Genomic DNA, 55523 nt, shown 5'->3' with positions numbered 1-55523 from the left:
CGTCTTCGCGTGCCAGTGCCGTATGCTTGTTCATGTGCGCAAACCCCGTTAATCCCCTGGAGGCCATGACGCTCCATACCCTAAACGCATGACCGGTCGCAAACGGTTAACGCCCGAAGAATCACGCAGTTCCGCATTGGAGGCAGCGCGGGCGCTGTTGATCGAGGCCGGGCCGCAGGCGGTGACGCTGAAAGCGGTCGCCGGGCGGATCGGGCGCACCCATGCCAACCTGCTGCACCATTTCGGCTCGGCCGCGGGGCTGCAGAAGGCATTGGCCGAACATCTCGCGCGCACGGTGTGCGAGACGATCATCGAGGCGGTCCGGGCAAGCCGGGCGGGCCTTGGCCATCCGCGCGAAGTCGTTGACCTCGCATTCGATGCCTTCGACCGCGAAGGGGCGGGCGCGCTGGCAAGCTGGATGCTGCTGACCGGCAATGAAGACGCTCTCGACCCGATCGTGAGCACGATCCACGAACTGGTCGACGAGATCGCACCGGATGCGCCCGCGCATGGCGGCGATCCGATGCAGGTCCATCGCGAGACGCTGAGCCTCGTCCTGTTGGCCATGGGCGATGCGTTGATCGGCGCGGCGCTGGCCAATTCGCTCGGCCTGCCGCGCGATGCGGCGCGGATCCGCGCAGCCGAACAGCTCGAGGCCTCGCTCGCGAGGTATCAGCGCACCGAGTAGGAGCGCGCCGGTCGCCACACTATCGGCGCGCCGTTCAGGCGGACACGCCCGCCGCCTGCCATTCGGGCAGTCGGTCGGGATCGAGATCGTCCACCCGCAGGTGATCGACCGCCTTGCCGTGATCGGGATAGGCCGCCTTGCGCCGCTTTTCCTGCGAATCGGCGAGGTCCACCACGACCAGCCGCCGATTGACCTTCTGCCGCCAGTTCATCCGGGCGGTGTTCTCCTGTCCGACATAGCAGCCCTTGTCGAAGCTCACGCCGCCCAGTTCGACCGCATTGGTTTCCAGCCACAATATGTCGCCGAGTTCGCCCTGGCCTTCGGGCACACCGTGCGCGAGTCGGTGGGCGAGCCAGGCATCGTCGGCGCCGTCTTCCCCATCATTCCCGGGAGCAAGCCAGCGATAGCCGAGCGCGGGAAGGCGCGGATCGGCGCTGGCGCCCTCGTGGGGGTCCGCGCTCCAGTGGACGGCGAGCGTATCGTCGCGGGCTATGTCGATCGCCCTGCGCAAGCGATAGAGGCCGAGCCTTTTCGCAAGGTCCTCGGCGGCATCGGCCTCGCAGTCGATCAGCACGTCCGACCCCTCCGGCGCGCCGTCGCCCCAGACGAGGAAGTCGAACAGGGCCTTGCCCTGCGCGGTCAGCAGCGCGGCGTAGACCGGCCCTTCGGCGAGCCTTTCGGCGCGCACGTCATTGGTCAGCAGGCCTTGCAGGAAAGCGTGGACATCCTCGCTGTCATCGCGCGGGGACACGCGGATCACGGCGCGATGGGCAAGCAGGGTTGCGGTCATGGTCGGCTCCCTTCCAACTGGCACGATCGGGTGAGCGCACGGGCAAGGTTTTGGCCCACGTGCCCGCCCTGTTCGGGGTAGAGATAGGGTTCGATCAGTTCGGCTTCCATGAGCAGCAGGTCGCTTTCCGCGTCGCTGCCTGCGCGCAGCATGTCGATCCGGGCATAGAGCGGGGTGGCGAAAGGCAGCGCGGCGAGCACGCCGCGCGCGGCCCGTGCCTCGTCCGGCGAGGGTTCGTGGCGGGTCTCGATGCCGCCATAGAGCGACTGGATGCGATAATCGCCCGCAGCCGGTCGCTTGCGCAGGGCATGGGAAAGCTCGCCGGCGATGAAGACGAAGCTCAATTCGCCCTCGCTTTCGATGGAGGTGAGGTAGGGCTGGACCATCGCCGCATGGCCAAAGCGCCAGTCGGTTTCGGGCGGATCGTCGCGGTGGAGCAGGACCTGTCCCATCGCACCCGCGCCGACCTGCCGCTTCACCACCAGCCTGTCGCAGTCGAACCGGCCGAAGGCAGCCTGCGCATCCCGGGCGGTGACATCCTCCAGCCACAGGGTCGGGATCGTCGCCGCGCCCTTGCCTGCGAGTGCGCGCAGATAGGTCTTGGTCATGTTCCAGCGAACCATCTCGGGCGGGTTGTGGACCGCGATCCCGCGCGCTTCGAGCGCCGCGAGCCGGGCGAGGAAAGCCTGCGGCTTGTCCTGATAGTTCCATGCGGTCCCGAGCATGACCGCATCCACCCCGTCGAACGCGGCCAACGGCGCTTCCCAGTCGATGACGCGCAAGCCCAGGCCCTCTGCGGCGCAGGCGGCTTCGAGTAAGGCGATGGTCAGGTCGTGCTCATAGGCATCGCCGCGTCTGCGCGCGCCGCTGCCCGGAAGCGTCGTCTCGCAGGCGAGGAAGCCGATCGTCGTCATGAAGGAGCCTCCTAGGGCCGCTTCAAGCCTCTGGAAAGACCCCGCGCGCGGGCTTACAGGGCTGTGCCATGACCCAGACTCTGACGATCCGCCGCCCGGATGACTGGCACCTGCATTTCCGCGACGGCGATGTGATGCGCGCCGTCGTGCCCTATACCGCGCGCCGCTTCGCCCGGGCGATCGTCATGCCGAACCTGACCCCGCCGATCACCACGACCGAAATGGCGGCGGCCTATCGCGACCGCATCCTCGCCGCCGTGCCCGAGGGGGTGCGCTTCACGCCGCTGATGACCTGCTATCTTACCGATACGACCGATGCCGACGATCTCGCGCGCGGCGCGGCCGAAGGCGTGTTCACCGCGGCCAAGCTCTATCCCGCCAACGCCACCACCAATTCGGCCGCCGGCGTCAGCGACGTGCGGAAAATCTACCCCGTGCTCGAGCGGATGGAGGCCGAGGACATCGTGCTGTGCATTCACGGCGAAGTCACCGATCACGACATCGACGTGTTCGACCGCGAGGCCGAATTCATCGAGCGCCACCTCAAGGACATCGTGGCGAATTTCCCGCGCCTGCGGGTCGTGTTCGAGCATATCACCACCGCCGACGCGGTCGCTTTCGTCACCGGCTGCGGGCCGAATGTCGCCGCGACCATCACCCCGCAGCATCTCCACATCAACCGCAACGCCATGCTGGTGGGCGGCATCCAGCCGCACAATTACTGCCTGCCGGTGGCCAAGCGCGAGACGCACCGGATCGCCCTGCGCGCGGCGGCGACTTCGGGATCGCCGAAGTTCTTCCTCGGCACCGACAGCGCCCCGCATTTCCGCCACGACAAGGAATCGGCCTGCGGCTGCGCGGGGATATTCGGCGCGCCGTACGCGCTCGAAAGCTATCTTGCCGTGTTCGACGAGGAGGGCGCGCTGGGCGCATTCGAAGGCTTCGCCTCGCTCCACGGGCCGGCCTTTTACAAGCTGCCGGTGAACGAGGAGACGATCACGCTCGAACGCGCTGAAAGCCGCGTGCCGGAGGAACTCGCGCTGGCCGGAGCGGCGATCGTGCCGTTCCATGCCGGGCAGACGCTCGGCTGGCGCATCGCCTCCTGACGCGACGCTCAGCGCGCCGCGAGGCTGCGCGCGGCCTTTGCCCGGCGGCTTTTCGCCCACAGGTCGGCGGTGAAGATCGCCACCGCGCTCCAGATCAGCAGGAAACTGCCGAGCTGGACGGGCCGCAATTCCTGCCCGAACACGGTCAGGCCGAGCAGGAAGACGATGGTTGGCGCAAGATACTGGATGAAGCCCAGCGTCGAATATTCCATCCGCTTCGCCGCGATCGCGAACAGCAGCAGCGGGACGGCCGTCACCACGCCCGAAAAGGCGATCAGCAGGCTCTGCCCAAGGTCGGTCCCGAAGGAGGGCCCGGCGGGCGTCTGCGCATACCAGGCCGCGATGCCCGCGGCCGGCAGCAGCAGCAGCGCGCTTTCGACCGTAAGGCCGGGCAGCGAGGCGACCGGGACCTGTTTCCTGACAAGCCCGTAAAGGCAGAAACTGAGCGCCAGGGCGAGGCTGATCCACAGCGTCGTGATCGCGCCCGCCGCCAGGATGGCGACCGCGATGGCGGCGATGGCGACCGCCAGCCATTGCATCCGCGACAGCCTTTCGCCCAGCACCAGGGTGCCGAGCAGCACGTTGAGCAGCGGGTTGAGATAATAGCCCAGGCTCGCTGCATAGACCTCGTTCTCGGTGATCGCCCAGATATAGACGAACCAGTTGATCCCGATCAGCGTCGCGCTCGCCAGCAGGGCGAGCATGGTGCGCGGATTGGAAACCGCCTGCCGCAGCGCGGGAAACTGGCGGCGCACCGCGACGATCAGGAGGCACAGCGGCAGCGTCCAGATGATCCGCCAGCCGACGAATTCAAACGGCGGGATGTGCCGCACCAGCAGCAGGTAAAGCGGCAGGAATCCCCAGATCGTATAGGCGGCGAGCGCGGCGGGCAGGCCGGAGGGCTCGCGCGGCGGGGAATCGGGCCCGGATGGAGAAGAAGGCGCAGTCATCGAGCGGCGGCAGGTAAGCCGCCCGCGGCGCGCGCGCAAGCCGCAGGCGCGCGGCCAAGCTGAACCGTGCCTGTCGCACCGGATGCAGCTTTGTTCAGCGTGGGTCTCTTATACATGAACGAAATCGGATCGCGGACACCTCGATGCGAGGCTCCGCCGTCCTCTTGGGCCATCCCACCAATGGTCCGGGCGCGGCTCCCACCAGCCGCGGAAGGCGCCCTCCTTTCCCACGCGGAAAGCGGGGGCGTCTTTGCGTCCGCCCCGCCCGCGCCGCACCTCTGCGGCGTTACATGGTTGGCGGGATTTTAACCCTCGCCGTGCCACGCCTTTTCGCACCATGACGCGCCCCCTTGTCCTTCTCGCCCTGCCGATCGCGTTCGCGCTTGTCGCTTGCGGGCAAGAGCGCGCGGATGAAGGGCGGGAAGTCGATCCGCTCGCCACCGACCCGCTGGTCGCTCGCGCGCTGAACGATCCGCTGATGATCGACCCCGACCTTGCCCATCGCAACGGGGCCAATGCCGCCGTCACCGTGCCCGTCAGCCACGCCTTGCCCCCGCCCCGGCGCAGCGAGGAGGCGGCGCTCGCCGCGCGCGAGGCGGCGCGGCTAGAGCTGCTGGAAGAGGGCCGCGTGCCCGACCTGCCCGCAGCCGATTCGGCAAAGGGTCCCGCCGGGCTCGCGGCGGCGCGCACCGCGCCCGCCATGCTCGCCGCCGCGGGCGCGTCCGATGCCTGCGCCGGACGGCTGGCCGAAGGCTTCGCCTTTGCCGCCGACCTGCCCCGCGCAGCGCGGATCATGCCGCACGGCATGGTGCAGCAGGCGGCAGGCGGCACGAGCGGCGGCTGCGAAGCGCGGGTGATCCGCTATCTCACCCCGGCGGCGGGCGAGGACGTGCTGCATTACCATTTCACCCGCGCGGCGCGCGCCGGGCTGTCCCCCGACCTGTTCGAGCGGCCCGAAGGCTCCGTCACGGCGCGCGGGGAGGCGGGCAATCTCGTGGTGGCCGTGCGCGCGGGACCGGGCGGCATGAGCGCGGTCGACCTGATCTGGTGGCGCGAGTGACCGGCTAGGGCTTCAGCCCGATCCCGATATTGGCGCGCGGCTGGTCCATTTCGGTGCTGGCGACCGGATAGGCGCAGTAATCGGCGGCGTAATAGGCGGCCGGGCGGTGATTGCCCGACAGGCCGATTCCGCCGAAGGGCGCTTTCGACGAAGCCCCGTTGGTCGGCCGGTTCCAGTTGATGATCCCCGCGCGTACATTGGCCCAGAACCGCCCGTAATCCTCAGGGCTCCCGCCGATCAGCGAGGCCGACAGGCCGAAACGCGTATTGTTCGCCTCGGCAATGCCCGCATCGAGGTCGGGCACGCGGATGACCTGCAGCAGCGGTCCGAACAGCTCGATATCGGGCCGGTCGGGTATGTCGGTCACGTCGATGATGCCGGGGGCGAGGAAAGGCCGGTCGGGAATCGGGCGACGCATCGGGACGAGCACTCTTCCCCCTTCCGTCATCAGCGCGACGAAGCTTTCGCTCAGCCTTTCGGCGGTGTCGTTGTCGATCACCGGTCCCATGAAGGGCTGCGGATCGTTCAGCGGGTCGCCCACGACCAGTTTCTTCGTCAGCGCGGCGAGTTCGCCGATCAGGTCGTCATAGACGCTGTCGGTGACCACCAACCGCCGGGCGGCGGTGCAGCGCTGGCCGGCGCTGGTGAAGGCGCTCTGTACGATCAGCGCGGCGGCATCGGAAAGCTTGGGCGTGGGAAGCGCGACGATCGGATTGTTACCGCCCATTTCCAGCGCGACGATCTTGCCCGGATTGGCGGCGAGCTTGCGGTTGATCGCGATGCCTGCCTGCGCCGACCCGGTGAACAGCACCCCGTCGATCCCCGGATGGGCGACCAGCGCCTTGCCTTCGTCGGGTCCGCCGATGACGAGCTGGACGACGCTTTCGGGAATGCCCGCCTCGTGAAAGCAGCGCACCAGCATCTCGCCGGATGCCGGGGTCTTTTCCGACGGCTTGAACAGCACCGCATTGCCGGCGATCAGCGCGGGCACGATGTGCCCGTTGGGCAGGTGGGCGGGAAAGTTGTACGGGCCGAGCACGGCCAGCACGCCGTGCGGCTTGTGCCTCAAAGCGGCGGTCCCCTGGATGCCGCTGTCGAATTTCTTCTTGCCCGTGCGTTCGGCATAGGCCTGGACCGAAATGTCGACCTTGCCCATGACCGCGTCCACCTCGGTGCGCGCTTCCCACAGGGGCTTGCCCGCTTCGCGCGCGATCAGTTCGGCGAATTCGTCCGCATGGTCGCGCACCGCATTGGCAAAGCGACGCGCCGCGTCGATCCGGTCGGCGAGCGGGAGCGAGGCCCATTCGGGCCAGGCGCGCCGCGCCCGGCTGACGGCGGCATCGACATCGCCGTGCTTGCCGCGCCACAATTCCTCGCCCGTCGCCGGTGCGGTGGAGACCAGGATCGCTCTGTCGCTCATGCCCCTCTCATTCGTCTCGGCCCCTTCGGCGAAGGCGACGGCCCGCCTGTTTGCCGGGCATCGGGAATTAGCCGGGCAAACGGGGAAAAGATAGAGGTCAGCGGGCCTCGCCTGCCGGTTCGCGACTGTCCGGTGCGTGCCCGGCCGGGACGGGGGCAGGGCCGTGCGCCGCGCCCATGCGGCGCAGCGCTGCGACCTTGTTCACAAGGGGCTGCCAGTCGTCGCGCTCGTCGATGGCGGACCAGATCTCCTCGACTTGATCGATCCCCATCGATTGGGGGGCGTCGTCGGACCAGTATTCGTGTTCGCAGCCCGTGCTTTCATAGCCTTCCAGCGCCTCCGCCAGCTCGGCCGGGATTTCGCCCGCCGCCAACGCTTTGCGCAGGCGGAAGAAGAACGCATCGGGCCGCTCGCCGCTTTCGCGCATCGCCTTTTCGCTCGCCGCGACGAGCGCGCGATCGGGCTCGGCCCCGCGCGGCCGGACACCCAGCCGCCAGCACCAGCGCCGCGCGACGGCTGCCATGTAGAGATCGGGAAAGCGGTTCAGCGCCGCGACCAGCGGGTCGCTGTCGGCCAGCAGGCGCAGCGCGACCGCGAACTGCCCGCAATTCCAGTGGATCGCCTCGGGCTGGCGTCCGAAGGCATAGAGCCCGCCATGGTCGAAATAGGCTGCAGTGAAATCCGGGTCCCAGCGCTCCAGCCAGCGCCACGGCCCGTAATCGAAGCTTTCGCCGGTTATGTTCATGTTGTCGGTGTTGAGCACGCCGTGGACGAAACCGGCCACCATATAGCTCGCCGCGAGGTCGGCCATGCGTTCGACGACATTGTGCATCAGCCGGATCGCCGGTTCCTCGCGCGCGGGCGTGCCATCCGGCGGGGGCGGGCCGGGAAAATGCTGCAGGCAGTAATCCACCAATTGCTCCATCTCGGCCTGCTGCTCATGCGCGAGCAGGCGCTGGAAACTGCCGATGCGGATATGCGAATGGGACAGGCGCACCATCACCGCCGAGCGTGTGGGCGAGGGTTCGTCGTTGCGCCACAACTGCTCGCCCGTCTCGATCACCGAAAAGGTGCGCGATGTGTTGACCCCCAGCGCCTCGAGCATTTCGGTGGCGAGGATTTCGCGCACCGCGCCCTTCAACGTCAGCCGCCCGTCGCCCGCGCGGCTGTAGGGCGTGGTGCCGGAACCCTTGGTCCCCAGATCCATCAGCCGCCCGTCGCGCCCGCGCATCTGCGCGAAGAGGAAGCCGCGCCCGTCACCGAGATCGGGATTGTACACCCGGAACTGGTGGCCGTGATATCTGAGGGCGAGCGGACGGGGCAGATTGTCCTCCAACGGCTCGAAACGCCCGAAATGCGCGGCCCATTGCGCATCCGAGAGCCCCGCCAGCCCGATCTCGGCCGCCGCGCGGTCATTGCGGAAACGGATCTCGGTTTTCGGGAAGTCCGCCGGTGCGACCGGATCGGCGATCCACTCTTCGATCTGCGCGATTGCCGGTGCGGGGCGATATGCTGCCTGTTGCCTGTCCTCGTCCATCCGCGCGATAGTGGCGATGCGCCTGCGCCCTTGCAAGCGCGGCTGCACGGCCTATGCGCTGGTGTCGCATCCAAGGCTCAGAAAACGCAAAGGACGACCCGCCCCCATGGCCGCACCCTACGAAGACGGCAACTGGACCAGCCCGGACGGGCTCACCCTGCATTTCCGCGATTATCCGGGTCCCGAAGGGGGAACGAAAACCCCGGTCCTGTGCCTGCACGGGCTGACCCGCAATGCGCGCGATTTCGCCGAGCTTGCCGAACATATCGCGCCCTCGCGCCGGGTGATCGTGCCGGACATGCGCGGACGCGGGATGAGCGACCACGCCCCTGATTCGGACACGTACAACCCGCTCACCTATGTCGCCGATGTCGACAAGCTGCTCGCCGAACAGGGGATCGAACGCTTCGTCGCCATCGGTACGTCGATGGGCGGGCTGATGACCATGCTGCTGGCGCGCAAATATGCCGAGGCCGGGAGCGGCAAGGGCACCGAGAGGATCGCGGGCGCGGTGCTCAACGATATCGGGCCGGAAATCGAAACCGCCGGTCTGGAGCGGATTTCGGGCTATGTCGGGCAGGGGCGCAGCTATCCCACCTGGATCCACGCCGCGCGCTCGCTGGGCGAGGTCCACGGCGAGGCTTTCCCGGATTATGACCTCGAAGACTGGCTCGAAATGGCCAAGCGGACCATGGTGGTGAGCCAGAACGGGCGCATCAGCTACGATTACGACATGGCGATCGCCGAACCCTTCGCCAAGCCCGGCAATGCCGCGCCGGGCGATTTGTGGAGCGCGTTCGAAGCGCTGGCGGGCACGCCGATGCTGCTCGTCATGGGCGAGCTTTCCGACCTCATCTCGCCCGCCACGGCGGCGCGGATGAAGGACATCAACCCGCTCATGGAAACTGTCACCGTCCCGCGCGTCGGCCATGCCCCGACGCTCGACGAGCCGGAAGCGCGCGCCGCGATCGACGCGCTGCTCGCCGGAATCGCGTGAACGCTTCCGCCGCCCGCCCGCGCGTCCTGCACTGCCACTCGACTTTCGCGGCCGGGGGCAAGGAATTGCGCGCGGTCAAGCTGATGAACGCTTTCGGCGGTGCGCTCGACCATGCCGTCGTCTCTGCCGAGCCGGGCGAGATGGCGGCCAAGGCGCATCTGGAACGCAAAGTGCGGGTTTCCTTCCCGGCGGATTTCCCCGCGCTCACCGGCTTCCCCTCGCCCGGGCGCCTGGTCGCCATCGCCGAGGCGATGAAGGGCTACGACCTCGTGCTGACCTACAATTGGGGCGCGATGGACGCGGTCATGGCGCATACCGTCTTTGCCGGGCCGCTCGGCCTGCCGCCGCTCATCCACCACGAGGACGGCTTCAACGAGGACGAGACCACCCGGCTCAAGACGCGGCGCAACTGGTATCGCCGCATCGCGCTCACCCGCACGAACGGCCTGGTCGTGCCGAGCATGGGGCTGGAGCGGATCGCGCGCGAGGTTTGGAAAGTGTCGCCCGCCCGCCTTTCGCGCATCCCCAACGGCATCGACACCGCACGCTTCGCCCGCCCGCCCGAGCCGGGCGGTTTCCGCGTCGTCAAGCGCGAGGGCGAACGCTGGGTCGGCACGCTGGCGGGGCTGCGCCCGGTCAAGCAGCTCGGCGACCTCGTGCAAGCGGTCACGCTGCTGGGCGAGGAATGGCACCTCGTCATTATCGGCGACGGGCCGGAACGCGACCGGGTCCGCGCGCTGGCTGACGAGCTCGAAATCTCCCACCGCGTCCACCTGCCCGGCCCGCATCCCGACCCGGCACAGGTGATCGGCCTGATCGACATCTTCGCCCTGTCGAGCCGTTCGGAGCAGTTTCCGTTGTCCGTGGTCGAGGCGATGGCTGCGGGGCTGCCGGTCGCGGCCCCCGCCGTGGGCGATATCCGCGCCATGGTGGCCGAGCCCAACCGGCCCTTCATTTGCGTGGCCCACGACTGGCGGGCCCTGGGCCAGATGCTGCGCGACCTCGCCGCCGAACCCGCGCTTGCAGCCGAAATCGGCGCGGCCAACCGGGCCCGCGCACGCGAGCTTTACGACGAGGCGGCGATGATCGCGCGCTACCGCGATCTCTACGGTGCGGCGCTGGGCCGCGAGATCTAGCTTCATCGCCGGTTCAAGCGCGCTGCGCGAGGGGCCTCGCGGCATTGCGGAAGGCGGCGCACCTGCCTAAAGAGCCGCTGACAGGCGAAACGGCGACCGTCGCGCCCCACCGGGCCCGCGCGGCGACAGGACGAGGAACGACAACCCAGTGGCGCTAATCCCCGGCAGGACGGACAAGACGAAACCCGCGGGAGAACCGGGCGAGGGGCCGGCTACGCCGACGCCCTCGGCCGAGGACGATGTCCTGATCCGCGAGATCGACGAGGCGGTGCGGCAGGACGATGCCGCCGCCTTCATGCAGAAATACGGGCCCGCCCTGGCCGGGATCATCGTGCTGTTCCTCGCCGCGTTCGGCGGCTGGCTCTACTGGCAGAGCGCCGAGGAGGCCGAACTCGAGGCGCAGTCCGAGACGATCATCACGGCATTGGACGCCGTCGAAGCGGGCGATTACGCGGCCGCTACCGGCCAGGTCGAGCCGCTGGTGACGGACGGGTCGGTCGGCGCGCGCACCGCGGCGCTGTTCGTCCAGGCGGGCGCGGCGCTCGAACAGGGAGAGATCGAGCGCGCGGTCGACCTGTTCACCTCGATCGCCGCCGACCGGAAGGTTCCCGCACCCCTGCGCGATCTCGCCCGGCTGCGCGCGGTGGCGAGCAATTTCGACGAACGCGATCCCGAAGAGGCGATTGCCGAGCTCGAACCGCTCGCCAGTCCCGGCAGCACGTTCTACGGGAGCGCATCGGAGCTGATCGCGCTCGCCCATCTCGAACTCGGCAACCGCCAGGAAGCCGGCGAGATCTTTGCGGAAATCGCGGCGGACGACACCCTGCCCGAAACGCTGACCCGCCGCGCCCAGCAGCTTGCCGGCGTGCTCGGGGTCGATGCGATCGAGGATGTCGAGGCGTTGCTGCGCGAAGAAGGCGTCCTGCCCGAAGAGGACGAGGCCCAGGCGGATGGCGGATGATCGACGACGCATGATCGACGACGCATGACAAGGGGGGCGGATCGAAAACCCTTGGTGGGCAGGTGGCGCGGCATGGGGGATCGGCCGCAATGTCTGCCGGAGGGACGGCCCCGGCAAACGGCAAGGGTTCTGCCCTCGGTGATGAAACGAACGGACGGTACATGATGAAAACGGCAATCAGGGGCGCGATCCTCGCAGGCGCGCTGGCGGCAGGGCTGTCAGGGTGCAGCGGCGGCCTGTTCGGCGGCGATGAGAAGACCACGCCCACGGTGGGCGAGCGCATGCCGATCCTCTCGCGGATCGAACGCGGGACCAGCGTCGATCCCGACCTTGCAGGCGTAAGCGTGGTGCTGCCACCCGCGCGCGCCAATGAGAGCTGGCCGCAGGTCGGTGGCTCGGCGAGCAAGAGCTACGGCCATCTCGCCATCGAGGACATGCCGACCAAGCGCTGGACCGCCAAGATCGCGGGGGCGAACGAACGCCGGCGGCTCGCCGCTGCGCCGGTGGTGGGCGGCGGGCTGCTCTATGTCGAGGACACCGAGGGCGTGATCCATGCCTTCGACCACGCAACCGGCGCGACCGCCTGGACCCGGGCCGAAGACGAAATGGCGGACAACCTGCGCAATTCGGCATTCGGTGGCGGGGTGAGCTACGATAACGGCATCCTCTACGCCACTAATGGCGTCGGCGAGGTCAAGGCCAAGAACGCCGAGACCGGCGAACTTTTGTGGAAGGTGAAACCCGCCGGGCCCCTGCGCGGCTCTCCGACCATCGCCTTCGGGCAGGTCTATGTCATGACGCAGGACAACCAGATCCTCGCCCTCGATGCGCGCAACGGCGAATTGCTGTGGGACGAATCGGGTTCGGCGACGCAATCGGGCGTGTTCGGCGTGGCGGCTCCGGCGGCCGGGCAGGGCACGGTGATCGCGGGCTATTCCTCGGGCGAATTGTCGGCCTATCGCTACGAGAACGGGCGGCCGCTCTGGGCCGACGCGCTGGCGCGCACCAATATCTCGACCCAGGTTTCCTCGCTCAGCGATATCGATGCCGATCCGATCATCGATTCGGGCCGCGTCTATGCGCTGGGGCAGGGCGGGCGCATGGCGGCCTACGAACTCGTCACCGGGCAGCGCATCTGGGAGCTGACGCTGGCGGGCATTTCCACCCCGGCGATCGCGGGAGAGTGGATCTTCACGCTGACCGACGATGCGCGCCTGCTGGCCATCGCCCGGTCGAGCGGGCGGGTGCGCTGGATCACCCAGCTGCAGCAATATCGCAACGAGAAGAAGAAGAAGGACCCGATCTTCTGGACCGGGCCGGTGCTCGCGGGCGGGCATCTATGGGTGGCAAGCTCGCGCGGGGAGATCTGGCGCGTCTCGACGGCCGAAGGTTCGGCGCAGATGTTCGCCGACATCGACGAACCCGTGAGCCTGCCGCCGATCGTCGCCGACGGCTTCCTATACGTGCTCGACGACAGCGGAACGGTGCACGCCTGGAAATAGGCCGCGCGCGCGGGGCGCGCGCCGGTCTGAGCGGGTCGTTAACCACTTCGCGCTATGGCTGGCCGCCTGATGAGCGCCGATTCCGCCCCGCACGCGCCCGCGCGCCCGCCCGAAAGCACGACGGGCGCCCCCGCACGCCTGCCCGAAAGCGACGTTTCGGCCGGCGTGGGACTGGCCGGGCTGCTCGGCCTTGCGGTGTGGATCCTGGTGTGCCGCAGCTATCCGCAGATCGCCGACACGCTCGGCCTGACGGGCGAATTGTCGCCGGAGCGCGGCGTGCTGTCGGGCCCCTATGCCGCGCTCGCCGCGATGGTCTTCACCGCGGGGCCGATGGCGGCATGGTCGGTCCTAGTCGACAAGGTTCACCTGCGCCCTTCGACCGGGCTCGACTGGTCGCTCGCCCGCCCGCTCGCCGAAACCTGGCCGACCAGCCTCGTCAAGCTGATCGGCCTGTGGGCGACCTTCGCCGCGCTCGCCGCGCTTTACGGCCTGTGCCGCTGGTACTGGGACGGCTCCTATCTCTTCGCGATGGAAGTGCTCGCCGCCGCGCTGATCCCGCTGATGGCGCTGTCGGTCCCTTACGTCCTGTGGCTCGACCGTTTCATGGTTTCGCCGCGCGATTCGACCTGGCACGTGGGCGCGATGATCGCCGGGCGCGCAGGGTGGGAGCGCGGCCAGATCGCGAAGCACGCCCGCGCCTGGGCGATCAAGGGCTTTTTCGGCGCTTTCATGATCTCGATCCTGCCCGGCGGGTTCGCGCAGGTGGTCGAGGCGCAGCCCGCCCAGTTGCTCGGCAATCCGGTCGAGCTGGCCATGATCCTCGTCGCGCTGCTGTTCGTGGTCGATGTGCAGATCGGGACGGTGGGATATCTGTTCACCCTGCGCCCGCTCGATGCGCATATCCGTTCGGGCAATCCGCTGCTCGGCGGGTGGATCGCGGCGCTGATTTGCTACCCGCCTTTCGTGTGGGGGATCATCGGCAATTCCAACCAGATCCTTTCCTACGAGCGCAATGTCGCGGGCTGGGGCTACTGGCTCGAAGGCCAGCCGGCGCTGCTGTGGCTGTGGGCGGCGATCATCGTGGGCTTAACGCTCGTCTATGCCTGGGCGACGGTCGCTTTCGGCATCCGCTTTTCCAACCTCACCTATCGCGGCGTCCTGACGAACGGGCCCTATCGCTTCACCCGCCACCCGGCCTATCTGTCGAAGAACCTGTTCTGGTGGTTCACCGTCATGCCCTTCCTCGTCACCAGCAATTCCGCCGCCGATGCGATCCGCAACACGGTGTTCCTGGTGGTGGTAAACGCGATCTATTACTGGCGCGCCAAGACAGAAGAAGCGCACCTGCTGGCCGAGGATGCGAAATACCGCGAATACCATGCCTGGATGGAACAGCGCGGCCTTGTCACCGCGCCGCTATCCCGGCTGATGCGCGGCCTCGGGCGCGGTCTCGGTCGCGGCAGCGGCGGGCGGGGCGCTCTGGCCGAGCCCGCCGAATAGCTCGCATCACCGCCTACATCACCGGCGCGCCCTCTCCGGCCTCATACTTGGTCGCCTCGATGATCTCTACATCCAGCCCGGCGATCGCCTTGCCGAAGGCGGCCATGTGAGGGGTTGCGAAATGGGCCGCGAGCGCGGCTTCATCGCGCCATTTCTCGACGATGCGCAGCACACCGGGATCGAGCACGTCCACGGTGAAGCTGTATTCGATGCAGCCTTCCTCCGCGTTGGATGCCTCGACCATCGCCGCGATCGCCTCGCGCGCGGCTTCCAGCGCGCCGTCCCCGACCTTGGCTTTCGCCAGCACGATCAGCATTGCCTCTCCCTCCGTTCAGAACGAATACTTGTAGACCCGCGAAATATCCCCGCCCCATTCGCCCTCATAGGCATCGAGCAGGCGCTGGGCGGGGACCTTGCCGGTGGCGACGATTTCGTCCAGCGTTTCCAGAAAGCCCGTCTCGTTGTCGCCGCTCGAATTGAGCCGCGCGCGCGCCGCAAGCCCGCCATGCGCGATTTTCAGCACCTCGCGCCCAAGGTCTTGCATCGTGCCCTTGCCGCCGGGCAGCCCGGTGTCGAGCGCGAGCTTCGGAACCTCGCTGCGCAGCCGCTCGCGTTCCTCCATCGACCAGTCCTTGACGATGTCCCACGCCGCATCGAGCGCGCCCTGGTCGTAAAGCAGGCCGACCCACAGCGCGGGCAGGGCGCAAATCCGGCTCCACGGGCCCCCGTCCGCCCCGCGCATTTCGAGAAAGCTCTTCAGGCGCACTTCGGGAAAGGCGGTCGAGAGGTGATCCCACCAGTCGCTCGCCGTCGGCCGCTCGCCGGGCAGGACCGACAGCTTGCCTTCGAGGAAATCGCGGAAGGACAGCCCCGCAGCGTCGATATATCTGCCGTCACGAAAGACGAAATACATCGGCACGTCGAGCATGTATTCCGCCCAGCGTTCATAGCCGAAGCCGTCCTCGAACACGAAAGGCAGCATGCCCGTGCGGTGCGGATCGGTGTCGGACCAGATATGGCTGCGATAGGAAAGGTACCCGTTGGGCTTGCCTTCGGTGAACGGCGAATTGGCGAACAGGGCGGTCGCCAGCGGTTGCAGCGCGAGGCCGACGCGGAATTTGCGCACCATGTCCGCTTCGGATGAATAGTCGAGATTGACCTGGATCGTGCAGGTCCGCAGCATCATGTCGAGCCCGAGATCGCCTACGCGCGGCATATGCCGCATCATGATCCCATAGCGGCCCTTGGGCATGACCGGCAGTTCTGCACGGGTCTTGTCGGGCCACATGCCAAGGCCGAGATAGGACACGCCGCAGGCCTCGCCGACCTGTTTCACCTGGTCGAGATGGCGGCCGGTTTCGGCGCAGGTCTGGTGCAGGTTTTCAAGCGGCGCGCCCGACAATTCGAGCTGGCCTGCGGGCTCGAGACTGACCGTGCCGTCCGCGCCGCGCATCGCGATGACGTTTCCGCCTTCCTCGACAGGCTCCCAGCCGAATTCGGTCAGGCTCATCAAGATGTCGCGGATACCGCCTTCCTCGCCATAGGACGGGGCGCGGAAATCGTCGCGCTTGTAGACGAATTTCTCGTGTTCGGTCCCGATGCGCCAATCGGCCTCTGGCTTCTCGCCTCGGATCATGGGCGCGACGAGATCGTCGATCCCATCGATGAACGGTTCCTCGGCGCTGGACGTTTCGCGTGTGCTCATGGGCTCTCCCGAAGCGTTGCCCTAGAAAACCGGATTGTGTGTGGGAAGCGTTATTTGCGAAGCCTATTCGCTCTCGGGCCAGTCGCCCGGTGTTGTTTCTGGCAGCCAGTCGCCCGCCTCGGCCATCCACACGCTGAGCGCGGCGATCGCCGCCGTTTCGCCGCGCAGGATGCGCGGGCCGAGCGAAATGGGGCGCGCGGCGGGATGCGCGCGAATGGCCGCGCGCTCGGCCTCGTCGAAGCCGCCCTCGGGGCCGATCAGGATGGCGGCGGGGCCGTCATGGTAACAGAAGGCGTCGGCGGCGGGTTCGCCCCCGTCCTCATCGGCGAAGAAGAGGGCGCGGCTTTCGGGCCATTCGGCGAGCAGCGCGTCGAGCGTCACCGGCTCGGCAAGCTCTGGCAGGGCTGTGCGCGCGCATTGTTCGGCCGCTTCGGTCACGATGGTGCGGGCGCGGGTCCCATTGAGCTTGTCGGCGACGCAGCGGCGCATGAGGACCGGCCGGATGTGCGCGGCGCCCAGTTCGGTCGCCTTTTCGAGCACGAGGTCGAAACGGTCCTTCTTCAGCAGCGCCGGGCAGAGCCACAGGTCGGGCACGTCCTCGCGGGGGCGCAGGCGCTCGGCGACTTCGAGCGTGACGCTGCGCTTGTCCACGTCGGCGACACGCGCGGCCCACTCGCCGGTTTCATCGTCGCACAAGATGACGGCATCGCCTTCGCCCACGCGCATGACGCGGGCGAGGTAATGCGCCGGGTTCCCCTCGATCACGCGCCGCTCGCCTGCGGCAAGCGCGGGGTCGACGAACAGGCGCGGGGCGCTTTTCGGAGGCCAGGCCGGGATACGGGGGGCGGGGGTTGCGGACATGGCTTCCCATTAGGCGCGCGGCACACTAGGGAGCAAGGCATGATCGCCCGGTTCTGCCAGTTCCTCATCGCTGCCGTTTTCCTGGTCCTGGGCGGCTGGGCGCTGGTCGCGCCCGCCAGCGTCATCGCTCTCGCCGTGACCGAAGCCTACCGCACCGATGCCTTCCTCACCCGCTTTGCGCTTGCCTGTTTCGGGGCGCAGGCGGTGCTGTTCGGAATGGTGGCGCTGGCATCGCAATGGACCTCGCACACCTTCGCGCTCTACGCCGTGCTGCTGATCCCGTTCTTCGTGTTCAACTGGTATTTCCATTACGAAGTGCCTGTGCTCACATCCATCGGGATGCTCGATTTCGCTGGCAATGTGGTGATGTTCGCCGCCGCGATCGTCGGCTGGCGGGCGGCGCTGGCCGAAGAGCGCGCGCGGGGCCGGACGATCGAATGAACGGGCATGTCGCGCCGACGCCTGCGCGCATCTCGCGCGAGGCCCGATCCTACACGGACGGGGCAAGAACGGCTCCGGGAAGGGCCTGAACGGCCAGTCCGACAGGAAAAACACTCGTGAAGGACCGGGCGAGGACAAATCCAACCCGCGAAGCCTGCGAAGGGCTTCCCCCGATTGTATTTACTGAACGAAGCCCCGAACTTTCGCCCCATTCCCGCCTTCGCCTCCTCGGGGCAAATGTGTAGGGAGGGCGCATGAGCGAGCATGTCGTTCCCGATTCCGAACATCGCGGGCTGGTCGAACGCCTGCCGCAATTGCCGCGCGACCTTGCCCAGCTGGCCCGGTTCGACCGGCCGATCGGGTGGTGGCTGCTTTTCTGGCCCTGCGCCTTCGGGACCCTGCTGGGCGGATATGGCGCGCCGTGGGAGGTGCTGGCGATCCTGCTCGGCCTCTATCTGATTGGCGCCATCGCGATGCGCGGGGCGGGCTGCGTCTACAACGACATCGTCGATGCCCGGCTCGATGCGAGCGTCGCTCGCACTGCGGCAAGGCCGGTGGCGAGCGGGCGGGTGTCGAAGCGCACGGCGTGGACCTGGCTCGTCGCGCTGAGCCTCGTCGGGCTCGCCGTCCTTTTGCAATTGCGGTGGGAGGCGCAGGCGATCGCGCTCGCCAGCCTCGCGCTCGTCGCGGCCTATCCCTTCATGAAACGCATCACGTGGTGGCCGCAGGCCTGGCTCGGCATGGTGTTCAACTGGGGGCTGCTGGTGAGCTGGACGCAGCTCAGATTCGACCACTGGGACGCGATCGGAGCGATCTATGCCGGGTGCATCTGCTGGGTTATCGGCTATGACACGATCTACGCCCTGCAGGACCGCGAGGACGATGCGCTGGTCGGCATCAGGAGCTCTGCGCTTGCCATGGGCGCGCGGGTCCATGCCGGGATCGCGGGCTTCTATGCCGCGACCATCGGCCTGTGGGCGCTGGGTTTCTGGCTCTACCGGCCCGACCCGCTGGCGCTCGCCGCGCTGCTGCCCGTGGCGGGTCATCTCGCCTGGCAGGTGGCGACGCTCGACGGGGACGATCCCGCGAACCCGCTCGAACGCTTCCGCTCGAACCGCTGGGCCGGCGGGTTGATGGCGGCGGCGTGTTTCGTGGTCGGGTTCGCCTGATGTGCAATCTCTACCGCATGACCAAGAACGTGGACGAAGTCGCCGCCTGGTTCGATGCGATCGATGCGGCCGGCGGGGCCAATTTCGGCGAAGAGGTCTATCCCGGCTATCCCGGCCTTGTCGTTGCCGAGCGGCGGGTGCGGCCCATGGTGTGGGGCTTTCCGCTGGTGATGAAGGGCAAGAGCGGCCAGCCGCTCAAGCCCAAGCCGGTCAACAATTGCCGCACCGACAAGCTGGACAGCTTTTTCTGGCGCCATTCCTTCGCCGAGCGGCGCTGTCTCGTGCCTGTAACCGCCTGGGCCGAGGCGGAAGGGCCGAAAGGGGCCAAGACCCGCACCTGGCTCTCCCTGCCCGACCCCCCGCTTTTCGCAGCCGCAGGCGTTTGGCGGGAAAGCGAGGAATGGGGCGCGTGCTATTCGATGGTGATGACGGACAGCTCAGGAAGCGCGGCGGGGGATGTTCACACCCGCATGCCCGTGCTCCTCGCACCCGGTGACTACGCGAGATGGGTCGAGGGTTCGCCCGAAGAGGCGAAGGCGCTGTGCCGGGCATGGGGCGGCGACATCGCGATCGAGCGCACCGATGAAAGCTGGGTCAGGGGCCGGGGGACGCAGAAGAGCCTGCTGTGATCTTCTAGCGCTGCGGCCCGAGTTCCGGATCGAGATCGCGCGGCCGCGCGAAATGGGCGAGCTTCGCGGTGCGGGGGCGCAGGTCCGCCCATGAATCCACCGGGCATTCGAGGATCGCATAGGCTGCGGTCGGAAACTTGATCGCGGCCTCCCGGAACAGGTCGGTCTCGTGGCTCGGTGAGACGAGCTCGAGGATCAGCTCCTGCAGGCCCGGATTGTGGCCGGACACCAGCACGGCGCGCGGTTCCGGCGCCGCTTTGGCGGCATGGGCCTGCAGCGCTTCGAGGATGGTGTCGAAACTGGCGAGGTAGAGCCGCGTATCGAAGACCGCTTGCATGTCCGGCAGCGCGCTTTCGAGCGTTTCGCGGACCCGCACCGCCGGGCTCGCCAGCAGCGAGTCCCATTTCGTGCCGTGATCGCGGATATGCGCGCCGATGATCTTCGCCCCGCGTCGCCCGCGCTCGTTCAGGCCGCGGTCGAAATCGCGCAGATCGGCATCGCCCCAGTCGGACTTGGCATGGCGCAGCAATCCGAGCAGCTTCATGACCCCTCCAGCGCTCCTTTGCTTCGGCGTCCGGCATCTTCTCCGAAAGCCGCATTCCTCCAACACGAGCGCGCGGGCACTGTAAAGGGAAAGGACCGTCCCTTCAGTCGAGCAATACGCGTTCGGGCGTGAAAAGGGCGAGCGCGAGCATCACGGCAAGCGCCATGGTGAGAGCAGCCTGGGCGAGCGAGAACGAAGCGGGAAGCATGGCGGTCCCCGCGATCATCTCGACGAGCACGGGCAGGCCCGCCTGCATGGCGGCGAGCGGGGCAAGCCAGCCGCGCAGGGCGCGGCGTTCGGGCACATGGTCACGCGCGCGCCCGACAATCGCGGCGCGCAGGATATCGGCGGCCAGGAGAAAGGACAGCACGCGCAGGGCGTAGAAGGCGGGCTCACCCGCCGGGCCGGCATAGCGCGCCGTGGCCCATGTCGCCGCCACTGCGAGAGCGGCGACGATCGCGGTGCGCAGTTCGGGACCCTGCCCGATCAGCCGCAGCACGGCGAGCCAGGCGGCGAAGGGCGCGAAGGCCGCGAGCGCGAGGACCGCGCTCTCCCCCGCACTCGCGGCCAATAGCAGCCCGCCTCCCGCCAGCATCCCCGCGATATTCGCCAGCGCGATCAGCGCAAGCGGCAGGCGCAGCTCGGCGCGCATTGCGATGCCTGCATATTGCGCGAGCAGGACGAGCCACGCGCCGATCGCAACGACTCGCAACAGGCTGTCGAATTCGCCGATCATGCGCGCGCCTCCTCGCTTGCCCCATGCGCTGCTTCGTCCGGCCCGACCAGCCCTGCCGCGATCCGCGCCAGCGCTTCGTCCAGCGTCACCCGGCGGATCGCGGTGCCCTGGGGAAAGGCGGAGAGCAGGCGGGAGGGGAAAGCGGGCGAGAGGACGACGAAATGGCCCATATCGTCCTTGCCCCTGATCAGCCGCCCGAAAGCCTGGGCGAGCCGGGCGCGGATGATGCGGTCGTCATACTGGCTGCCCGATCCGCCCGCCTCGGCCGCCGCGGCGCGGCGCGCCTTGTGGAGAATATCGGGCCGCGGCCAGGGCACGGCCTCGAGCGCGACGCAGCGCAGGGACCGGCCGGGCACGTCTACGCCGTCGCGCAGCGCATCGGTGCCGAGCAGGCTGGCGCGCGGATCGTCGCGAAAAATGTCGACCAGCGTGCCCGTGTCGATCGGGTCGACATGCTGGGCATAGAGCGGCAGGCCTTCACGCGCGAGCCGGTCGGCGATGCGTCCATGCACCGCGCGCATCCGGCGGATCGCGGTGAACAGGCCGAGCACACCGCCGTCCGAGGCCTCGATGATCCGGGCATAGGCTCCCGCGAGCGCGGGCAGGTCGCCCTTCCTGATATCAGTGACGATCAGGACCTCGGCGCGGGTGGCGTAATCGAACGGGCTGTCGGCGCTGGTCAGCATCGGAGTGCAATCGACATGCGCCGCGCCCGAACGGGCAATCGCGCTTTCCCAGGGATCGCCCGGTTGCGCGCCAATCCGGTCGGTCAGCGTCGCACTGGTCAGCATCACGCCATGGGCGGGTTCGAGCACGGTGCGGGCAAAGGGTTTCATCGGGTCGAGCCAGCGGCGGTGGATCGCGACGTCGAATTCCCGCGCATCGTTGCGGTCGACCGCCAGCCAGTCGACGAATTCGGGATCGGCCGGCCCGCCGAGCCGGTCCAGCAGGGCGCCCCAGGCGGCGAGCAGGTCGATGCGCCACGACAGCGAGTGCCGCGCCCCCTCGATCCGCGCGCGCCCCTGCGCATCGAGCCAATCGGGCGGATCGGCGAGGATCGCCTCCAGCCTGCCGGCCAGCCGGATCAGCGGGGCGCGAATGTTCGCCAGCGCCTCTTGCGCCGCGCCCGCCGCCTCGATCACCTCGCCCGGAAGGCCCGATGCCTCCGTCTCGATGCCATAGCCCGCTTCCTGCCCGCCTGATTCGTCGCGGGCATAGGTGGCGGCGCGGACCGCGAAGAGCAATCGCTCGAGCGGGCCTTTCGGTTCGCCTTCGGTCAGACGTTGGAGCCAGCCATCGGCGGGCAGCAGCTTGCCCGCTTCGCTCGCCGCTTCGATCGCTTCGCCGCCCGCCTCGTCATAGCTCGCGACATCGGCGAGCCGCGCCGAGAGGCCGCGCCTGCGCCCGCGCGCCTTTTTTTCCGGGCCGATGATCCAGCGGCGAAGCTCGATCGCTTCCTGCCCCGAAAGCGTCGCGGCAAAGGTCGAATCCGCCGCCTCGAAGACGTGGTGGCCTTCGTCGAAAATCAGGCGGGTGGGGCGCTGGGCATGGTCGCGGCCGCGCGCGGCGTTGATCATCACCAGCGCGTGATTGGCGATGACGAGATCGGCCCTGGCGCTCTCCCGCCCGACCCTTTCGATGAAGCATTTGCGGTAGTGCGGGCAGCCGGCATAGACGCATTCGCCGCGCTGGTCGGTCAGCGCCGCGATGCCCCGCTTGCGGAACAGCGTGCCGAGCCAGCCGGGCAAGTCGCCGCCGATCATGTCGCCGTCGCGGGTGAAGGAGGCCCAGCGCGCGACCAGTTGCGCCAGGATCGCGGGACGCCCGGCAAAGCCGCCCTGCAGCGCGTCTTCGAGATTGAGCAGGCAGAGGTAATTTTCCCGCCCCTTGCGCACCACCACGGGCGGCGAGCCGTCCGGGCGTTTGAGCGGCCATGCTCGCCTGCTTTCGCTGCGCAACTGGCGCTGCAGGTTCTTGGTGAAGGTCGACACCCACACCGTCCCGCCCGAGCTTTCCGCCCAGGCCGAGGCGGGGGCGAGATAGCCGAGCGTCTTGCCGATGCCCGTGCCCGCCTGGGACAGCGCGACATGCGGCACTTCGCGGCGGTCGCGCGGGGCGAAGATGCGCGCTGCGTCGCGGGCATAGGTGCGCTGGCCCTCGCGTTTCTCCGCGCCTTCGCCGGTCAGTTCGTCGAGCCTTGCGAGCACCGCCTCGTCCCGCAGTTCGACCTGCCGCGGGGGCGCGCGCTCGCCCGCCTCCTCCCATTCGGGAAGCGCGGAAAAGAGCCATTTCTCGGCGCGTTCGGGCCGGGCGATGTGGGGGCGGAGCACCTGCGCCCACGGCCAGCGCAGCCGTTCGAGCGATTGCAGCGCGCTCCACGCGCCGGCGCGCTCGAACCATTCGGGGTCCTCGCACGCCGCGCACAGGGCCCCGGCGGCGCGCTGGAGGAATTCGGGGACCTCGGCATCGCCCTGCGGCGGCTCCATCCCCAGCGCTTCGGCCAGCCCGCGCGCGGTCGGCACGCAGAAACGCGCCGGATGGACGAAGGCGAAGGCTTCGAGCAGGTCGAGCCCGGACAAGTCGGGATAGCCCAGCCGGTTCGCTACCAGCGGCGCATTCAGGAGCAGGACCGGCGTGTCGGCGGCGGCCATGATCGCATCGCCCTTCGACACCGCTTCCGTTTCGCCATTCGCCGGGCGCAGCCAATTGCCGCCATGGCTGGCATGGAGCGCGGGCAGCGGCAGCGGGGCGGGGGCGGTGGAGGGGACCGTCACGCCGCGCAAGATGGGGCAGGGGCGCGCGAAAGTAAACGCGGTGCGCGCAGGCTTTCGCGCGGCCCTGTCCTACAGGCGCTGTGCGACCTAGGAGGGAGAATGACCCTCGCCCTTTCGCCCCATGGCCGCCGAACAAGGCCCTCTCCCCCTGTCCGTCCGCGCGCGGTTTCGGGGGGCAAGTCGTTGACGAAACGAGAGAAAGCGGCGTGCTGCAAAGTTGACAGGGTGTCACCTTTGTCACCTTTGCGCAGCGTCCAGCCGCGCGATCCCCGCTTGCATCCCTGCTTGCATCCCCGCTTGCATGGGCGCTTCTCTTGCCTGATAGGCCGGGCACCATGACCACCACGACAGACGATTTTCTCGCCGCCGCACGCAGCTCCAAGGCTTGGCCGTTCCAGGAGGCCCAGCGCCTTGCCAAACGGCTGAAGGACGGCAAGGACGCGCCCGTCCTGTTCGAAACCGGCTATGGCCCATCGGGCCTGCCGCATATCGGGACTTTCCAGGAAGTGCTGAGGACGACGCTGGTCCGGCGCGCCTACGAGGCGCTGACCGGCGGCGCGCCGACGCGGCTGGTTGCCTTCAGCGACGACCTCGACGGGCTGCGCAAGGTTCCGGACAACGTGCCCAATCGCGAGATGCTCAGCAAGCATCTCGGCAAGCCGCTGTCGCGCATTCCCGATCCCTTCGGTAGCCATGAAAGCTTCGCCCACCACAACAATGCGCGCTTGCGCGAATTTCTCGACCGTTTCGGTTTCGACTACGAATTCGTGAGTTCTTCCGAACGCTACAATTCGGGGGCCTTCGACGAGGGGATTCGCAAGGTCCTCAAGGGGTTCGACGCGATCATGGAGATCATGCTCCCCACGCTCGGCGAGGAGCGGCGCAAGACCTATTCCCCGATCATGCCGATCAGCCCGACGACGGGCGCGGTGCTGCAGGTGCCGATCGAGGTGGTGGATGCGCAAGGCGGCGTGATCCGCTTCACAGACGAGGACGGGCAAGCGGTCGAACAGAGCGCGCTGGGCGGCAGGGCCAAGTGCCAGTGGAAGGTCGACTGGGCGATGCGCTGGGTCGAACTCGGCGTCGATTACGAGATGTATGGCAAGGACCTGACCGATAGCGGCGTGCAGTCGGGCAGGATCGCGCGGGTGCTGGGCGGCAGGAAGCCCGAAGGGCTGATCTACGAGCTTTTCCTCGATGCACGAGGCGAGAAGATTTCGAAGAGCAAGGGCAATGGCCTGTCGATCGAGGAATGGCTGCAATATGGCAGCGAGGAGAGCCTCGGCTTCTACATCTTCGCCAATCCCAAGAGCGCGAAGCAGCTGCACGCGGGCGTGATACCCAAGGCGATCGACGATTACTGGCAGTTCCGCGAAAAGCTGCCCGAGCAGGAACTGGACAAGCAGCTCGGCAACCCGGTCTGGCACCTCCTGCGCGCGAACGCGGCGGTGGACGGGCCCGATGCGCCCGGTGCGGGCGACAAGCTGCCGGTGCCCTTCAGCCTGCTGCTGAACCTCGTCGGCGTGCTGGGGGCCGAAGGCAGCCGGGAGGCGGTGTGGTCCTATCTTGCGAACTACATCGAGGACGCGGACCCGGCCGCGCACCCGGCGCTCGATCTCCTCGTCGACAAGGCGCTCGCCTACAACCGCGATTTCGTGGCCCCCACGCTGGTCAAGCGCGCGCCGACGCCCGGCGAGGCGGAGGCGCTGCGCGCGCTCGATGCGGAGCTGGCCGCGGTCCCGCCGGACATGGCGGCCGAGGACCTGCAGACCATCGTCTACGAGATCGGCAAGCGCGAGGAATTCGGTTTTGCGAGCCTGAGGGACTGGTTCCAGGCGCTCTACCAGACGCTGCTCGGCTCCGCGCAGGGCCCGCGCATGGGCAGCTTCATCGCGCTCTACGGGATCGAGCCGACGAGGAAGCTCATCGCCGAGGCATTGGACCGGGCGTGAAGTCGTCGTGAGTCCCCGCATAGGCGGGGAGATCATGCGACCTCGCGCAAATCCGCCCCAGGGTCCCAGCCCAAGCCGGGACTCGCACACGGGGCGTTCTTGTTCCCGCTCTCCTACCGCCAGCGGCGGGTGCGATACCACTTGGTGATGATGTATTTCACGCCCTTGCCCACGGGCGTACCGGCATGTTTGGTCAATTCGTTGGGCGCGCCGTCGTGATCGGCATTGTTCCAGGCCAGCAGCACGCCGGGCTTGGGCTCGATCGAAATGCCGATCTCGGTGAAATGGGTGTGGCCGCCTTCCTCGACATCGTTGAGGAAGACCATTGCCGTCCAGCTCCTCTGCCCGCCGCGCTTGCGTTCGATCGGCCAGTAGCCTTCGGAGGTGTAGAACCAGTCATTGTGGGGCTTGAACTGCTGGCCGGGCAGGTAGCGCTGGCCCTGGATCGCCTCGCCGGTGACGGGATTGAGGCCGAGCAGGTCGTCGATCCGGCGTGAAATGCCCTTCACGAAGCTGTCATGCGGATCGAGATCGCCCGAATATGAGGTGCGAAAGCCGCTGTCATAGCCCTGCTCGTGCAGGCTCGAAGGGCGGGCGACCTCGTCGATCATCAGGCACAGGCGCTGGCATTCGGCGGGAGTCAGGAAATCGCCGACCGCGAACAGGTCCGCCTTGTCGGTGTCGATCCGGTAGATGCCGGGATCGGTATCGAGGCGTTTCGTCACTTGCGCGCCGATGCGGCGCAGCGCGTCCTGGTCGGGAATTGCGGGGTTCTTTGGCATGGAAGCGAGTGTCTATCAGCCGCGCGATCAGGTGCAAGGATACACCCAAGCCCCCGCCCCCGCCCCCGCGAACGGGGCCGGGGGCAAGGAATGGGCATCGGCGGTCGCGGCTCGTTTACCAGAAGAAGTCGTAGATCACGTCGACGACCTCGCCGGTATAGACATCGACCAGCATCACGTCGTCGTAATAGCGCACCCAGCGATAGGGGCCATAGGCGGGCGGCAGGCGATAGGCCCACGGGTCGTTGATGAAGAAGCGCGGCTGGAAGAACAGGCTGTCGAGAAACCAGCCGACCTGCAGGCGGTTATAGCGATGGGCGCGGAACGGGGCGTAATAGCGACCGAGCCGGAAACGCTGGCGATGCGTGCGGCGATAATTGCGCCAGCCGAAGCGGCGATTGTCGCGCCACCGCCGATCCCAGCGCCGGAAATTGGCGCGCCGTTCGGCCCGTACCCCGCTGCGGAAGGCAGCGCGACGATCGCGGCGGATCTCACGGCGGAAATCGCGCCGCCGATCCCGGCGAAAGTCGCGTCGGCGATCCGCCCTGCGCACGGCCCGGCGATCCGCCCTGCGATCCACCCGCCGTTCCGTTCGGCGTTCCGCCCTGCGCCCGGCGCGGCGCTCGGTTCGCCGCTCTGCGCGGCGGTCGCGGGCTCGGTCGGTGCGATCCACGCGTCGCTCGCTTCGGCGCTGCCTGTCGAGCCGGTCGGCGCGGCGTTCACCCCGGCGGATGCGCCGCTCGGTGCGTTGTTCGAGCCGGTCGCGGGATGGGCGCCCGGCCCTAGGCCGGCGATCGCGCGAGGCGCGGCGTGCGCCTTCCCGGCGAGGTTGCACCCGCTCGGGACGCGCGCGCTCCGGACGTGACGACCGGACGACGGCCGGACGCTGGCGACGGACCTGGCGGCGCGCTTCGCGGCGTTCGCTGCGAGCCTGCGAAGCGCGCGCCCTGCCGGCCCGCTGCCTCTCGGTTGCACGCGCGCGTGTCCGGGCTTGGGCACGCTGCCGTGCCCCGGCTCGCGATCGCGCCTGCGATTTCGTGCGTGAGCGCGCCTGGCCGCGGGCGGCACGGCGCTGGGTGCGCGCCTCCCTGCGGGCCGCGCGCCGTTCGCCGCGCGGCTGCATCTCGCTCGCGCCCGACGCCTCGGCAGCGGCAGTGGTTGCGGCAGCGGGGCCGGGTGCTGCAAGGGCGGCGAGAGCCAGGGCGAGCGCCGATAGCGCGGTTCCTCGCATCAATCGGGTGATGTCCATGTGTGCCTCCAGTTAAGCCGCCCCACCACACACGGCATGAGTGATAGGGCTTGGTTAGCCCATTCGCCCTGTCGGCTGCCTGAACCATTGCCGCGCGCTCCCGTTCAGCTTTCGGCATGTTGACATGAAATCGGTCGCAGCCGGTTGATCCCGCCCTGCCAAGCGCGCACAGGGTGGCATCCATGTTCGACAATCTCGACGATGTCCGCTCCGACCTCACCGCCCGCCTCGTAAGGGCCGCGCGCGATCGCAAGTCGCCGATGCACACCCCGGCCGTCGTCAGCGGCGATGTCGATGCGCGCATCATGGTCCTTCGCGCCTTCGACAGCGCCGCCTTCACCCTGCGCTTCCACACCGATACCCGCGCGCCCAAGGCAGCCGCTTTCGCCGCCGATCCGCGCGCGGCGGTGCTGTTTTACGACAAGGGCGCGAAGATCCAGATCCGTGCGCGCGGGAGTGCGAGGGTGCTGGCCGATGCGCCCGTCACCGAACAGGCATGGGCGAACGGCAGCAATTTCGCCCGGCGCTGCTATCTCGGCGAGGGGCCGGGCACGCCCGCCGATGGACCGACCTCCGGCTTGCCGAGCGAGTTCGAGGGGGTCGAGCCGACCGACGAACAACTCACTGCGGCGAGGCCGAATTTCGCCATCCTGATGGTCGAGATCGAAAGCCTCGACTGGCTCTACCTGGCGCATACGGGCCATGTCCGGGCCGGCTTCGAGCGCGGCGCGGACGCTGCTTGGCAGGGACGCTGGCTCTCGCCCTGACCGCTGGTGCGTGCCCCTCAGGCTGCTTTCATCGTGGCGGTATCGCGGCCCGGAGCGGGCGGAGGCAGGAATAGCACCTCCTCGATCTCGCTTGCGGTTACGACGCAATCTTCGCCGGCGCGATGCGCCGCCTCGAGCGCACTTGCCGCCCGTTCGCGTGTCGCGGCGATGCTTTCGCCCGAGCGCCCTTCTGCCACGCCGAAGCGCGCCGCCACCCGGATCGGCCCACCCACGCCGGGAATGCGCGCATCTGCCAGCGCCCGGCGCAGCCGCCGGGCGACCCCTGCCGCATCGGCCTCGCGCGCATCGTCAAGGACGATCACGAAGCCGTCGCCCCGGATCGTGCGCAACTCATCGGTGCGTCGCAGTCCGGCGCGCATCACCCGGGCGACGGCCTGCCTTGCTTCCTCGCGCGCCCGCCGTCCCATGACCGGGCCGGGCACGTCGAGCCGCTCGACCCGCGCCTCGAGCACGGCGGTGCGGCGCAGCGGACTCTCCGCGTGCGGACCGGCCGGGCGACATGCGCGCTCGAAGCGGCGTCTGTCGAACAGCGCCTCGATCGATCCGCCCGCTCTGCCGAGAGGCGCGTGGGCCATCGGCTGGCGAAGCAGGGCGAGGACGGTGAGCCCTAGCGCGAGCGCGATCGCCGAGACCAGCCCCGCAGCCGGATCGATTGCGAAGAACGCGGCTTCTCCGCCGGAATGGTTCCCTGCCATATGCGCCCCCTTTTGTGCGGCCCTTTGGAAAAATGCGGGGTCGTTGGTTAGAAAGGCGTTAACACAGCGCTCTGTCCATTTCGGCCTGCCACGCGGCCTTCAGAACTGGTCGCCCGGCGTGACCGCCGCCAGCACTCGGCGCAGGGTGAGGTAGATCATCACCACCGTCGCCGCCATCATGCCCACCATCGCCACCGCACCCGCGAACAGCGCGTCGTAGAGGACCTGGAACCAGCGTTCGGGCATGTCCTCGAATTCGCCGACCGGCAGGGTGAAGGCGAGCAGAACGATCAGGGCGAGGAGCAGCGATCCGGTCGCGAGCTTGGCCACCATGTTGACGTTCTCGTAGGCTTCGCGGTTGAATTCGGTTTCCAGCCGGTCGATCATCCCGACCATGGTCAGCATCAGGGCGAGCGTGGTGGCCGAGCCGGTGACGATGGCCGATCCGAGATAGAGGCCCGCGCGGCTGAGCGCCTCGAGCAGCTGGCGCGCCTCGGCCCCCGAATAGACCCCGCCGATCGCGGCATGCGCGCCCCAGCCGAGCGCTGCGACGGCGAGGAATGCGGCGAGCGGCCAGAGGCGGTTCTTGCGCAATTGCCTGGGCAGGTCGGGCATGGCAGCGAGCTAGGGCTTGCGTTTCATGCACGCCACCATGCGCGGGGCAGGATGGGGCAGCGAAGCGACGAGGGGCGTTGTGCGGAGCGGACCCGGTGGCGGCCTCAAGTCGCTGCGCCAGCGGCGCGCGCCTTTTCGGCAATCCGGCGGAACAGGGCCTGCAGCGCCTCGGGACTGGCGCGGTCGATCGCCCCGTCCTCGACCTCGTCCTTGGAAAAGGTCATCGAGGGATTGGTGTCGTCGAGCATGTCCCATTCGGGAACCATCCTCTCCTCGACTTCGGCCGACATGGCTAGCTTCACCTCGGTGTGCCGGTCATCGGCGAGGATGCGCTGATAAAGCGCGTCGATCGCCTCGTCCGGGCCTTCGACCAGCTGGATATACATGTCCTGTCGGCAGATCAGCGCCCCGGTGATGCCGTTCGCCCGGTTGTTGCGCCGCGCCGCGCTGAGGATGCCGGCCAGCATGGCAGAATCGAAGCCGAAGGGCTGTGAGCGGTAGATAAGCTGCTTCATGGCGGCGTTCCTGCTGTGTGGGGGGACGATGATAGCACCTGCGGGGCGGGAAGGGCCAGCGGCTTGCCGGGGGTGGGTCGGAAAAACGGGTCCGGCGGCGCCGAAAAAGGTTACAAAGGTGACACCCTGTCACCTTTTCCGGCGGTTGATTTGGTATTTTGAATCAGGGGGATGGGCCGGGAAAGACCAAGCGGACGGACAGGGGGAGGGAGGCCTTTTCGCCTCGACCGGACCCCGGGATGATACCGCGCAGGCGCGGCGGGGCAGGGCGGTGCAATCCAGCGCGGACGACGGGCGGGCGACGGGCGGACAACGGGCGGACGATGGGAAGGAGCGGGCGGCAAAGCCACCGGCGATCATACGCGGCGCGCCCGAAGTAGGAAATCCGCCGCGCCGCACGGGCACGAGCGGGAAGCCGCGTCAGCGCCGCTCGAAGCGGGAAAACCCTTCGGGCGCGGCGTCTTTGCGCTCGATCCGCTCGACCCGTGCGCGAGGCGGGCCGTCCTGCATCCGCCCGATCATGGCCTCGACCGTCTCCGCCTCGCCTTCAAGGTGCGCCTCGACCGTGCCGTCGGGAAGGTTGCGCACCCACCCCGCAAGCCCGAGCCCGCGCGCGGTGCTCACGGTCCAGTCGCGGTAGAACACGCCCTGGACGCGGCCGTGGAGGATCAGGCGGGTGGCCATGGCCGCAGGCCCTAACATTCGCCGTGCCGCGTGCGAAGCCCGGCGCGGCTGGCCCGGCTAGGGGGCAATACGAGGGACGCGCGATCCCCGCCTTCACCCCTTCGCCTGCAGGAAAGCAGGCGCGAACACATAAGGAGAGGCCGCATGTCCATCCACGACACGTCCCTGCACGATCCGTCCACGATCGAGAGGGCGAGGGGTATTCTCGATCCCGACCGCATCGTCGCAGGGCTGAATTTCACCGACACGATCGACGCGGACCAGAAAGCGATCATCGCCGAATTCCTGATCGAACAGGCCGACCGGATGAAAAGCGGGCTCGCCGACATCGAGGACGACGAGGACGCGGCCTATTTCCTCGCGGTGAAGTATGTCGAATGCAAGGCGGGCTGGATCCAGATGAATCTGCAACTGAATTACCAGACCGTGCTGAAGGGCGAGAAGGACGAATTCCTGTTCAACAAGGCCGCCGCGCTGGCGGGCTTCCTCGGCCGGATCGAGCCGGTGGTGTCGGAGGACGACCTTGGCACGATAAACGAAATGCTGCTCAGGCGGATGCGGGGGTGAGGGGGAAATAAACCGTTGCCGGGAATACCAAAGTTGCATGGGCAAATTTGAACATTCAAGGGTTCGCAATTCTCAGCGGCCTTCGCTAATATCCGCCCGTGCGGGTCATTGTCGATACAAACTGTCTTGAGAGCCTAGAGTTTGCGACGTTCCTCGGAGAATCGCTAGAGAATATGGCCGTGCTTCCCGAGCACACGATAGTTGAGGTATTCCGCCCGCGTAAAAATGAAGCGATATTCTCGTCATTCCGCGTGCTGTCGCGCTATCCCAATCAGGTCGTGATACTCAAAGGGAATAAGAGGATTAGTCGTATAGACCCTCGAGGAGCGGGCATGGCTAACGCCTTCATAGATAAGCAGCAAACGCGGTCCTTTCCGGCTTTCACCGAAGCAATTGGGCGAGCTTCCAAGGGAGACTCGTGGTGCCTTGCGCAACTTGAGCAACGAAGGGGTTGGGCGCTCGAACGATCAAAGAATACGCAGCAAGCGATCGGCGATCAAAGTGATGCGTTGGCCGAGTTGGTATCGAATTTTGAGGGGCACGAGCTAAAGGAACTTAGAGCCGGACGCTCTCTAAAGAGTGAAACTCGACAAAAGATATTGGCCCTGACGACCGACTTGGCTGACTATATGCAGGTTACACAATTTGGAGGTGTGCACATTTTTCCGCCTCCTTACAGATATAACCAATTTGTCTGGCGCTACACGTTATGCCATGTCATCCAAATGATGCAACTCGTCCGGCAAGGTTCGAAGCGCCGTGCCCCTGAGAAGGCCAGGAACGACCACTTCGACAATGTTTTCGCCACCTTCGGCACGTTTTTCAACGGGGTGATGACAAATGACTTTGGGACGTTGCTTACTCATGAGATCGCAAGAGTTATCCTTCGCTCACTAGGGGCTAGACTGGCCTCGCCGTATAACGCCGTCGGCTAAGCGTCCTTCACCGCGTCAGCTTCTTATACGCCAGCCGCGTAGGCCGATCCGCCGCATCGCCGAGCCGGCGCCGCTTGTCCTCCTCATACGCCTCGAAATTCCCCTCGAACCATTCGACGTGGGAATTGCCCTCGAAGGCGAGGATGTGCGTGGCGAGGCGGTCGAGGAAGAAGCGGTCGTGCGAGATCACCACCGCGCAGCCCGCGAAGTTCTCGATCGCGTCTTCGAGCGCGCCCAGCGTTTCGACGTCGAGGTCGTTGGTCGGCTCGTCCAGCAGCAGGACGTTGCCGCCCTGTTTGAGCATCTTCGCCATGTGGACGCGGTTGCGTTCGCCGCCAGACAGCTTGCCGACATTCTTCTGCTGGTCCTGCCCCTTGAAATTGAACGCGCCGACATAAGCCCGCGTCGAGACGTCGTGGCCGTTGACCTTCATGTAGTCGAGCCCGTCGGAGATCTCCTCCCAGACATTGTTCGACGGCGTGAGATCGTCGCGGCTCTGGTCGACATAGCCGAGATGCACCGTGTCGCCGATCTCGATCGAGCCGCTGTCGGGTTCTTCCTGCCCGGTGATCATCTTGAACAGGGTCGACTTGCCCGCGCCGTTCGGCCCGATCACGCCCACGATCCCCCCAGGCGGCAGCTTGAACGACAGGTTCTCGAACAACAGCTTGTCGCCATAGGCTTTCGAGATGTTGTTCGCCTCGATCACCTTGCTGCCGAGCCGTTCGGGCACCTGGATGACGATCTGCGCCTTGCCCGGCTTGCGCCCGTCCTGCGAGTTCTGAAGCTCCTCGAACTTGCGGATGCGCGCCTTCGACTTGGTCTGGCGCGCGGACGGCGTCTGGCGGATCCATTCGAGCTCGCGCGAAAGCTGTTTCTGGCGGCCGCTTTCCTCACGCGCTTCCTGTTCGAGGCGCTTGGCCTTCTTTTCCAGATAGGTCGAGTAATTGCCTTCATACGGATAATAGGAGCCGCGATCGAGTTCGAGGATCCATTCCACCACATTGTCGAGGAAGTAGCGGTCGTGGGTGATCATCAGCACCGCGCCGGCATACTCTTTCAGGTGGTTTTCGAGCCAGGTGACGCTTTCGGCATCCAAGTGGTTGGTCGGCTCGTCCAGCAGCAGGATCGAAGGCTTCTGGATCAGCAGCCGGGTCAGCGCAACGCGGCGTTTCTCCCCGCCTGACAGGCTTTCAACGCCCATGTCGGAGGGCGGGCAGCGCAGCGCCTCCATCGCGATTTCGAGCTGGTTGTCGAGCGTCCAGCCATCGACCGCGTCGATCTTCGCCTGGAGCTCGGCCATCTTGTCGCCCAGCACATCGAAATCGGCGTCGGGTTCGGCCATCTGCGCGGAAACGGCGTTGAACTCCTCGACCAGCTCGGCGGTTTCGCGCGCCCCGTCGCGCACGTTTTCGAGCACGGTCTTGGTCGGGTCGAGTTCGGGTTCCTGCGGGAGATAGCCGACCGTGATGTTCTCGCCCGGCCATGCCTCGCCGCTGAAATCGGTGTCGATCCCGGCCATGATCTTCATCAGGGTCGACTTGCCCGCGCCGTTGGGGCCGACAATGCCGATCTTCGCGCCCTGGTAGAACTGCAGGTTGATGTTGGAGAGCACCGGCTTGGGAGCACCGGGAAAGCTCTTGGTCATGTTCTTCATGACGAAGGCGTATTGCGCGGCCATCGGAAGGGTCCTTCGGATCAGGTCGGAGTGGGAAACTTGTCCGTGCAAATAGGCGGAGCGGCCCTGTCGGGCAAGTGGCGCTGGACAGGCCGTGCGCCTCGCCCTAGCAGCCTTGCGCCATGACCAAGACACTGCTTCCGCTCGCCGCCGCCCTGTGCCTCGCCGCGCCGCTTTCGGCACAATCGCAAGCCGATGCGCCGGGCGGTCACGTCGACCTCGCCGTCGCCGCTTCCGAGGCCCTGGAGAATGACACGCTCGCCTGGGATTTCGTCGAAGGACTGACGACCGAGGTCGGCCCCAGGCAGGCCGGGACCGAGGCCGAGCGCCGAGGGCGAGAATGGGCGATGGACTGGCTGCGCGCACACGGCTTCGCCAATGTCGCCAGCGAGCCTTTCGCAATGGACACCTGGGTGCCGGGCGATGTGTGGAAGGCCCGCATCACCGCACCTTTCGCACAGGAGCTGATCGTCCAGCCGCTCGGCAACAGCGCTGCGACGGCAGAAGGCGGGATAGAGGGCGAAGTGGTGTTCTTCCCCAGCGTCGATGACCTGCGGGCCGCCCCGGCGGGGAGCCTTGCGGGCAAGATCGCCTATGTCAGCCACCAGATGCGCCCGGCGATGGACGGGTCGCATTACGGTTTTGCCGGCCCCGCGCGCTGGGTCGGCGCTGGGATTGCCGCGAGCAAGGGCGCGGTCGCGACGGTGATCAAGGCCGTCGGCACGGATCATCACCGCAACCCGCACACCGGGGGAACCAGCTTTCCCGAAGGCGTCGATCCGATCCCGGCCGCAGCGATGTCCGTACCCGATGCGGAGAATCTCGAGCGGATGTTCGAGCGCGCCGAAGGCAGGCCGATCACGCTCCGCCTCGAACTCAATCCGCGCCGCATCGGCACGACGATGAGCGGCAATGTCGTCGGCGAGATCGTCGGGCGCAAACCCGATCTCCCGCCCGTCCTGCTCGCCTGCCACATCGACAGCTGGTGGAATGCGCCGGGCGCTTTCGACGACGGGGCCGGTTGCGGAATCATCACGGCTGCAGCGCTGAACGTCGCGCGCACGGGCACGCCCTTGCGCACCATCCGGGTGCTGATGGCGGGGGCCGAGGAGACGGGGCTGTGGGGCTCGAAAGCCTACAGCGAGGCGCATATCGACGAGCCTATCGCCGTCGGGCTCGAAAGCGATTTCGGCGCAGACCGGATCTGGCGGTTCGAGAGCAATTTCCGCCGGACCAATCCCGGTCTCCATACGAAGCTCGCCAAAGCCGTCGCGCGGTTCGGTGTCGCGGATTCGGCCGTGGTCGCGACCGGCGGCGCGGATCTCAACATCGTGCGCGACCAGGAAGGCGCGCTGATCGACCTTCAGCAGGACGGGACGCGCTATTTCGACCTGCACCACACGCCCGACGACACGCTCGACAAGATCGATCCCGCGCAATTGCGCCAGAACGTCGCGGTATGGACGCAGGTGGTCGGCATCCTCGCCAACGAACCGCGTGCAATCCGCGATGCAGGCACGGTTCCCAGCGCGCCGGCCATCATGGACCGGTAAGCCGGATACCGCGCCCCCTTCTCCCGTTGGAACGGAGAAGGGAGAGAGTGCATGTTTGTCGAAGCACCCGAATACGATCTCGCCTTGCGCGGGCTGATCCTCGGCGCGGCCGGGCTTTTGTGGGTCACGGTACTCATCCGCCTGAACGGTTTGCGCTCGCTGTCGAAGATGTCGAATTTCGACTTCGTCATGACCATCGCGCTCGGCAGCCTGCTTTCGGGGGCGGCGCGCTCCAGCGAATGGAGCGGTTTCGCCCAGGCGCTGCTTGGCATGATGAGCCTGTTCGCGCTGCAATGGCTGATGAACAAGGCGCGGATGCGATCGAAGCGGTTCGAGAGCCTGGTGCAGAACCATCCGGTCATCCTGATGCGCGGCGGCGAGTTTCGCTGGCCTGCAATGGAGGCGACGCGGGTGACGAAAAGCGACATTCTCGAAAAGCTGCGCATGTCGAACGCGACCGACTTTTCGAGAATTCATGCCGTCGTGCTTGAGACGACGGGCGATGTCTCGGTCCTGTATGGCGACGGGCTGGACGAGCGGCTGATCGAGGGGCTCGACTAGGGCCGATCTGCTGCCGGCACGGGGTGCTGGGCGCGTGATGTGACCAACCTGTCAGAACCGGTCCAATTGCCGGTCAGCGAAATGCAATGGCGGCTTAACCGAAAGGTCACGGCTGCGACATGGAGGGCGGGCATGGGGGCCGGATAACAATCTCGCCGGGGACGTTGCGCGTGCCGAGAGGCATGCAGCCAAGGCTCCCGGCCCCTTGCCGGGCCTTGCCTCGCGCTCGGCCCTTTCGGAAGCGCGACCATGTCCGAAAACCTTCTCGTGTGCGATCTCACCCAAAGCTGGTCACCGACCGGGGGAGGCGGCATTTCGACCTATCTGCGCGAGAAGAGAAAGTATTTTCAGGACAATCGCGAGCACCGGCTGCTCCAGATCGTGCCCGGACCCGAAGACCGCATCACGGTGGAAGGCCGCACCATCTTTGCCGAAGTGGGCTCGGGTCAGGTCTGGGGCAGCCCGAACTATCGCTGGATCAGCCGCAATGACGCGGTCTTTGCCCTGCTGCGCGAATACCGGCCCGACATCATCGAGAGCCTGTGCCCCTGGGTCCTGCCGTGGATCGCGATCCGCCACCGGCTGCGCTTTCCCGACACCGCGCTGGTCGCGGGCTATCGCACGGATTTTCCCAATTCTCAGGTTTACCGGGTGATGCATGACCTTGCGGGCCATCACCCGGCGAATTTCTTCAAGCAGGTCGCCTATTTCTACGCTTGGATGACCTATCATCGCTTCGACCGCGTCTACACCCTCAACCGCGAGGCGCAGGCGATGCTGGGGCGGCTCGGCTATCGCAATACGGGCGTGCTCGGTCTGGGTGTCGACGCCGAGCGTTTCTCGCCCGCGCGGCGCGACCCCGGTTTCCGCGCCAAACTGGGCCTGCCGGACACGGACGGCCCGCTGCTGATCTATGCCGGCCGGCTCGACAACGAAAAGCGCGCCTATGTCCTGACCGAGATGTTCCGGCAGCTCCCGCGCGAAATGGGCGCGGCGATGGTCCTGATGGGCGACGGCAAGCTGCGCGAGACATTGATGGAGGAGGCGAAAGGCCTTCCGGTCGCTTTCCCGGGTTACGAGACCGACCGCGAGGCGCTCGCCACAGCGCTCGCTTCCTCGGACATCTATGTCACGGGCATGGCGGACGAGACTTTCGGCATTTCGGTGCTCGAGGCGCAGGCCTCCGGCCTTCCGGTGGTGGGCGTGGCGAGCGGGGCCATGCCCGAACGCGTGCCCGAGGGCACCGGCCTGCTCGGACCCGTCGACGATCCCAAGGTCATGGCCGAGAATGTCGTGCGCATCTGGCGCGAGGATTATGCCAGGACCCGCGCCGCCGCTCTCGCCCTCTCCGCCAGGCACAATCGCTGGCCGCAGACCTTCGAACAATTGATTGATGTGGAATATGCCGAAGCGTTAAAGGCACGCGACGAACGCCGCGCAGGATTGATCCGCGGCCGGTTGAAGCGAGCGCTGAACTACTCTTGACCCACGAGACGCCGCCCGAACTGCATTTTCCCGAGGACAACCCGGGTCTCTCCCCGGAAGAGACTGGGGATTTTCCCGGGTCCGGTTCGACCGCGCCGGGCGCGGCGAGCGGACGGTTCGCCCAGCTGCGTGCCGCGGTCCCGCAGCGCACTTTGCGTATCGCGCTTTATGTCCTGCCGCTCGTCGCGCTCGCCAATGTCGCGGTGCTGGTCTGGTCGCTGGCCGGGGTCGATCTTTCGCGCGCCATCGCCCGGGGAGAATTGCTCGCCCTTGCCGCCCTCCTGGCCTTCGTGCCGATGCTCGCCAATGCCGCGCGCCTTTCGATCTGGAGCCGGTTCCTGGGGCTCGGCCTCGGCTTTTCCGGCGCCCTCAAGGTGATTACCGGCACTATGGTGACCAATTCGGTCACTCCCTCGGCCACCGGGGGCATGCCGATCAAGCTGCTTTTCCTGGTCGGGGCAGGTGTCGAATCCCGCCGCGCAGTGACGCTGATCTCGTTTCAGGCGGCCGAGGACATGGTCGTGATGGGCGGGCTCGTCCTGCTGTGCCTCGGCTTTTCGGGCTTTGCGATGCTGGAATTCCTGAGCTCCGATCCGGCCCTGCTGGAGCGGATTGACATGACGGTGCGCACGGCGAGCCTCGCGCTCCTGTTGAGCCTCGCCGCGCTGGCCCTGCTCGCGCTGGTGGTGGCGGGCGGGCTGCTCGGCAGCAGGGTGAGGCGCTGGGCGGCGCGGGCCGGTCGACGCGTGCGCGATTTTCTCGCGCAGGTGACGGGCGATTGGGCGGCCGCGTGGCGTCGGGGCAAGGCCATCGCGCTGGTCAATCTCACGCTCGCCGCGCTGCAATGGGGGGTGCGCTTTTCGGTCGCGGGGCTGGTGCTGGCAGCCTTCGGGGTCGAGTGGCACCCGGCGCTCTACTGGCTGCTGCAATATCTGGTGCAGTCGATCAGCTCGCTCGTCCCGACACCGGGCGGAGCGGGAGGTGCGGAGGCGGCTTTCCTGCTCCTCTTCGCGCCGTTCGCACCCGTAGACGCGCTGATTCCCGCGATGAGCGCGTGGCGACTGCTGCATTTCTTCCTGCCGCTCGGCGCGGCGGCGCTTGTCTTTACCCTGCTTCACCGCGCTGCGGGCCGGACCCTCGCGCCCGGCAGCCGCGCGCAGCCGGCCGAATAGGCGCGCTTCAGCCGCGCACGAGCCCTGCAAGCGGCGGCGCGCTGCGGCCCGGGAAGAGGCGCGCCATGGCGGACTTGGGGTCCAGCCCGAAATGCTCCGCCGCTGCGCCTGCTAGCACGCTCTCGAGCGCGATGGTCGGGGCAAGGTCGCGCCCTTCGTAAAGCGCGCTTTCGGACAGGCCGGGCCAGTCGGCGATCACCCGCCGCCCCGCCACCGCGCCGCCCATGGCGATTGCCGCGCCCGCGGTTCCGTGATCGGTCCCGTTCGTTCCGTTGAAACGCGCCGTGCGACCGAATTCGGTCGCGACAAGCACCAGCGTGCGGTCCCAGGCCCCGCCCATCGCCGCGCGGTAGGCACCGAGCAGCGTGTCGAGCTGGCGCGCGGCGCGATTGAACTGGCCGGGCTGGTTGGCATGGCTGTCCCACCCGCCCAGCTCGATCATCGCGATCCGCGCGCCCTCCTCCTCGCGCATCAGCGAAGCGGCGAGCTCGCCAGCAGCGCGGGCATCGCGCAGGTTCTTCAGCTCGCTGCCCGCGGCCATGGCGCGCGTTTCCATCGCCTGCGTCCACAGCCGGGCCAGTTGTTCGTCACCCGCATAAAGCTTCGCGACCCGGTCCATGAAATCGCCGCTCGCCTGCGGAAGGGCGGAAGGCGCGTAGGTGGAGGCAGGCGCAGCCCCTCGCAGGGCGAGCGGCATGGTCGGTGCGATGGCGAGCGCGCTCGGCGGCGCGCCCAGCGCATCACCCGCGAGGGCGACCAGCCGGTTCACCCAGCCGTCTTTCGTTCCATAGGGCACAGCGCCCCCGGTTTCGATGAGGTTCTGACCGTCGAAATGCGACCGCTCGCGATAGGCGGTCGCCGCGGCATGCACGAACAGGGCCTCACCGCGTTCATAAGCGGCGCCGACCGCGTCGAGCGCGGGATGGATCGCGAAGAACCCGTCGGCCCGGCGCGCCGCAGCATAATCGGGCAGCGCACGCTCGCGTAAGGGGGCGAAGCCGGGGTCCCCCACCGGCGCGAGCATGGCAAGCCCGTCCGCCGCGCCGCGCAGCAGCACGAAGAGCAGGTTGCGGCTCCCGGGAGCGCTTGCGAAAGCCATGCGCGGCCATGCCAGGCTCGCTGAGCCCAGCGCCAGCGATCCGGCAAGCACCGAGCGGCGATCCATCGAATTGGCGATCGTCTCGGCCGTCCTGTGTCCCATGTCCGTCACCTCCGCATCATTTCGGGTGCCACCAGCAGCAGGCCGAGCGCCTGCCGCCCGCTTTCCGCGCGGGAGAGCCAGCGTCTCGTATTGTCGCTGAGCGTGCCGGGAAAGGCCGTCTCGGCGCGCGCCATGACATCGCCCGCGGGCACATTGCGCGCGATTCGTTCGGCGAGTTCCACCCGGCGCACAAGCGCATCGGGCCCGGCCCAGCTGGCGGCGAGATCGTCATATCCGGCCGGCGAGGGCGCGCGCCAGGGCAATTGCCCCAGTTCGCGCAGCGCGCCCGCGATGCGCCTGTCGTCAAGCTCATCTACCCCCGTCAGGCGCAGCACCGAGACGAGCCATTCGAACGGGGCGCGATACTTGGTGGGATCGCCGACCCATGTCTCGGGCGAACGGTAAAGCGTTCGCGCAAGGCTCGCGAGATCGCCGCCGGTTTCGAGGAAATCCCGCTCCAGCCGGGCGACGAGGGACGGCGGGGGAACATCGCCCGCGAAATGCCGCGCGAGCTTGGTCGCGACATGGCGCGCGGTCGCGGGGTGGGCGGCAAGGTCGTCGAGCACGGCAAGTGCCTGTTCCGGCCCGCCCTCGGCATAGGGCCTGCCCATGATGCGACGTGTGCCGGGCTCGTGCGCGAAGCGGACAAAGGCGGCCCCGCCCGGCTGCCGCTCGGCGAAGCGATCGACCCGGCGCAGGCCCGATATAGTCCAGCCTGTCAGGGCGCGGGCGAATTCGGTCACGTCGCCCTGAGAATAGCCGCCATCGACCCCGAGCGTGTGCAGTTCGAGGATTTCGCGCGCGAGGTTTTCATTGAGCCCGCGCTCGCGCCCACCGCCGGTCCTGCGGCGGGCGAATTGCTGGAAACGCGATCCCGGCCCGATCGACTGGAACTGGTCGAGATAAAGCAGCATGGCCGGATGCAGCACGGCGGCCTTGAGCAGGTCCGGGAATTTGCCCAGGACAAGCGGCCGGATCGCGGCGAATTCGTGATTGCCGACCTGGTGATGGGTTCCCGGCTTGGCTACCGAGACGCTGAAATGGTTCGACCAGAAATGCACCAGCCGCTCGACGAATGGGGTTTCGCTGCGCACGGCGGTGTTAACCCGGATGGCGATGTCGCGGCGAAGGATTTTGCCTCCGTCGAGATAGGCCCGGCGTATATCGGGCGGCAGGTCGGCGAGCGGGCCCCGGCCCATCGAGCCGTCCCCCGCCTGCGGGCTCATCATCATCGCATCGGCCGGATCGCCTGCGCGCTCGCGCATCATGCGGTAGCGGCGGAGTGCTTCGAGGATGTCGCCCGCCCGGCCCGAGCTATCCTCGCGCGCGGCGATCGCGGGCGGGGCGGGATCGAAGCGGTCGATTTGCTCGGCGAGCTCGGCTTCGGCCTTTCCCTCGCCCGCGCCTGCCGATCGGGCCAAGGTGCCGCGCCAGCGCAGGCCGTAACCGAACCGATTAAGAGCTATGCTTCGCCTGGTCATGCCTGCCTTGCCCTTTCCTGCGCGGGGGCCTGAGCCCGTTCTTCCTGACAGGATGCCGGACGGGTCCGGCCCTGTCACGTCTCGCCGCGTCGCGAATTGTCGCATGCGCACGCGGGACACGGGCTTGACGCTGCAGGGGCGCGAAACCCTCCGCGCGGCCGTGCAGGATCACCCTGCGACGACCCCGCGAAGGGTCACGGGTTTCCGGTTCCTTCACCGGGCGGCAGGCCGCATCGCGCCGCCTGCGCAGGCGATGCGGCAAGGGGATAGGGTTGGTAAGGGGCAGGGGCGAGCAGGCAGTCAGGCGGCGAGGACCGGGCGCGCCTCCTGCGGCATATCACCCGTTTCGGCCAGCTCCGCCGCGCCGCCGCGGCGAGCGCCGACATCGAATTGCGCAACCGTGAGCCCGAGCTTCTCCGCTTCGCCCGCAAGCGAGCCTGCGGCGGCGGTGCATTGCTCGGCCATGGCGGCATTGCGCTGGGTCGACTGGTCGAGATCGGCGACGACCGTGTTGATCTGGGCGAGACTTTCGGCCTGGACCTCGGTCGAGGCTGCGATTTCCTGCATCGCGTCCGACAGTTCGGCGACGCCCTGCGTGATCGCGGCGAAGGCTTCGCCGCTGCGCTTGACGAGGTCGACCCCGGACGAGACGTGGCCGTTGCTGACGGTGATCAGCGATTTGACCTCGTCCGCCGCATCGGCGCAGCGCTGCGCGAGCGCGCGGACCTCGCTCGCAACCACGGCGAAGCCCTTGCCCGTTTCGCCCGCTCGGGCCGCCTCGACCCCGGCATTCAGCGCAAGCAGATTGGTCTGGAAGGCGATCGAATCGATCACCGAGATGATGTTGGTGATTTCCTGGCTCGAGCTTTCGATCTGGTCCATTGCCGTGACCGCTTCGGCGACGATCTTCGATCCGTCGTCCGCCTTGGCGTTGGTGTCCTCGATCGTCACGCGCGCCTTGCCGGTCGTCTCGCTGGTGGCCATGACGCGCTGCGTCGTCTGCGCAACGGCGGCGGCGGTTTCTTCGAGATTGGCGGCTTGTTCCTCGGTCCTGCGCGAGAGATCGTCGGCGGCGCTGCGGATCTCACTCGAACCGATGGTGATCGCATCGACACCCTCGACGACAGCGGTGATCGTGTCGAGCAAGGCGGCGACGGTCGAATTGAAATCGGCTGCAACCTGGGCGTATTCGACAGGCAATTCAACCCGGTCGAGATCGAGCTTGCCCGCAGCGAGTTGCTCGAGCGCGGAGCCGAGGACTTCGTTGAGTGCGCTGACCTTGCCCTTGATGTCGAAGAAATAGGATGAAAGCGCGATCTCGATATCGAGCAGCGAGACTTTGAGCAGCGCCGTGACCCGGCGGGCTTCGGCGCGTTTCCAGGGCAGGAACCGCTTCCAGCCGGGCGCGATGATTTCCTGCACGAGATCGTCGAGGATGCGGGCATAACTGCCGACATAATATTTCGGTTCGAGCCCGATCCGCGCGTGGACAGCCCCGATATGCGCGGCGCGGTCGCGGAAGGCATCGCTCACTCCGTTCTCGAACACGCTGCGCCAGTGCTGCGCTTGGGCGCGGCGGGCGCGTTCCATCATCGTGGAATCGTCGAATTTGGCAGCGAGCTCGTCGCGCGAAGAAATCTCGGCATAGAAATCGTCGAGCGCCCGATCCATCCGCCGCGAGATCGCGCGAGTGATCGCCCTGTAGGCCGGGTCCTGCCGTTCGATGCCGTAGAATTCGAGGCGTTCTTGCAGTGGTCTGTGCGCCATGTCGGGTTCGTTCCTTCCTCTATTCGACGTGTTTGTCCGGCCGCGCTGCGCGCACGGTTAGGAGCCGGTCCGCGTCAGGCTGCCGCTCGCAATGCCTTGCTGTCCTCGCCGGAGGCCGGAGCCGGCTCGGCGTAATCGAAATTCGCGATGTGGCTTTTCAATTCGCTCGCGCTCTGCATCAGCTGGGCCGAGGCGGCGCTGGTCTGTTCGGCCATGGCGGCGTTCTGCTGCATCGCGCGTTCGAGCAGGGCCATTGCCTCGTTGATATGCTCGATCCCTGCGAGCGAGGTGTCCGACTTGCCCGCGATTTCGTCGATCCGTTCGGCGATTTCTGTGAACCGGGTGACCACGCCGCCCAGCAGCGTGACGAGTTCCTGCACCCGTTCGACCCCGGTCGTGACTTCGGCCTTGGAGGTGCGGATCAGTTCCTTGATCGCGGTCGCGCTTTCGCCCGATCGCTGGGCGAGTTCGCGCACTTCGCCCGCGACAACCGCGAAGCCCTTGCCCGCTTCGCCCGCACGCGCGGCCTCGACCCCGGCATTCAATGCGAGCAGGTTGGTCTGAAAGGCGATCGAATCGATAAAGGCGATCATCTCGCCGATCTGGGCGGACGAGGCTTCGATCCGCTCCATCGCCTCGGCCGCGCCCTGGATCGCCGCGCTGCCGCGGTCCGCATCGGCCTTGGCATCGAGCGCGGTCGCGCGGGTTTCGCTCCAGGCTTGGGACGTTTCCTTGAATTCGCGCAGCAGGTCGGCGGTGGTGCGTGCGACATTCTCGATCGAGGCGGATTGCTCCTCGGTCTTGGCGGCGAGATCGTTCGATGCCTCGCGCATTTCGCGCGAGCCGGTGGCGACCATGTCGGCATTGACCGCGACGGAGCCGACCAGCTTGGTGAGTTCGGCGCAGCTCTTGTTCAGCATGACGCGCGCGCTGTCGTAGTCGCCCGGAAAGGCGTGGTCGAGCCGCATCGCGAGATCGCCCGCTGCGAGCGCCTCGAGCCGCGCGCTCATCGCTGCGAGCACTGCGTTCTGTTCGTTCGCGATCCGCTCGCGCTCGGCCGCAGCCCGCTGCTCCTGCTGCGCCTGTTCGCGGCGCGCGCGCATCAGGCCGGTGACCATCGTCTCTAGCCTCAGGCACAGCATGACCAGCACGCCCGCCTCGACCAGAACGATGACGGCGTGGAACAGCACCCGCATCAGATCGCTCCCGTCCGGAAAGACATAAAGCGGGGCGATGAAATTGAGCGCGAGGTGGTGAACCGCCGTGGTCACGGTCGCCGCCGCGATCACGCGCCAGTCGGCCATGATGGCGAGCGTGGCGAGGAAGGCGAAAAAGGTCATGTGCCAGTCGATGATCCATCCCGACCCCTTGGCCAGCGCGAGGAACAGCGCGGCGTAGAGCGGGAAGGTCGCTCCCAGCGCGATGCGCGCCGCCGCATCGGCCCGGCGCGTGGCGGCAAGGAAGAGCGGCAGGACGAGTAAACCCCCGCCGGCGAGCGCGAAAGCCGGCGCACCCCCGTAAAGCGCCCAGCCTGCGACGAGCGCGCTGCACAGGGCGGACAGCCCCGCCAGCAATTGCACGCCCTGGAGGCGCAGTCGGTTCAGTTCTTCCACGATTCCTCTCCGTTTTCTGGCTGGATGCAGCCGGTCGCGTCGGCTGCGACGGGGACGATCCCGGCCGCCAGCGCCCGCAAGAGGCTGGCATGGTCGGGGACCCGTGCAATCACCTGTGCGCTTGCCGTGTCGAGCGCGAGAAAGCGCGCGTCCTCGCGCTCCACCCAGGCGATGGCATCGTCCATTCCCGCGCCCATCCCGCCCGCACCGAGCGGCACCAGAAGCGCCGGGGCGCCCGGACGCGGACAGGCCAGCGCCACGATGAGGGCAAAGCCGAGCGCGAGCGAGTGCAGCGCGATCATGATCCGGTCAGGCTGCACAAGCCTCTTCCAGCGCTGCGCGCAGATCGCCGAGGCAGATCTCTCCGATCGCCTCCTGCGGGTCGGCTGCGGCCAGCACGCGGGCGAGTTCGCGCAGCGATTGCGAAATCCGGTCGATCGCCTGCAATTGCTCCATGTGCCGCGCTGCGATGTCGGGATCGCCGCACAGGGCCAGCCCCATGCTCTCCGTATCGCCCGCCAGGAGCCGCAGCGATTGCGCGATCGCGGGATTTATACCGGGCGGGAAGGGCGCGCTCATGCGGCCAGGTCCAGCTCGTCGCTCGCCATCAGCTTGGTCTGGTCGAGGACCATCACCATGTCATCGCCCAGCGGCGCGACCCCTTCGAGGAAATTGGTGATGTAGTCGTTCTCCACCGCATCGGGCTGCTGCAATTCGTTCGCGTCGAGCGAGACGATGTCGTTGACGTCATGGACGATCAGCCCGCGCGACTGGCCCTGGAATTCGGTCACGATGATCGGGTTGCGAGGGGTGCATTCGGTCGCGCTCCAGCCGAGCCGCACCGACAGGTCGATCACCGGCAGCACCGCGCCGCGCAGATTGACAACACCCGCGACATATTCCGGCACGCGCGGCAGGCGGGTGACCGGCGACCAGGCGCGGATCTCGCGGATCGTCATGATGTCGATGCCGAACCGCTGGTCGGCTATTCCGAAAGTGATCAGTTCGTAGCGCATCTGTCTGTCCGTTCCCTCGTGAAGGTCGTGTCGAATGGCATCGGCGTGTCAGTGGGTGACGCGGCGCAGCGCGGTGGTGAGCTTGTCGGCGTCGAAAGGCTTGACGATCCAGCCCGTCGCACCGGCATTGCGGGCGCGCTTTTTCTTTTCGTCCGAGCTTTCGGTGGTGAGCACCAGGATCGGCCGATCGGCATGCAGCGCGCTCGCACGCAGTTTCTCGATCAGGCCGAACCCGTCGAGCCGCGGCATGTTGATGTCGGTGATGATGACATCGACCTCGTTGGTGGCGAGCCATTCGAGCGCCTCCTGCCCGTCCTCGGCCTGTTCGACCGCGAACCCGCGCGAGGACAGGGCGGCAAGCAACAGCGCGCGCATGGAGGCGCTGTCGTCGACCGTCAGCACGCGGATCGATCCGCCGGGATCTTCGGCGGGGGCGAGCGTTTCGGCGGGAGTGGGGCCGGGGTCGGGCCGGGTGGCGTGTGCTGGCGACATGTCCTGATCCTTTCGTCCTAGAATAGCTCGACCGTCCCAATCGCCGATTGCGGACGGGCCAGTGGTTTTTGCGTAGGTGCGGCATCGCGGGCGACCACGCGGCAGCGGACCAGACCCGATGCGGGGCGGAACTGGATGCGCCGCGCATGGCGGCCCTCAAGGTCCTCGTGGACCTGGTCGATCCCCTCGCGGCGCAGGAAATCGCGCGCGAATGCGGCGTTGGCCGAACCGATCGGGGCAAGGTCGGGATTTATGTTCGCCCCGCCATAAAGACGGCCTTTCATGCGGCCCTTGCTGGCGCCGAACTGGAGCATCTCGTTGACCAGCAATTCCATCAGGAAAAGGCCGTAATCGCGGTCGAAGCCGGCGCGGTCGGCGTGTTCGGGCGGTTCCGCGAGGAGGAAATGGTTCATCCCCCCGACCCTTGCGCGCGGGTCGTAGAGACAGGTGGCAACACAGCTGCCGAGAACGGTACCCATCTCGAGCGCGGGATCGGCACTGGCCCTGGCCTGGCCCTGAAGGATAGTGAGCCGGACCGGGGCATGTGCCTCCAGCTCGGCCATGGCGCCGGCCCGGGCGCGGTCCGTCGGTGGAAGGGGGAGCGGGGCGCTCATCGGATGGTCTCCTCTGGAGTGAACAGGGCCTCGGCGACCTCGCCGAGCGGCACGACCTCGCGCGCCGCGCCAAGTGCGATGGCGGCGCGGGGCATGCCGAAGACGACGCAGCTGTCCTCGTCCTGCGCGATCGTGTGGGCGCCCGCGCGACGCATGGCGGCAAGGCCTTTGGCCCCGTCGCGGCCCATGCCGGTAAGCAGCACGCCGCAGGCGCGCGCACCCACCTTATCGGCGGCCGAACGGAACAACATGTCGACGCTCGGGCGGTGGCCCGCCATCGGCTCGCCCGCGCGCAGGACGCAGCGAAGCCCGCGCGCTCCCGCGTTCGCGACGAGCATGTGCTTGTCGTCGCCGGGGGCGAGCAGGACCGTGCCGCGCGCAAGCGGCAGGTCGCTTTCGCCGAGCACGACGCGCGGGCGCGCGACCCGGCCGAGCGATTCGACGATGGCGGGTGCGAAGCAGGCATTGACATGCTGCACGATCAAGGTCGGCGGGCAATCCTCCGGGAACCGCGCGAGCAGGGTGTGGAGCGCTTCGACCCCGCCGGTCGAGGCACCGATCGTGATGAGATCGGGCGCGGCGGCGGCCCTGCGCGGCGCGGGCCGGGCAGGGGCCCGGCGCGCGTGCTGCGCCGGGTCGTGACCGGCTGCGCGAGCTGGCGCGGCCGAGCGGTCGGCGCTGTGCCCGTCCCCGCGCGCGGGGCCGAGCCTGACCGCAGCCGCTTCGCGGACCATCCGGGCCAGCGCGCCGCGATCGTCGTGCCCGGTCCCGCGCTGCAATTCGGACTTGGCATAGCAATCCACCGCACCCAGGCGCAGCGCCCGCGCGGTCGCGCTCGCCCCGGCCTCGGTCGCGCTGGAGACGATGATCACCGGCGTCGGGCGCAGGGTCATGATCTTCTCGAGGAAGGACAGGCCGTCCATGCCCGGCATCTCGATGTCGAGCGTCACCACGTCCGGGTCGAGCGACTTGATCAGCTGGCGCGCCTCGTTCGCATTGGCGGCCGAGCCGACGACCTCGATATCCGCCTCGCGCGTGAGGCGGTGCTGGAGCAGCGCGCGCATGACCGCCGAATCGTCGACGACGAGGACGCGAAGCGGCGCAGCGGGTGCGGGGTTCACAGGCGCGTTCATGCGGCCCTCCGCCGGTAGATGGTCGGGCCGACGGGATCGATCAGTTCGCTTGCCGAACCCGCTACGCGTTCGGAATGGCCGATATAGAGAAAGCCGCCGGGGGCGAGCTGGCGGGCAAGGGCGAGGACCAGCCGTTCCTTGGCGGCGGCATCGAAATAAATCATCACATTGCGGCAGAAGATCACGTCGAACAGGCTGCGGAAGGGCCAGGGACGGAGCAGGTTGAGCTGGCGAAAGCGGACCATTGCCCGCGCCTCCGGCCCGATCGCGAGCCGTTCCGGACCGTTTGCAGCGGCAGGGGCCGCAGGTATGGTCCAGTGGCGGCGAAGGCGGTCGGGGACGGCGGAGATCGCCTCGACCGGATAGGTCGCGGCTTTTGCACTCGCGAGCGCCTGGCCCGACAGGTCGCTTGCCAAAGCGATCACGTCGCCCTGCGCAATTCGCTTGCCTGCGCCCCTGTCCTCGCCCAGCAGGACCATCATCAGCGTCCAGACTTCCTCGCCGCTCGAACATCCGGCCGACCACAGGCGCACGCGGCCTCCGGAACCGGCGCGCCGGACGAGGGCCGGGCGGACTTCGGCTTCGAAATGTTCGAAATGATGCGGCTCGCGGTTGAAATAGGTGTGGTTGGTGGTCAGCGCGGCGATCGCGTTCATCGCCTCGGCCGGGTCCTGTTCGATCAGGTCGAGATAGCCCTCGAATGTGGTATGGCCGCTGCGCCGCACCAGCGGGGCGAGGCGCGAATAGGCGAGCATGCGCTTGCGCTCGGACAGCACGATGCCCGCCTCGATGCGCGCCAGCTCGGCGATGCGCTCGAAATCGCCTTGCGAATAGACCATCGGACTGATGCCGGGAACCAGCGCGGTATCGGCCCCGCCCGCGCTGCCATTGGCGGCAATGCGCTGCGGTGTCATGCCGCCCGGACCATTTCGGGCGATGCGGGTGCGGGCGGGACGGGAGCCTCGCAGGACTTGACGAGGAAATCGACATCCACGATCAGCGCGACCTGGCCGTTGCCCATGATCGTCGCGCCCGCCACGCTGTCGACCGCGCGGTAATGCGCATCGAGGCTCTTGATGACGAATTGCCGCTGGTCGCTGATCGCATCGACCAGCAGCGCGGCGCGGCCGCTGCCTTCGGTTTCGACGAGGACGAGCACCCCCTTGCCCGGGTCGTTCTCCCACCCTTTCGCGCCGGTCATCGCGCCGAGCGGGACGATCGGCACGAAGGACCCGCGCACATTGAGCATGCGGCGCGCCGTGCCGAGACCCTTCACTTCTCCTTCCGCCGGTCGCAGGCTTTCGATCACGTGGGTAAGCGGGATGACCAGCGACTGGTCGCCGACCTCGACGATCATACCGTCGGAAATCGCCAGCGTCAGCGGCAGGGCAAGGACGAAGGTCGTGCCCACGCCGGGCTCGGATTCGATGTTGATGCGCCCGCCCAGGTCCTTCACGTTCTGCTTGACCACGTCCATGCCGACACCGCGGCCGGAAATGTTCGAGACCTCCTTGGCGGTCGAAAGGCCGGGGGCGAAGACGAGCTGGCAGCATTCCTCGTCCGAAAGCTGCGCATCCTCGGCGATGACCCCGTTCGCGATGGCCTTTGCGCGGATCTTCTCGCGGTCGATGCCGCGCCCGTCGTCGCCGATGCGGATGACGATGCGGCCCGCCTTCTGTTCGGCGGACAGCGAGAGCGTGCCTTCCGGGTCCTTGCCCGCCGCGCGGCGATCCTCGGCCGGCTCGATCCCGTGATCGACCGCGTTGCGGATGAGGTGCGTCATCGGTTCGGACAGGCGCTCGATCACGGTCTTGTCGAGCTCGGTCGTCTCGCCCGTTACCTCCAGCTTGACATGCTTGCCGGTCTTGCCCGCCAGTTCGCGCAGCAGCCGGGGCACGCGCCCGAAGACCGCGCTGATCGGCTGGGCGCGGAAGGCCATGGCGTGTTCCTGAATGTCGCGCACCAGTGTATCGAGCAGGGCGAGCTCCTCGATATGGGCGACATTCTCGTTCGACAGGCGCTGGTTGAGCATGGACTGCGCGATCACGAGCTCGCCCACGCCGTCGATCAGCCGGTCGAGCTTCTTGAGGTCGATGCGGACCGATTGCGACCCGCTCACGGCCGGAGCGGGAGAAGGGGTTGGCGCGCCCGGCGCGGGTGCCGGCTTATCGGTATCGCGCTCGTCAGGGCGGACGGGCGGTTCGCCCCGGGGCGGCTTTTGCGCCTCGGTTTCGGACAGGACGGGAGGCGGCATCCCCTCATCGTCTTGTGCGATCGAAACGTCGTCGCCCGCGAAATCGAAGATGTCCGCGACCTGTTCGCGGGTGACGCCCGCGGGCATCCGGAACGTCCATCCCAGATAGCCGTCTTCCACATTCAGCCGATCGAGCGGAGGAAGCGGATCGACGTCGCACGCCTCGCAGGTGCCGCCGAGTTCGGCCAGTTCGCGCAGCCACAGGAGCGGTTCGCTGCCGTTCGCCATCGAACCGGCATGGGGCCTGACATGGACGCGCCAACCGCTTTCCTCCTGCGCCCCGTCCGCTGTTTCTTGCGCTGCCTGCGGCTCGGGCGCGGCAGGGGGATCGGCGGTAATTTCGTCGAGCAGGGCATCGAGATCGTCGAAGCCGCCGGAAGGCGAGGCGGCCTCCGACGCCTGCGATGTCTCCGGCTCGGCCGGTGATGGTACCGCATCCACCGCGCCGCCTGCCTGCGCCGCTTCGAGCTGCGCGATCAGTGCGCTGTCGTCGGGCGCATCGCTCCCGCTCTGCGCGGCATCGACATGGTCGCGCAAGAGGTCGAGCGCGGCCAGCATGAGATCGACCAGCGCCGGGGTCAGTTCGACCCTGTGTTCGCGGATCTCCCCCAGCAGGTTCTCGAAGCAATGGGTGAAGGCCTGCATCGCGAGATGGCCGAATGCCCCCGCGCCTCCTTTCACCGAATGGACCGCGCGGAAGATCGCGTTGATCGTCTCGTCGTCATGCGTGCCTTTGCGGCAGGCATCGAGCCCGGCCTCGGCGGCTTCGAGCGATTCTTCGCATTCGACGAAGAAGATCTGCTGGATATCGTCTTCGTTCATTGCGCCGCCTCCTCGATGAGGACCGGTTCGAGCCCGGCTAGCCTGACCGCTGCGGCGAAGGGCTCGCTCGGATTGGTGAGCGCGATGCCGCCTTCGGTGCGGGCGGCCGAGACGAGCAGCTGGAGCATGGCCTGACCGATGCGCTCGACCTTGGCGGCATCGACCGCGACCGGATGGTCTCCCAGCGCGTCGCACATTTCGGGGACCAGTGCGCTCGCCGCGGCGCGGTCGCATTTGCTGGGCAGGGTTATGGTCTGCACGTGTGTTCTCCGGGAGTGAACGGTGGTGTGATCGGGCGTGCGGGCCTGTCGCGCCCGAAGCCGGTCAGAACTCGCTCCAGTCCTGTTCGTCGAATTCGGCCTGGGGGGCCGGCGGTGCCTGTTCTTCGTGCGCTTCGTGCTTGAGCGCGAGATTGCCGCTGGTGGCGGGCGGTGTTGCGGGCGGCGCGGCGGGCGGCGCGGCGCGCCGCGTGGCGGGGGCGGAGCCTGGGGCGCGCGTTCGGGACCGGGCCATGGCGGTCTCATGCGCCTGTCCCTCGACACGGAACTGGGCGACGAGATCGCCGAGCCTTTGCGCCTCGTCGGCGAGGCTGCGGGCCGATGCGGTGGTTTCCTCGACCATGGCGGCGTTTTGCTGGGTCATCTGGTCCATCGTCCCGACGGAGGAGTTCACCTGTTCAAGGTTCACCGCCTGCGAGGCGGCCATTTCGGCGATGTCGTCGACCTGGGCGGTGACCTTGCCGATCTGGCTTACGATTTCGCCCAGCAGCGTGCCGGTTTCGCCGACGAGGCTGACCCCGTCGCCGACATGGGCGGTCGACTTGTCGATCAGCGCCTTGATGTCGCGCGCGGCATCGGCGCTGCGCTGGGCAAGGCCGCGCACCTCGTTGGCGACGACGGCAAAGCCCTTGCCCGCCTCGCCCGCGCGCGCGGCCTCGACGCCGGCATTCAATGCGAGCAGGTTGGTCTGGAAGGCGATCCCGTCGATCAGTTCGATGATCTGGGTGATTTCCTGCGAGGAGCTTTCGATCGCGGCGACCGCATCGACCGCCTTCTTGACCACTTCGCCGCCCTGGGTGGCCTGCTTGTGCGTGCGGCTCATCGCCTCCTGCGCGTTCTTCGCGTTCTCGGCGCTCTTCTTCACGAGGCTGGTGACCTGGCTCATCGAGGCGGAGGTTTCCTCGAGGCTGGCGGCCTGTTCCTCGTTGCGGTTTGACAGGTCCTCGGAGGCCACGCGGATTTCATCGGAACCCGTGCGCACGCCGTTCGCGGCGAGGCGGACATTGCCGATGATCGCGCCGAGCCGGTCGATGGAGGAATTGAACGCCTCGCGCAGGCGCGCATATTCGCCTTTCATCTCCGCCTCGATGCGATGGGTAAGGTTGCCGGAGGCCAGCTGCTCGAGCGCCTCGGTCAGCGTCTCGACCACGCCTTCCTGCTCTTCTGAACGGATCTTGTCGGTTTCGAGCGAAGCCCGGAAAGTCTCGATCGCGCGCGCCATCTTGCCGATCTCGTCCTTGCGATCGGTTTCGCGCCGGGCGACGTTGAGATCGCCCGCAGCGAGTTTTTCCATCGTGTCCGACGTCTCGCCGAACGGGTCGAGCACCTTTTTCAGGAAGATGGCGAAGCTGCCGGTGAAGGCGACAAGGAGTGTGAGCGCGAGCCCCATCAGGACGAGCGTCGTCGCGAAAACGGTGTTGGCGCTTTGCGTACCGAAATCCGCCTGTTTCTGCGTCGTGGCGAGCAGCAGGTCGTCGATCGAGCTGCGATGGGCGCGATAGATCGTGAGCAGCCGGTCGAGCGATGCTTCGACGACCGCGTTATTGCCGCTTTTCACCGCAGGCTTGAGCGTGTTGTTCACCTCGTCCCAGAAAACCGTCGCGTCGCTTTGCACGATTCTCTCGAAATCGTCGCGCAGCGAGGGATCGAGGCTGGATTGCGCCCACTTCTGTGCCGTCTGGCGCCAGTCCTTTTCGAGATTGTTGAGCCGGTTGTCGTTGATGTCGTAGCTTTCGGGATGGACCGCCATGACATTGGCCAGCGCGAAAGCCTCGACGAGATAGCCCGGCGGCGGGCTGATGTCGGCCCGGAAATCGGACAATTGCTGGTTGGCCTGCTGGATCTCCCCGCCGAAGCGGATCTTGTCGACGCCGTAATATCCCACCGCTCCCGCGACGAGCAGCAGGACCACGAGCCCTGCGGCAACTCTCTTGGAAATCTGGTTGATCGTCACTTCGTGCCCTTTCTCTTGCGACCCGCGATCATGGCATTTCGCACTGGCGATCTATCCCGAGCGGCTGAAAGGGGAGTGTGGGCGCCATTATGCGAAGCCCCCTAGCCTTGGCGTGAAGCTTTCTAAGCGCGTGGGCACGTAAGGCGGTCTCCGGGCCGGGAGCGGCGGGCCCTGCCCTCGTCCTCCCCTTCGCGGTCCAGCCGCTTCCGGCCCGCCTGGTTTTGCGATTCGCCCCCGCCGCGCCGCCGTGCTGCGCGCGGCGGGGCCCCATGGGAAAGAGACATGCCGAACACACGAGTGATGGTGGTTGACGATTCTGCGGCGATGCGCGCCCTGTTCTGCGATATCCTCGACAATGCGAAGGGCGTGGATGTCTGCGCCGTCGCCAGAAGCGCCGAGGACGCGCGCGACCAGATGGACGAGGCCAGGCCCGACGTGCTCACGCTCGATGTCGAGATGCCCGGCATGAGCGGGATGGAATTCCTCGAGGAGATCATGGCGACCCGACCGATGCCGGTCATCATGCTTTCCAGCATCACCCAGGCCGGGACCGGCACGGCGCAGCGCGCGCTCGAACTGGGCGCGGTGCATTGCTTTCCCAAGCCGCTCCACACCTCGCGCGAGGAATTCAACGCCACGGTCGAGAAACTGGGCGAGATCGTGCTCAAGGCGCATAGCGGCGAGCTTTCCGGGGGTGCGGCCGACACGGGCGAAAGCGCGGACGGTGGCGGCTATGAAAGCGACGGCAGCGTGGTCGCGATCGGCTGCGGGACGGCCGGCATCGACGCGGCCAAGCGCCTGCTCGCCGCCTATCCCGCCAATTGCCCGCCGACCGTTCTGGTGATCGATGCCGAGGCGGACACGGTCGAAAGCGCGGTGAGCGCGATGCGATCCTCGCTCGCCTGCGAGATCGCGAACGTTGTCGACGGCATGTCGCTCAAGCCCGGCACGGCCTTTCTCGCCTATGACCGCTCGCGCCACGTGATCGTCGAACAGGGCGAGACACCGGTGCTGCGGCTGGTCGAGCGCGATCCGGTGGCGGGTTTCCGCCCCAGTGCCGACCTGCTGCTCGGTTCGCTCGCCCGTTCGGGCATCCCGGTGGTCGGCGGACTGCTGCCCGGGACGGGGACGGACGGGGCGAAGGGCCTGCAGATCCTCGGCGCGGCCAAGGGGCGCATTTTCGTCCAGGAGCCCGCCGATTATGCCCCGCGCGAACGCTACGAGGCGGTTCGCGCGCTCGGCCTCGACATCGCCGAGCTCAAGCAGGATGCGCTCGCCGGATGGGTCCTCGATGCGACCGCGGCAAAGCCGGAGGCGGCCTGACGGGCGTGCGCTGCGCGCAAGTTGACGAAAGTCATGCCCCCTCGAATTTTCGGGAGCGGGAATGTTGGATTCGCCGGGGCCGTCCCATCTGCGCCGCACACGTCGTTGATGCGAAGCGCAGGTCCGGCTTCCTTCGTGCGGGCCCCTCGCGCCATGCCGCCTTGCGCAGCGCGCAATCCTACGCTGCCGAAAGCCTCTCAGCCGAGCGCGCGCAGGTGCCCGCGCGCCGTTCCGGCCGTCTGCGCCGTCGCGGCTGCCGCCGCTTCCTGTTCGTGCCCGGCGAGGCTCTGGGGCTTGCCGAACAGATAGCCCTGCGCCCGGCCGCAGCCGATCGAGCGCAGGAAGGTCGCCTGCTCTTCCGTCTCCACCCCTTCGGCGACCACGCCAACCCCGAGGCTGCGCCCCATCTGCACGATCGCCTGGATGATCAGCCGCGACTGGTGGTCGCCGGCGATGCTGGCGATGAAATCCTTGTCGATCTTGACCTTGCGGATGGGAAAATCGCGCAGGTGGGTGAGGGAGGAAAAGCCCGTCCCGAAATCGTCGAGCGCCACGGTAAAGCCCGCCGCATCGAGCCTGTGCAGCGCCTCGCGCACGAGGCCGGCATCGTCGACCAGCAGCATCGTTTCGGTCACTTCGAGCGTGATATTGGCCGGTGCTAGCGGGCTTGAGGAAACCAGACCCATCAGCCGGTCGACGAAGCCGCCATTCCTGCCCCGCCCGCCGAGATCGGCCTCGGTCACGTTGATGGCGATGCGCGTGTCGGGGCCGAACAGTTCCAGCAGGCGCGGGGCTTCGGCCAGGGCTCGGTCGAGCATGAAGGCGGAAACGCGGCGCGAGAGTTTCGCATCGAGAAGGGCGGGCGAGACCTGTCCCGCAGTCAGGACGCGCCCGTCCTCCTCGCGCATCCGCAGCAACGCTTCG

The 55523-nt window shown here is 67.5% G+C and carries 54 protein-coding genes (2 of these 54 cut by a window edge); 20 read left to right on the top strand and 34 right to left on the bottom strand.

Annotated features, from left to right (window positions below; genetic code table 11):
• Positions 1 to 34 carry the beginning of a metal-dependent hydrolase gene (locus tag RIB52_RS05035; RefSeq protein ID WP_350173561.1) on the bottom strand. Its footprint begins 875 nt before the window's first position, so the window shows 34 of its 909 coding nt (coding positions 1–34); it begins with the start codon at positions 32 to 34; its stop codon lies beyond the left edge, outside the window.
• Positions 35 to 88: 54 nt separating this feature from the next.
• Here RIB52_RS05035 and RIB52_RS05030 point away from each other — a divergent pair, with 54 nt between their 5' ends.
• A complete protein-coding gene (locus RIB52_RS05030) occupies positions 89 to 688 on the top strand; it encodes a TetR/AcrR family transcriptional regulator (RefSeq protein WP_350173559.1) in 600 nt (199 codons plus the stop codon).
• Positions 689 to 722: 34 nt separating this feature from the next.
• On the opposite strand, the gene ygfZ is transcribed toward RIB52_RS05030, so the two are convergent.
• Both ygfZ and RIB52_RS05020 read right to left on the bottom strand, forming a co-directional pair.
• Entirely contained in the window at positions 723 to 1478 is a 756-nt protein-coding gene (gene ygfZ / locus RIB52_RS05025) for a CAF17-like 4Fe-4S cluster assembly/insertion protein YgfZ (protein WP_350173557.1), read from the bottom strand.
• Positions 1475 to 2392 carry an ATP-grasp domain-containing protein gene (locus RIB52_RS05020; protein ID WP_350173555.1) on the bottom strand — a complete coding sequence of 306 codons (918 nt, stop codon included), beginning with the start codon at positions 2390 to 2392 and terminating at the stop codon, positions 1475 to 1477. The genes ygfZ and RIB52_RS05020 overlap by 4 nt, the downstream gene beginning before the upstream one ends.
• 68 nt (positions 2393 to 2460) lie before the next feature.
• Here RIB52_RS05020 and pyrC point away from each other — a divergent pair, with 68 nt between their 5' ends.
• Entirely contained in the window at positions 2461 to 3498 is a 1038-nt protein-coding gene (pyrC, locus tag RIB52_RS05015; protein WP_350173553.1) for a dihydroorotase, read from the top strand.
• An 8-nt stretch (positions 3499 to 3506) separates the two neighbouring features.
• Here the strand turns inward: pyrC and rarD are convergent, their stop codons facing one another.
• Entirely contained in the window at positions 3507 to 4448 is a 942-nt protein-coding gene (gene rarD, locus RIB52_RS05010; RefSeq protein ID WP_350173551.1) for an EamA family transporter RarD, read from the bottom strand.
• A gap of 337 nt (positions 4449 to 4785) precedes the next feature.
• Here rarD and RIB52_RS05005 point away from each other — a divergent pair, with 337 nt between their 5' ends.
• Positions 4786 to 5508 (top strand): hypothetical protein, encoded by a 723-nt coding sequence (locus RIB52_RS05005; RefSeq protein WP_350173549.1) that lies wholly within the window; start codon positions 4786 to 4788, stop codon positions 5506 to 5508.
• 4 nt (positions 5509 to 5512) lie between these two features.
• On the opposite strand, the gene astD is transcribed toward RIB52_RS05005, so the two are convergent.
• Complete coding sequence (gene astD / locus RIB52_RS05000; RefSeq protein WP_350173547.1) at positions 5513 to 6928, bottom strand: succinylglutamate-semialdehyde dehydrogenase; 1416 nt, start codon at positions 6926 to 6928, stop codon at positions 5513 to 5515.
• A 97-nt stretch (positions 6929 to 7025) separates the two neighbouring features.
• On the bottom strand, positions 7026 to 8465 hold the full coding sequence (locus RIB52_RS04995) for a protein adenylyltransferase SelO (RefSeq protein ID WP_350173545.1): 1440 nt from the start codon (positions 8463 to 8465) through the stop codon (positions 7026 to 7028).
• Between the two features lie 106 nt (positions 8466 to 8571).
• On the opposite strand from RIB52_RS04995, the gene RIB52_RS04990 reads away from it, so the two are divergent.
• The 5 genes from RIB52_RS04990 to RIB52_RS04970 all read left to right on the top strand — a co-directional run bounded on the left by RIB52_RS04990 (position 8572) and on the right by RIB52_RS04970 (position 14561).
• A complete protein-coding gene (locus tag RIB52_RS04990) occupies positions 8572 to 9462 on the top strand; it encodes an alpha/beta fold hydrolase (RefSeq protein WP_350173543.1) in 891 nt (296 codons plus the stop codon).
• Positions 9459 to 10598: a glycosyltransferase gene (locus RIB52_RS04985; RefSeq protein ID WP_350173541.1), complete on the top strand. Its 1140-nt coding sequence runs from the start codon at positions 9459 to 9461 to the stop codon at positions 10596 to 10598. Before RIB52_RS04990 ends, RIB52_RS04985 begins: the two co-directional genes overlap by 4 nt.
• 148 nt (positions 10599 to 10746) lie before the next feature.
• Positions 10747 to 11559, top strand: a complete 813-nt coding sequence (locus RIB52_RS04980) for a tetratricopeptide repeat protein (RefSeq protein ID WP_350173539.1) — start codon at positions 10747 to 10749, stop codon at positions 11557 to 11559.
• 164 nt (positions 11560 to 11723) lie between these two features.
• On the top strand, positions 11724 to 13061 hold the full coding sequence (locus RIB52_RS04975) for a PQQ-binding-like beta-propeller repeat protein (RefSeq protein WP_502879477.1): 1338 nt from the start codon (positions 11724 to 11726) through the stop codon (positions 13059 to 13061).
• 69 nt (positions 13062 to 13130) lie between these two features.
• Entirely contained in the window at positions 13131 to 14561 is a 1431-nt protein-coding gene (locus RIB52_RS04970; protein WP_350173535.1) for a methyltransferase family protein, read from the top strand.
• Positions 14562 to 14574: 13 nt separating this feature from the next.
• Here RIB52_RS04970 and RIB52_RS04965 read toward each other — a convergent pair whose 3' ends face one another.
• From RIB52_RS04965 to RIB52_RS04955, 3 genes are all read right to left on the bottom strand, one after another.
• Positions 14575 to 14877, bottom strand: coding sequence for a putative quinol monooxygenase (locus RIB52_RS04965; protein ID WP_350173533.1), 303 nt, complete (start codon positions 14875 to 14877; stop codon positions 14575 to 14577).
• A gap of 15 nt (positions 14878 to 14892) precedes the next feature.
• Positions 14893 to 16266: a glutamate--cysteine ligase gene (locus tag RIB52_RS04960; protein ID WP_350173531.1), complete on the bottom strand. Its 1374-nt coding sequence runs from the start codon at positions 16264 to 16266 to the stop codon at positions 14893 to 14895.
• A 63-nt stretch (positions 16267 to 16329) separates the two neighbouring features.
• The gene (locus RIB52_RS04955) at positions 16330 to 17127 is read right to left on the bottom strand and encodes a 16S rRNA (uracil(1498)-N(3))-methyltransferase (RefSeq protein ID WP_350173529.1); all 798 of its coding nucleotides are present in this window, start codon (positions 17125 to 17127) and stop codon (positions 16330 to 16332) included.
• A gap of 39 nt (positions 17128 to 17166) precedes the next feature.
• Between RIB52_RS04955 and RIB52_RS04950 the strand changes: the two genes are divergently transcribed.
• From RIB52_RS04950 to RIB52_RS04940, 3 genes are all read left to right on the top strand, one after another.
• Complete coding sequence (locus RIB52_RS04950; RefSeq protein WP_350173527.1) at positions 17167 to 17568, top strand: hypothetical protein; 402 nt, start codon at positions 17167 to 17169, stop codon at positions 17566 to 17568.
• 254 nt (positions 17569 to 17822) lie between these two features.
• Positions 17823 to 18737, top strand: a complete 915-nt coding sequence (ubiA, locus tag RIB52_RS04945; protein WP_350173525.1) for a 4-hydroxybenzoate octaprenyltransferase — start codon at positions 17823 to 17825, stop codon at positions 18735 to 18737.
• Positions 18737 to 19366: an SOS response-associated peptidase gene (locus tag RIB52_RS04940; protein WP_350173523.1), complete on the top strand. Its 630-nt coding sequence runs from the start codon at positions 18737 to 18739 to the stop codon at positions 19364 to 19366. The genes ubiA and RIB52_RS04940 overlap by 1 nt, the downstream gene beginning before the upstream one ends.
• A gap of 4 nt (positions 19367 to 19370) precedes the next feature.
• Here the strand turns inward: RIB52_RS04940 and RIB52_RS04935 are convergent, their stop codons facing one another.
• From RIB52_RS04935 to RIB52_RS04925, 3 genes are all read right to left on the bottom strand, one after another.
• A complete protein-coding gene (locus tag RIB52_RS04935; RefSeq protein ID WP_350173521.1) occupies positions 19371 to 19910 on the bottom strand; it encodes a SixA phosphatase family protein in 540 nt (179 codons plus the stop codon).
• Between the two features lie 103 nt (positions 19911 to 20013).
• On the bottom strand, positions 20014 to 20646 hold the full coding sequence (locus RIB52_RS04930; protein ID WP_350173519.1) for a hypothetical protein: 633 nt from the start codon (positions 20644 to 20646) through the stop codon (positions 20014 to 20016).
• On the bottom strand, positions 20643 to 23297 hold the full coding sequence (locus RIB52_RS04925) for an ATP-dependent DNA helicase (RefSeq protein ID WP_350173879.1): 2655 nt from the start codon (positions 23295 to 23297) through the stop codon (positions 20643 to 20645). The genes RIB52_RS04930 and RIB52_RS04925 overlap by 4 nt, the downstream gene beginning before the upstream one ends.
• 458 nt (positions 23298 to 23755) lie before the next feature.
• On the opposite strand from RIB52_RS04925, the gene RIB52_RS04920 reads away from it, so the two are divergent.
• Positions 23756 to 25372: a lysine--tRNA ligase gene (locus RIB52_RS04920; protein ID WP_350173517.1), complete on the top strand. Its 1617-nt coding sequence runs from the start codon at positions 23756 to 23758 to the stop codon at positions 25370 to 25372.
• Between the two features lie 113 nt (positions 25373 to 25485).
• Here the strand turns inward: RIB52_RS04920 and RIB52_RS04915 are convergent, their stop codons facing one another.
• Positions 25486 to 26154, bottom strand: coding sequence for a prolyl hydroxylase family protein (locus RIB52_RS04915; RefSeq protein WP_350173515.1), 669 nt, complete (start codon positions 26152 to 26154; stop codon positions 25486 to 25488).
• A gap of 115 nt (positions 26155 to 26269) precedes the next feature.
• The gene (locus RIB52_RS04910; RefSeq protein WP_350173513.1) at positions 26270 to 26734 is read right to left on the bottom strand and encodes an RcnB family protein; all 465 of its coding nucleotides are present in this window, start codon (positions 26732 to 26734) and stop codon (positions 26270 to 26272) included.
• Between the two features lie 851 nt (positions 26735 to 27585).
• On the opposite strand from RIB52_RS04910, the gene RIB52_RS04905 reads away from it, so the two are divergent.
• The gene (locus RIB52_RS04905; RefSeq protein WP_350173511.1) at positions 27586 to 28170 is read left to right on the top strand and encodes a pyridoxamine 5'-phosphate oxidase family protein; all 585 of its coding nucleotides are present in this window, start codon (positions 27586 to 27588) and stop codon (positions 28168 to 28170) included.
• 17 nt (positions 28171 to 28187) lie between these two features.
• Here RIB52_RS04905 and RIB52_RS04900 read toward each other — a convergent pair whose 3' ends face one another.
• The 4 genes from RIB52_RS04900 to RIB52_RS04885 form a co-directional block, all read right to left on the bottom strand.
• Positions 28188 to 28886, bottom strand: a complete 699-nt coding sequence (locus tag RIB52_RS04900; RefSeq protein WP_350173509.1) for a GGDEF domain-containing protein — start codon at positions 28884 to 28886, stop codon at positions 28188 to 28190.
• Positions 28887 to 28985: 99 nt separating this feature from the next.
• Positions 28986 to 29501 (bottom strand): hypothetical protein, encoded by a 516-nt coding sequence (locus RIB52_RS04895; protein WP_350173507.1) that lies wholly within the window; start codon positions 29499 to 29501, stop codon positions 28986 to 28988.
• Between the two features lie 104 nt (positions 29502 to 29605).
• Positions 29606 to 30016 (bottom strand): BLUF domain-containing protein, encoded by a 411-nt coding sequence (locus RIB52_RS04890; protein WP_350173505.1) that lies wholly within the window; start codon positions 30014 to 30016, stop codon positions 29606 to 29608.
• 420 nt (positions 30017 to 30436) lie between these two features.
• Complete coding sequence (locus RIB52_RS04885; RefSeq protein ID WP_350173503.1) at positions 30437 to 30700, bottom strand: acylphosphatase; 264 nt, start codon at positions 30698 to 30700, stop codon at positions 30437 to 30439.
• A 144-nt stretch (positions 30701 to 30844) separates the two neighbouring features.
• Here RIB52_RS04885 and RIB52_RS04880 point away from each other — a divergent pair, with 144 nt between their 5' ends.
• The gene (locus RIB52_RS04880; RefSeq protein ID WP_350173501.1) at positions 30845 to 31267 is read left to right on the top strand and encodes a hypothetical protein; all 423 of its coding nucleotides are present in this window, start codon (positions 30845 to 30847) and stop codon (positions 31265 to 31267) included.
• A 173-nt stretch (positions 31268 to 31440) separates the two neighbouring features.
• Positions 31441 to 32202, top strand: coding sequence for a hypothetical protein (locus RIB52_RS04875; RefSeq protein WP_350173499.1), 762 nt, complete (start codon positions 31441 to 31443; stop codon positions 32200 to 32202).
• 7 nt (positions 32203 to 32209) lie between these two features.
• On the opposite strand, the gene ettA is transcribed toward RIB52_RS04875, so the two are convergent.
• Positions 32210 to 33883, bottom strand: a complete 1674-nt coding sequence (gene ettA / locus RIB52_RS04870) for an energy-dependent translational throttle protein EttA (RefSeq protein WP_350173497.1) — start codon at positions 33881 to 33883, stop codon at positions 32210 to 32212.
• A gap of 119 nt (positions 33884 to 34002) precedes the next feature.
• Here ettA and RIB52_RS04865 point away from each other — a divergent pair, with 119 nt between their 5' ends.
• The 4 genes from RIB52_RS04865 to RIB52_RS04850 all read left to right on the top strand — a co-directional run bounded on the left by RIB52_RS04865 (position 34003) and on the right by RIB52_RS04850 (position 38651).
• A complete protein-coding gene (locus RIB52_RS04865; RefSeq protein ID WP_350173495.1) occupies positions 34003 to 35433 on the top strand; it encodes a M28 family peptidase in 1431 nt (476 codons plus the stop codon).
• A gap of 51 nt (positions 35434 to 35484) precedes the next feature.
• Complete coding sequence (locus RIB52_RS04860; RefSeq protein WP_350173493.1) at positions 35485 to 35994, top strand: DUF421 domain-containing protein; 510 nt, start codon at positions 35485 to 35487, stop codon at positions 35992 to 35994.
• A 249-nt stretch (positions 35995 to 36243) separates the two neighbouring features.
• Positions 36244 to 37479: a glycosyltransferase gene (locus RIB52_RS04855; RefSeq protein ID WP_350173491.1), complete on the top strand. Its 1236-nt coding sequence runs from the start codon at positions 36244 to 36246 to the stop codon at positions 37477 to 37479.
• Positions 37476 to 38651, top strand: coding sequence for a flippase-like domain-containing protein (locus RIB52_RS04850; protein ID WP_350173489.1), 1176 nt, complete (start codon positions 37476 to 37478; stop codon positions 38649 to 38651). Before RIB52_RS04855 ends, RIB52_RS04850 begins: the two co-directional genes overlap by 4 nt.
• A 7-nt stretch (positions 38652 to 38658) precedes the next feature.
• Here the strand turns inward: RIB52_RS04850 and RIB52_RS04845 are convergent, their stop codons facing one another.
• The 14 genes from RIB52_RS04845 to RIB52_RS04780 form a co-directional block, all read right to left on the bottom strand.
• Positions 38659 to 39852 (bottom strand): DUF1501 domain-containing protein, encoded by a 1194-nt coding sequence (locus tag RIB52_RS04845; RefSeq protein ID WP_350173487.1) that lies wholly within the window; start codon positions 39850 to 39852, stop codon positions 38659 to 38661.
• Positions 39853 to 39857: 5 nt separating this feature from the next.
• Entirely contained in the window at positions 39858 to 41333 is a 1476-nt protein-coding gene (locus RIB52_RS04840) for a DUF1800 domain-containing protein (protein WP_350173485.1), read from the bottom strand.
• Positions 41334 to 41633: 300 nt separating this feature from the next.
• Positions 41634 to 43100: a methyl-accepting chemotaxis protein gene (locus RIB52_RS04835; RefSeq protein WP_350173483.1), complete on the bottom strand. Its 1467-nt coding sequence runs from the start codon at positions 43098 to 43100 to the stop codon at positions 41634 to 41636.
• Between the two features lie 74 nt (positions 43101 to 43174).
• Positions 43175 to 44713 carry a methyl-accepting chemotaxis protein gene (locus RIB52_RS04830; protein WP_350173481.1) on the bottom strand — a complete coding sequence of 513 codons (1539 nt, stop codon included), beginning with the start codon at positions 44711 to 44713 and terminating at the stop codon, positions 43175 to 43177.
• The gene (locus RIB52_RS04825; RefSeq protein ID WP_350173479.1) at positions 44701 to 45015 is read right to left on the bottom strand and encodes a hypothetical protein; all 315 of its coding nucleotides are present in this window, start codon (positions 45013 to 45015) and stop codon (positions 44701 to 44703) included. The genes RIB52_RS04830 and RIB52_RS04825 overlap by 13 nt, the downstream gene beginning before the upstream one ends.
• Positions 45016 to 45022: 7 nt before the next feature.
• Positions 45023 to 45292: a hypothetical protein gene (locus RIB52_RS04820; protein WP_350173477.1), complete on the bottom strand. Its 270-nt coding sequence runs from the start codon at positions 45290 to 45292 to the stop codon at positions 45023 to 45025.
• A complete protein-coding gene (locus tag RIB52_RS04815) occupies positions 45289 to 45729 on the bottom strand; it encodes a chemotaxis protein CheW (protein ID WP_350173475.1) in 441 nt (146 codons plus the stop codon). The genes RIB52_RS04820 and RIB52_RS04815 overlap by 4 nt, the downstream gene beginning before the upstream one ends.
• 48 nt (positions 45730 to 45777) lie before the next feature.
• On the bottom strand, positions 45778 to 46137 hold the full coding sequence (locus tag RIB52_RS04810) for a response regulator (RefSeq protein ID WP_350173877.1): 360 nt from the start codon (positions 46135 to 46137) through the stop codon (positions 45778 to 45780).
• A 101-nt stretch (positions 46138 to 46238) separates the two neighbouring features.
• Entirely contained in the window at positions 46239 to 46835 is a 597-nt protein-coding gene (locus RIB52_RS04805) for a chemotaxis protein CheD (RefSeq protein WP_350173473.1), read from the bottom strand.
• The gene (locus RIB52_RS04800; RefSeq protein WP_350173471.1) at positions 46832 to 47968 is read right to left on the bottom strand and encodes a protein-glutamate methylesterase/protein-glutamine glutaminase; all 1137 of its coding nucleotides are present in this window, start codon (positions 47966 to 47968) and stop codon (positions 46832 to 46834) included. Before RIB52_RS04800 ends, RIB52_RS04805 begins: the two co-directional genes overlap by 4 nt.
• Entirely contained in the window at positions 47965 to 48882 is a 918-nt protein-coding gene (locus RIB52_RS04795) for a CheR family methyltransferase (protein ID WP_350173469.1), read from the bottom strand. Before RIB52_RS04795 ends, RIB52_RS04800 begins: the two co-directional genes overlap by 4 nt.
• Positions 48879 to 51044, bottom strand: a complete 2166-nt coding sequence (locus tag RIB52_RS04790; RefSeq protein WP_350173467.1) for a chemotaxis protein CheA — start codon at positions 51042 to 51044, stop codon at positions 48879 to 48881. Before RIB52_RS04790 ends, RIB52_RS04795 begins: the two co-directional genes overlap by 4 nt.
• Positions 51041 to 51304, bottom strand: coding sequence for an STAS domain-containing protein (locus RIB52_RS04785; RefSeq protein WP_350173465.1), 264 nt, complete (start codon positions 51302 to 51304; stop codon positions 51041 to 51043). The genes RIB52_RS04790 and RIB52_RS04785 overlap by 4 nt, the downstream gene beginning before the upstream one ends.
• Positions 51305 to 51368: 64 nt before the next feature.
• The gene (locus tag RIB52_RS04780) at positions 51369 to 53276 is read right to left on the bottom strand and encodes a methyl-accepting chemotaxis protein (protein WP_350173463.1); all 1908 of its coding nucleotides are present in this window, start codon (positions 53274 to 53276) and stop codon (positions 51369 to 51371) included.
• A gap of 282 nt (positions 53277 to 53558) precedes the next feature.
• Here RIB52_RS04780 and RIB52_RS04775 point away from each other — a divergent pair, with 282 nt between their 5' ends.
• Entirely contained in the window at positions 53559 to 54599 is a 1041-nt protein-coding gene (locus RIB52_RS04775; protein ID WP_350173461.1) for a chemotaxis protein CheB, read from the top strand.
• 197 nt (positions 54600 to 54796) lie between these two features.
• On the opposite strand, the gene RIB52_RS04770 is transcribed toward RIB52_RS04775, so the two are convergent.
• Positions 54797 to 55523, bottom strand: partial view of a putative bifunctional diguanylate cyclase/phosphodiesterase gene (locus tag RIB52_RS04770; protein ID WP_350173459.1) — the 3' end only. Its footprint extends 1517 nt past the window's final position; the window shows 727 of its 2244 coding nt (coding positions 1518–2244); its start codon lies beyond the right edge, outside the window; the stop codon is at positions 54797 to 54799.

Source organism: Erythrobacter sp. (assembly GCF_040217515.1).
Classification (GTDB): Bacteria; Pseudomonadota; Alphaproteobacteria; order Sphingomonadales; family Sphingomonadaceae; genus Erythrobacter.
Note: the sequence above shows the minus strand (reverse complement) of the source record. Positions and strands in the feature narration are given on the sequence as shown.

Bases quoted from the DNA above. Each gene is read 5' to 3' on its own strand.
- RIB52_RS05030 (WP_350173559.1), top strand. From the start codon at position 89: ATGACCGGTCGCAAACGGTTAACGCCCGAAGAATCACGCAGTTCCGCA.
- ygfZ (WP_350173557.1), bottom strand. From the start codon at position 1,478: ATGACCGCAACCCTGCTTGCCCATCGCGCCGTGATCCGCGTGTCCCCG.
- RIB52_RS05020 (WP_350173555.1), bottom strand. From the start codon at position 2,392: ATGACGACGATCGGCTTCCTCGCCTGCGAGACGACGCTTCCGGGCAGC.
- pyrC (WP_350173553.1), top strand. From the start codon at position 2,461: ATGACCCAGACTCTGACGATCCGCCGCCCGGATGACTGGCACCTGCAT.
- rarD (WP_350173551.1), bottom strand. From the start codon at position 4,448: ATGACTGCGCCTTCTTCTCCATCCGGGCCCGATTCCCCGCCGCGCGAG.
- RIB52_RS05005 (WP_350173549.1), top strand. From the start codon at position 4,786: ATGACGCGCCCCCTTGTCCTTCTCGCCCTGCCGATCGCGTTCGCGCTT.
- astD (WP_350173547.1), bottom strand. From the start codon at position 6,928: ATGAGCGACAGAGCGATCCTGGTCTCCACCGCACCGGCGACGGGCGAG.
- RIB52_RS04995 (WP_350173545.1), bottom strand. From the start codon at position 8,465: ATGGACGAGGACAGGCAACAGGCAGCATATCGCCCCGCACCGGCAATC.
- RIB52_RS04990 (WP_350173543.1), top strand. From the start codon at position 8,572: ATGGCCGCACCCTACGAAGACGGCAACTGGACCAGCCCGGACGGGCTC.
- RIB52_RS04975 (WP_502879477.1), top strand. From the start codon at position 11,724: ATGAAAACGGCAATCAGGGGCGCGATCCTCGCAGGCGCGCTGGCGGCA.
- RIB52_RS04970 (WP_350173535.1), top strand. From the start codon at position 13,131: ATGAGCGCCGATTCCGCCCCGCACGCGCCCGCGCGCCCGCCCGAAAGC.
- RIB52_RS04965 (WP_350173533.1), bottom strand. From the start codon at position 14,877: ATGCTGATCGTGCTGGCGAAAGCCAAGGTCGGGGACGGCGCGCTGGAA.
- RIB52_RS04960 (WP_350173531.1), bottom strand. From the start codon at position 16,266: ATGAGCACACGCGAAACGTCCAGCGCCGAGGAACCGTTCATCGATGGG.
- RIB52_RS04955 (WP_350173529.1), bottom strand. From the start codon at position 17,127: ATGTCCGCAACCCCCGCCCCCCGTATCCCGGCCTGGCCTCCGAAAAGC.
- RIB52_RS04950 (WP_350173527.1), top strand. From the start codon at position 17,167: ATGATCGCCCGGTTCTGCCAGTTCCTCATCGCTGCCGTTTTCCTGGTC.
- ubiA (WP_350173525.1), top strand. From the start codon at position 17,823: ATGAGCGAGCATGTCGTTCCCGATTCCGAACATCGCGGGCTGGTCGAA.
- RIB52_RS04940 (WP_350173523.1), top strand. From the start codon at position 18,737: ATGTGCAATCTCTACCGCATGACCAAGAACGTGGACGAAGTCGCCGCC.
- RIB52_RS04935 (WP_350173521.1), bottom strand. From the start codon at position 19,910: ATGAAGCTGCTCGGATTGCTGCGCCATGCCAAGTCCGACTGGGGCGAT.
- RIB52_RS04930 (WP_350173519.1), bottom strand. From the start codon at position 20,646: ATGATCGGCGAATTCGACAGCCTGTTGCGAGTCGTTGCGATCGGCGCG.
- RIB52_RS04925 (WP_350173879.1), bottom strand. From the start codon at position 23,297: ATGGCCGCCGCCGACACGCCGGTCCTGCTCCTGAATGCGCCGCTGGTA.
- RIB52_RS04920 (WP_350173517.1), top strand. From the start codon at position 23,756: ATGACCACCACGACAGACGATTTTCTCGCCGCCGCACGCAGCTCCAAG.
- RIB52_RS04915 (WP_350173515.1), bottom strand. From the start codon at position 26,154: ATGCCAAAGAACCCCGCAATTCCCGACCAGGACGCGCTGCGCCGCATC.
- RIB52_RS04905 (WP_350173511.1), top strand. From the start codon at position 27,586: ATGTTCGACAATCTCGACGATGTCCGCTCCGACCTCACCGCCCGCCTC.
- RIB52_RS04900 (WP_350173509.1), bottom strand. From the start codon at position 28,886: ATGGCAGGGAACCATTCCGGCGGAGAAGCCGCGTTCTTCGCAATCGAT.
- RIB52_RS04895 (WP_350173507.1), bottom strand. From the start codon at position 29,501: ATGCCCGACCTGCCCAGGCAATTGCGCAAGAACCGCCTCTGGCCGCTC.
- RIB52_RS04890 (WP_350173505.1), bottom strand. From the start codon at position 30,016: ATGAAGCAGCTTATCTACCGCTCACAGCCCTTCGGCTTCGATTCTGCC.
- RIB52_RS04885 (WP_350173503.1), bottom strand. From the start codon at position 30,700: ATGGCCACCCGCCTGATCCTCCACGGCCGCGTCCAGGGCGTGTTCTAC.
- RIB52_RS04880 (WP_350173501.1), top strand. From the start codon at position 30,845: ATGTCCATCCACGACACGTCCCTGCACGATCCGTCCACGATCGAGAGG.
- RIB52_RS04875 (WP_350173499.1), top strand. From the start codon at position 31,441: ATGGCCGTGCTTCCCGAGCACACGATAGTTGAGGTATTCCGCCCGCGT.
- ettA (WP_350173497.1), bottom strand. From the start codon at position 33,883: ATGGCCGCGCAATACGCCTTCGTCATGAAGAACATGACCAAGAGCTTT.
- RIB52_RS04865 (WP_350173495.1), top strand. From the start codon at position 34,003: ATGACCAAGACACTGCTTCCGCTCGCCGCCGCCCTGTGCCTCGCCGCG.
- RIB52_RS04860 (WP_350173493.1), top strand. From the start codon at position 35,485: ATGTTTGTCGAAGCACCCGAATACGATCTCGCCTTGCGCGGGCTGATC.
- RIB52_RS04855 (WP_350173491.1), top strand. From the start codon at position 36,244: ATGTCCGAAAACCTTCTCGTGTGCGATCTCACCCAAAGCTGGTCACCG.
- RIB52_RS04845 (WP_350173487.1), bottom strand. From the start codon at position 39,852: ATGGGACACAGGACGGCCGAGACGATCGCCAATTCGATGGATCGCCGC.
- RIB52_RS04840 (WP_350173485.1), bottom strand. From the start codon at position 41,333: ATGACCAGGCGAAGCATAGCTCTTAATCGGTTCGGTTACGGCCTGCGC.
- RIB52_RS04835 (WP_350173483.1), bottom strand. From the start codon at position 43,100: ATGGCGCACAGACCACTGCAAGAACGCCTCGAATTCTACGGCATCGAA.
- RIB52_RS04825 (WP_350173479.1), bottom strand. From the start codon at position 45,015: ATGATCGCGCTGCACTCGCTCGCGCTCGGCTTTGCCCTCATCGTGGCG.
- RIB52_RS04820 (WP_350173477.1), bottom strand. From the start codon at position 45,292: ATGAGCGCGCCCTTCCCGCCCGGTATAAATCCCGCGATCGCGCAATCG.
- RIB52_RS04815 (WP_350173475.1), bottom strand. From the start codon at position 45,729: ATGCGCTACGAACTGATCACTTTCGGAATAGCCGACCAGCGGTTCGGC.
- RIB52_RS04805 (WP_350173473.1), bottom strand. From the start codon at position 46,835: ATGAGCGCCCCGCTCCCCCTTCCACCGACGGACCGCGCCCGGGCCGGC.
- RIB52_RS04800 (WP_350173471.1), bottom strand. From the start codon at position 47,968: ATGAACGCGCCTGTGAACCCCGCACCCGCTGCGCCGCTTCGCGTCCTC.
- RIB52_RS04795 (WP_350173469.1), bottom strand. From the start codon at position 48,882: ATGACACCGCAGCGCATTGCCGCCAATGGCAGCGCGGGCGGGGCCGAT.
- RIB52_RS04790 (WP_350173467.1), bottom strand. From the start codon at position 51,044: ATGAACGAAGACGATATCCAGCAGATCTTCTTCGTCGAATGCGAAGAA.
- RIB52_RS04775 (WP_350173461.1), top strand. From the start codon at position 53,559: ATGCCGAACACACGAGTGATGGTGGTTGACGATTCTGCGGCGATGCGC.